This window comes from Acidisoma cellulosilyticum, assembly GCF_020621385.1.
Taxonomy (GTDB): domain Bacteria; phylum Pseudomonadota; class Alphaproteobacteria; order Acetobacterales; family Acetobacteraceae; genus Acidisoma; species Acidisoma cellulosilyticum.
Genome location: NZ_JAESVA010000001.1, coordinates 285,081 through 340,463 on the forward strand (window position 1 = coordinate 285,081; position 55,383 = coordinate 340,463).

56 protein-coding genes and 1 pseudogene (2 of these 57 running past the window's edge) are annotated in these 55,383 nt (G+C 61.4%); 26 read left to right on the forward strand and 31 right to left on the reverse strand.

What is annotated here, in order from left to right:
• The 3 genes from ACELLULO517_RS01240 to ACELLULO517_RS01250 form a co-directional block, all read right to left on the reverse strand.
• Window positions 1-790, reverse strand: partial view of a PfkB family carbohydrate kinase gene (locus tag ACELLULO517_RS01240; protein WP_227304968.1) — the 5' portion only. It extends 131 nt beyond the left edge of the window; only the first 790 of its 921 coding nucleotides appear in the window; its start codon is at window positions 788-790; its stop codon lies off the left edge, out of view.
• Window positions 791-796: 6 nt separating this feature from the next.
• The gene (locus ACELLULO517_RS01245) at window positions 797-1,660 is read right to left on the reverse strand and encodes an SIS domain-containing protein (protein ID WP_227304971.1); all 864 of its coding nucleotides are present in this window, start codon (window positions 1,658-1,660) and stop codon (window positions 797-799) included.
• 219 nt (window positions 1,661-1,879) lie between these two features.
• Window positions 1,880-3,487, reverse strand: a complete 1,608-nt coding sequence (locus ACELLULO517_RS01250; protein ID WP_227304973.1) for an acetolactate synthase large subunit — start codon at window positions 3,485-3,487, stop codon at window positions 1,880-1,882.
• Between the two features lie 147 nt (window positions 3,488-3,634).
• Here ACELLULO517_RS01250 and ACELLULO517_RS01255 point away from each other — a divergent pair, with 147 nt between their 5' ends.
• Window positions 3,635-4,102, forward strand: coding sequence for an Lrp/AsnC family transcriptional regulator (locus ACELLULO517_RS01255; RefSeq protein ID WP_227304976.1), 468 nt, complete (start codon window positions 3,635-3,637; stop codon window positions 4,100-4,102).
• 7 nt (window positions 4,103-4,109) lie between these two features.
• Here ACELLULO517_RS01255 and dmeF read toward each other — a convergent pair whose 3' ends face one another.
• A complete protein-coding gene (dmeF, locus tag ACELLULO517_RS01260; RefSeq protein WP_227304979.1) occupies window positions 4,110-5,390 on the reverse strand; it encodes a CDF family Co(II)/Ni(II) efflux transporter DmeF in 1,281 nt (426 codons plus the stop codon).
• Between the two features lie 19 nt (window positions 5,391-5,409).
• On the reverse strand, window positions 5,410-5,688 hold the full coding sequence (locus ACELLULO517_RS01265) for a metal/formaldehyde-sensitive transcriptional repressor (RefSeq protein WP_227304982.1): 279 nt from the start codon (window positions 5,686-5,688) through the stop codon (window positions 5,410-5,412).
• A 68-nt stretch (window positions 5,689-5,756) separates the two neighbouring features.
• Here ACELLULO517_RS01265 and ACELLULO517_RS29020 point away from each other — a divergent pair, with 68 nt between their 5' ends.
• Window positions 5,757-5,969, forward strand: a complete 213-nt coding sequence (locus tag ACELLULO517_RS29020) for a DUF1289 domain-containing protein (protein WP_227304985.1) — start codon at window positions 5,757-5,759, stop codon at window positions 5,967-5,969.
• Between the two features lie 173 nt (window positions 5,970-6,142).
• Here ACELLULO517_RS29020 and ACELLULO517_RS01275 read toward each other — a convergent pair whose 3' ends face one another.
• Window positions 6,143-7,018 carry a type 1 glutamine amidotransferase domain-containing protein gene (locus tag ACELLULO517_RS01275; RefSeq protein WP_227304988.1) on the reverse strand — a complete coding sequence of 292 codons (876 nt, stop codon included), beginning with the start codon at window positions 7,016-7,018 and terminating at the stop codon, window positions 6,143-6,145.
• An 80-nt stretch (window positions 7,019-7,098) separates the two neighbouring features.
• A complete protein-coding gene (locus ACELLULO517_RS01280) occupies window positions 7,099-7,896 on the reverse strand; it encodes an SDR family NAD(P)-dependent oxidoreductase (RefSeq protein WP_227304991.1) in 798 nt (265 codons plus the stop codon).
• A gap of 119 nt (window positions 7,897-8,015) precedes the next feature.
• Between ACELLULO517_RS01280 and ACELLULO517_RS01285 the strand changes: the two genes are divergently transcribed.
• Window positions 8,016-9,005, forward strand: a complete 990-nt coding sequence (locus ACELLULO517_RS01285; RefSeq protein WP_227304994.1) for a GlxA family transcriptional regulator — start codon at window positions 8,016-8,018, stop codon at window positions 9,003-9,005.
• Between the two features lie 174 nt (window positions 9,006-9,179).
• Window positions 9,180-10,553, forward strand: a complete 1,374-nt coding sequence (locus ACELLULO517_RS01290) for an NAD-dependent succinate-semialdehyde dehydrogenase (protein WP_227305012.1) — start codon at window positions 9,180-9,182, stop codon at window positions 10,551-10,553.
• Window positions 10,554-10,634: 81 nt separating this feature from the next.
• Here ACELLULO517_RS01290 and ACELLULO517_RS01295 read toward each other — a convergent pair whose 3' ends face one another.
• Window positions 10,635-11,087: a nuclear transport factor 2 family protein gene (locus tag ACELLULO517_RS01295; protein ID WP_227305015.1), complete on the reverse strand. Its 453-nt coding sequence runs from the start codon at window positions 11,085-11,087 to the stop codon at window positions 10,635-10,637.
• Window positions 11,088-11,177: 90 nt separating this feature from the next.
• Window positions 11,178-11,930, reverse strand: coding sequence for an SDR family NAD(P)-dependent oxidoreductase (locus ACELLULO517_RS01300; protein WP_227305018.1), 753 nt, complete (start codon window positions 11,928-11,930; stop codon window positions 11,178-11,180).
• A 192-nt stretch (window positions 11,931-12,122) separates the two neighbouring features.
• On the opposite strand from ACELLULO517_RS01300, the gene ACELLULO517_RS01305 reads away from it, so the two are divergent.
• On the forward strand, window positions 12,123-12,566 hold the full coding sequence (locus ACELLULO517_RS01305; RefSeq protein WP_227305021.1) for a winged helix-turn-helix transcriptional regulator: 444 nt from the start codon (window positions 12,123-12,125) through the stop codon (window positions 12,564-12,566).
• Between the two features lie 131 nt (window positions 12,567-12,697).
• On the opposite strand, the gene ACELLULO517_RS01310 is transcribed toward ACELLULO517_RS01305, so the two are convergent.
• The 6 genes from ACELLULO517_RS01310 to ACELLULO517_RS01335 all read right to left on the reverse strand — a co-directional run bounded on the left by ACELLULO517_RS01310 (window position 12,698) and on the right by ACELLULO517_RS01335 (window position 18,656).
• Entirely contained in the window at window positions 12,698-13,471 is a 774-nt protein-coding gene (locus tag ACELLULO517_RS01310; protein WP_227305024.1) for an ABC transporter ATP-binding protein, read from the reverse strand.
• A gap of 25 nt (window positions 13,472-13,496) precedes the next feature.
• The gene (locus tag ACELLULO517_RS01315) at window positions 13,497-14,837 is read right to left on the reverse strand and encodes an ABC transporter substrate-binding protein (RefSeq protein ID WP_227305027.1); all 1,341 of its coding nucleotides are present in this window, start codon (window positions 14,835-14,837) and stop codon (window positions 13,497-13,499) included.
• A gap of 70 nt (window positions 14,838-14,907) precedes the next feature.
• Window positions 14,908-15,978 carry a branched-chain amino acid ABC transporter permease gene (locus tag ACELLULO517_RS01320; RefSeq protein ID WP_227305030.1) on the reverse strand — a complete coding sequence of 357 codons (1,071 nt, stop codon included), beginning with the start codon at window positions 15,976-15,978 and terminating at the stop codon, window positions 14,908-14,910.
• A 3-nt stretch (window positions 15,979-15,981) separates the two neighbouring features.
• On the reverse strand, window positions 15,982-16,863 hold the full coding sequence (locus tag ACELLULO517_RS01325; protein WP_227305033.1) for a branched-chain amino acid ABC transporter permease: 882 nt from the start codon (window positions 16,861-16,863) through the stop codon (window positions 15,982-15,984).
• 12 nt (window positions 16,864-16,875) lie between these two features.
• The gene (locus ACELLULO517_RS01330; protein WP_227305036.1) at window positions 16,876-17,643 is read right to left on the reverse strand and encodes an ABC transporter ATP-binding protein; all 768 of its coding nucleotides are present in this window, start codon (window positions 17,641-17,643) and stop codon (window positions 16,876-16,878) included.
• On the reverse strand, window positions 17,640-18,656 hold the full coding sequence (locus tag ACELLULO517_RS01335) for a hypothetical protein (RefSeq protein WP_227305039.1): 1,017 nt from the start codon (window positions 18,654-18,656) through the stop codon (window positions 17,640-17,642). Before ACELLULO517_RS01335 ends, ACELLULO517_RS01330 begins: the two co-directional genes overlap by 4 nt.
• 837 nt (window positions 18,657-19,493) lie before the next feature.
• Here ACELLULO517_RS01335 and ACELLULO517_RS01340 point away from each other — a divergent pair.
• Window positions 19,494-20,417 (forward strand): NAD(P)-dependent oxidoreductase, encoded by a 924-nt coding sequence (locus tag ACELLULO517_RS01340; protein ID WP_227305043.1) that lies wholly within the window; start codon window positions 19,494-19,496, stop codon window positions 20,415-20,417.
• Between the two features lie 67 nt (window positions 20,418-20,484).
• Here ACELLULO517_RS01340 and ACELLULO517_RS01345 read toward each other — a convergent pair whose 3' ends face one another.
• Together ACELLULO517_RS01345 and ACELLULO517_RS01350 are read right to left on the reverse strand one after the other, a co-directional pair.
• On the reverse strand, window positions 20,485-21,087 hold the full coding sequence (locus ACELLULO517_RS01345; protein ID WP_227305047.1) for a DNA-3-methyladenine glycosylase: 603 nt from the start codon (window positions 21,085-21,087) through the stop codon (window positions 20,485-20,487).
• Window positions 21,088-21,099: 12 nt separating this feature from the next.
• A complete protein-coding gene (locus ACELLULO517_RS01350) occupies window positions 21,100-21,480 on the reverse strand; it encodes a nuclear transport factor 2 family protein (RefSeq protein WP_227305049.1) in 381 nt (126 codons plus the stop codon).
• A gap of 111 nt (window positions 21,481-21,591) precedes the next feature.
• On the opposite strand from ACELLULO517_RS01350, the gene mug reads away from it, so the two are divergent.
• The gene (gene mug / locus ACELLULO517_RS01355) at window positions 21,592-22,116 is read left to right on the forward strand and encodes a G/U mismatch-specific DNA glycosylase (protein WP_227305052.1); all 525 of its coding nucleotides are present in this window, start codon (window positions 21,592-21,594) and stop codon (window positions 22,114-22,116) included.
• 13 nt (window positions 22,117-22,129) lie between these two features.
• Here the strand turns inward: mug and ACELLULO517_RS01360 are convergent, their stop codons facing one another.
• The 6 genes from ACELLULO517_RS01360 to ACELLULO517_RS01385 form a co-directional block, all read right to left on the reverse strand.
• Complete coding sequence (locus ACELLULO517_RS01360) at window positions 22,130-23,809, reverse strand: thiamine pyrophosphate-binding protein (RefSeq protein ID WP_227305054.1); 1,680 nt, start codon at window positions 23,807-23,809, stop codon at window positions 22,130-22,132.
• A gap of 34 nt (window positions 23,810-23,843) precedes the next feature.
• Entirely contained in the window at window positions 23,844-24,173 is a 330-nt protein-coding gene (locus tag ACELLULO517_RS01365) for an NIPSNAP family protein (RefSeq protein WP_227305057.1), read from the reverse strand.
• Window positions 24,174-24,189: 16 nt separating this feature from the next.
• The gene (locus ACELLULO517_RS01370; RefSeq protein WP_227305060.1) at window positions 24,190-25,437 is read right to left on the reverse strand and encodes an LVIVD repeat-containing protein; all 1,248 of its coding nucleotides are present in this window, start codon (window positions 25,435-25,437) and stop codon (window positions 24,190-24,192) included.
• Between the two features lie 95 nt (window positions 25,438-25,532).
• Window positions 25,533-26,579 (reverse strand): substrate-binding domain-containing protein, encoded by a 1,047-nt coding sequence (locus ACELLULO517_RS01375; RefSeq protein WP_227305063.1) that lies wholly within the window; start codon window positions 26,577-26,579, stop codon window positions 25,533-25,535.
• A 143-nt stretch (window positions 26,580-26,722) separates the two neighbouring features.
• Window positions 26,723-27,748: an ABC transporter permease gene (locus tag ACELLULO517_RS01380; RefSeq protein ID WP_227305064.1), complete on the reverse strand. Its 1,026-nt coding sequence runs from the start codon at window positions 27,746-27,748 to the stop codon at window positions 26,723-26,725.
• 4 nt (window positions 27,749-27,752) lie between these two features.
• Entirely contained in the window at window positions 27,753-29,297 is a 1,545-nt protein-coding gene (locus ACELLULO517_RS01385; protein ID WP_227305068.1) for a sugar ABC transporter ATP-binding protein, read from the reverse strand.
• A 190-nt stretch (window positions 29,298-29,487) separates the two neighbouring features.
• Between ACELLULO517_RS01385 and ACELLULO517_RS01390 the strand changes: the two genes are divergently transcribed.
• Window positions 29,488-30,201 (forward strand): FadR/GntR family transcriptional regulator, encoded by a 714-nt coding sequence (locus ACELLULO517_RS01390; protein WP_227305070.1) that lies wholly within the window; start codon window positions 29,488-29,490, stop codon window positions 30,199-30,201.
• Here ACELLULO517_RS01390 and ACELLULO517_RS01395 read toward each other — a convergent pair.
• Window positions 30,185-31,063: a DUF1932 domain-containing protein gene (locus ACELLULO517_RS01395; RefSeq protein ID WP_227305073.1), complete on the reverse strand. Its 879-nt coding sequence runs from the start codon at window positions 31,061-31,063 to the stop codon at window positions 30,185-30,187. The genes ACELLULO517_RS01390 and ACELLULO517_RS01395 overlap by 17 nt on opposite strands.
• Before the next feature lie 204 nt (window positions 31,064-31,267).
• Here ACELLULO517_RS01395 and ACELLULO517_RS01400 point away from each other — a divergent pair, with 204 nt between their 5' ends.
• Together ACELLULO517_RS01400 and ACELLULO517_RS01405 are read left to right on the forward strand one after the other, a co-directional pair.
• Window positions 31,268-32,224: a dihydrodipicolinate synthase family protein gene (locus tag ACELLULO517_RS01400; protein WP_227305075.1), complete on the forward strand. Its 957-nt coding sequence runs from the start codon at window positions 31,268-31,270 to the stop codon at window positions 32,222-32,224.
• Window positions 32,221-33,639 carry an FAD-binding oxidoreductase gene (locus tag ACELLULO517_RS01405; protein WP_227305077.1) on the forward strand — a complete coding sequence of 473 codons (1,419 nt, stop codon included), beginning with the start codon at window positions 32,221-32,223 and terminating at the stop codon, window positions 33,637-33,639. Before ACELLULO517_RS01400 ends, ACELLULO517_RS01405 begins: the two co-directional genes overlap by 4 nt.
• A gap of 63 nt (window positions 33,640-33,702) precedes the next feature.
• Here the strand turns inward: ACELLULO517_RS01405 and ACELLULO517_RS01410 are convergent, their stop codons facing one another.
• Entirely contained in the window at window positions 33,703-34,605 is a 903-nt protein-coding gene (locus tag ACELLULO517_RS01410; RefSeq protein ID WP_227305080.1) for a LysR family transcriptional regulator, read from the reverse strand.
• Window positions 34,606-34,716: 111 nt separating this feature from the next.
• Between ACELLULO517_RS01410 and ACELLULO517_RS01415 the strand changes: the two genes are divergently transcribed.
• The 5 genes from ACELLULO517_RS01415 (at window position 34,717) to ACELLULO517_RS01435 (ending at window position 37,562) form a co-directional block, all read left to right on the forward strand.
• Window positions 34,717-35,352 (forward strand): glutathione S-transferase family protein, encoded by a 636-nt coding sequence (locus tag ACELLULO517_RS01415; protein ID WP_227305083.1) that lies wholly within the window; start codon window positions 34,717-34,719, stop codon window positions 35,350-35,352.
• Between the two features lie 49 nt (window positions 35,353-35,401).
• Window positions 35,402-36,076, forward strand: coding sequence for a peroxiredoxin-like family protein (locus ACELLULO517_RS01420; RefSeq protein ID WP_227305086.1), 675 nt, complete (start codon window positions 35,402-35,404; stop codon window positions 36,074-36,076).
• Window positions 36,054-36,182, forward strand: coding sequence for an SDR family oxidoreductase (locus ACELLULO517_RS01425; protein ID WP_227305089.1), 129 nt, complete (start codon window positions 36,054-36,056; stop codon window positions 36,180-36,182). The genes ACELLULO517_RS01420 and ACELLULO517_RS01425 overlap by 23 nt, the downstream gene beginning before the upstream one ends.
• An 85-nt stretch (window positions 36,183-36,267) precedes the next feature.
• Entirely contained in the window at window positions 36,268-36,840 is a 573-nt protein-coding gene (locus ACELLULO517_RS01430; RefSeq protein WP_227305093.1) for a carboxymuconolactone decarboxylase family protein, read from the forward strand.
• Between the two features lie 341 nt (window positions 36,841-37,181).
• A complete protein-coding gene (locus ACELLULO517_RS01435; RefSeq protein WP_227305096.1) occupies window positions 37,182-37,562 on the forward strand; it encodes a DUF1003 domain-containing protein in 381 nt (126 codons plus the stop codon).
• Between the two features lie 68 nt (window positions 37,563-37,630).
• Here the strand turns inward: ACELLULO517_RS01435 and ACELLULO517_RS01440 are convergent, their stop codons facing one another.
• Window positions 37,631-38,569 carry a LysR family transcriptional regulator gene (locus ACELLULO517_RS01440; RefSeq protein WP_227305099.1) on the reverse strand — a complete coding sequence of 313 codons (939 nt, stop codon included), beginning with the start codon at window positions 38,567-38,569 and terminating at the stop codon, window positions 37,631-37,633.
• Window positions 38,570-38,694: 125 nt separating this feature from the next.
• Between ACELLULO517_RS01440 and ACELLULO517_RS01445 the strand changes: the two genes are divergently transcribed.
• Entirely contained in the window at window positions 38,695-39,546 is an 852-nt protein-coding gene (locus tag ACELLULO517_RS01445) for an alpha/beta fold hydrolase (RefSeq protein ID WP_227305101.1), read from the forward strand.
• A 16-nt stretch (window positions 39,547-39,562) separates the two neighbouring features.
• On the opposite strand, the gene blh is transcribed toward ACELLULO517_RS01445, so the two are convergent.
• The 3 genes from blh to ACELLULO517_RS01465 all read right to left on the reverse strand — a co-directional run bounded on the left by blh (window position 39,563) and on the right by ACELLULO517_RS01465 (window position 41,710).
• Window positions 39,563-40,882 (reverse strand): bifunctional sulfur transferase/dioxygenase Blh, encoded by a 1,320-nt coding sequence (blh, locus tag ACELLULO517_RS01450; RefSeq protein ID WP_264481288.1) that lies wholly within the window; start codon window positions 40,880-40,882, stop codon window positions 39,563-39,565.
• A 104-nt stretch (window positions 40,883-40,986) separates the two neighbouring features.
• Window positions 40,987-41,481, reverse strand: coding sequence for a response regulator transcription factor (locus tag ACELLULO517_RS01460; RefSeq protein ID WP_227305104.1), 495 nt, complete (start codon window positions 41,479-41,481; stop codon window positions 40,987-40,989).
• Window positions 41,465-41,710 (reverse strand): hypothetical protein, encoded by a 246-nt coding sequence (locus tag ACELLULO517_RS01465; RefSeq protein ID WP_227306078.1) that lies wholly within the window; start codon window positions 41,708-41,710, stop codon window positions 41,465-41,467. The genes ACELLULO517_RS01460 and ACELLULO517_RS01465 overlap by 17 nt, the downstream gene beginning before the upstream one ends.
• On the opposite strand from ACELLULO517_RS01465, the pseudogene ACELLULO517_RS28545 reads away from it, so the two are divergent.
• Window positions 41,641-41,952, forward strand: a pseudogene (locus ACELLULO517_RS28545) (nitrilase-related carbon-nitrogen hydrolase); the annotation flags it as partial. The gene ACELLULO517_RS01465 and the pseudogene ACELLULO517_RS28545 sit on opposite strands and share 70 nt — an antisense overlap.
• Before the next feature lie 84 nt (window positions 41,953-42,036).
• Here ACELLULO517_RS28545 and ACELLULO517_RS01475 read toward each other — a convergent pair.
• Together ACELLULO517_RS01475 and ACELLULO517_RS01480 are read right to left on the reverse strand one after the other, a co-directional pair.
• A complete protein-coding gene (locus tag ACELLULO517_RS01475) occupies window positions 42,037-42,933 on the reverse strand; it encodes a response regulator (RefSeq protein WP_227305108.1) in 897 nt (298 codons plus the stop codon).
• Window positions 42,930-46,304: a hybrid sensor histidine kinase/response regulator gene (locus ACELLULO517_RS01480; protein ID WP_227305111.1), complete on the reverse strand. Its 3,375-nt coding sequence runs from the start codon at window positions 46,302-46,304 to the stop codon at window positions 42,930-42,932. Before ACELLULO517_RS01480 ends, ACELLULO517_RS01475 begins: the two co-directional genes overlap by 4 nt.
• Window positions 46,305-46,491: 187 nt before the next feature.
• Between ACELLULO517_RS01480 and urtA the strand changes: the two genes are divergently transcribed.
• From urtA to ureC, 9 genes are all read left to right on the forward strand, one after another.
• On the forward strand, window positions 46,492-47,877 hold the full coding sequence (gene urtA, locus ACELLULO517_RS01485; protein WP_227305114.1) for an urea ABC transporter substrate-binding protein: 1,386 nt from the start codon (window positions 46,492-46,494) through the stop codon (window positions 47,875-47,877).
• 173 nt (window positions 47,878-48,050) lie between these two features.
• Window positions 48,051-49,721 (forward strand): urea ABC transporter permease subunit UrtB, encoded by a 1,671-nt coding sequence (gene urtB / locus ACELLULO517_RS01490; RefSeq protein WP_227305117.1) that lies wholly within the window; start codon window positions 48,051-48,053, stop codon window positions 49,719-49,721.
• Window positions 49,718-50,893: an urea ABC transporter permease subunit UrtC gene (gene urtC / locus ACELLULO517_RS01495; RefSeq protein ID WP_227305120.1), complete on the forward strand. Its 1,176-nt coding sequence runs from the start codon at window positions 49,718-49,720 to the stop codon at window positions 50,891-50,893. Before urtB ends, urtC begins: the two co-directional genes overlap by 4 nt.
• Entirely contained in the window at window positions 50,890-51,654 is a 765-nt protein-coding gene (urtD, locus tag ACELLULO517_RS01500; RefSeq protein WP_227305123.1) for an urea ABC transporter ATP-binding protein UrtD, read from the forward strand. Before urtC ends, urtD begins: the two co-directional genes overlap by 4 nt.
• Before the next feature lie 9 nt (window positions 51,655-51,663).
• Window positions 51,664-52,359: an urea ABC transporter ATP-binding subunit UrtE gene (gene urtE, locus ACELLULO517_RS01505; protein ID WP_227305126.1), complete on the forward strand. Its 696-nt coding sequence runs from the start codon at window positions 51,664-51,666 to the stop codon at window positions 52,357-52,359.
• 203 nt (window positions 52,360-52,562) lie between these two features.
• Window positions 52,563-53,435, forward strand: coding sequence for an urease accessory protein UreD (locus ACELLULO517_RS01510; RefSeq protein WP_227305129.1), 873 nt, complete (start codon window positions 52,563-52,565; stop codon window positions 53,433-53,435).
• 16 nt (window positions 53,436-53,451) lie between these two features.
• A complete protein-coding gene (locus ACELLULO517_RS01515) occupies window positions 53,452-53,754 on the forward strand; it encodes an urease subunit gamma (RefSeq protein WP_227305131.1) in 303 nt (100 codons plus the stop codon).
• Between the two features lie 11 nt (window positions 53,755-53,765).
• Entirely contained in the window at window positions 53,766-54,077 is a 312-nt protein-coding gene (locus tag ACELLULO517_RS01520) for an urease subunit beta (RefSeq protein WP_227305134.1), read from the forward strand.
• A 4-nt stretch (window positions 54,078-54,081) separates the two neighbouring features.
• Window positions 54,082-55,383, forward strand: the 5' portion of a protein-coding gene (gene ureC / locus ACELLULO517_RS01525) for an urease subunit alpha (RefSeq protein WP_227305136.1). 405 nt of this gene lie beyond the right edge of the window; 1,302 of the gene's 1,707 nt are visible here — the first part of the coding sequence; the start codon lies at window positions 54,082-54,084; the stop codon falls past the right edge of the window.

Below are 55,383 nucleotides of genomic sequence, written 5' to 3' on the forward strand. Positions count from 1 at the left end.
CCTGGGCAAGTTTTGCCGCCAGCGCGCCCACGAACGCATCCCCCGCGCCATGGCTGTTAACGAGAGCGACAGAGTAAGCACCGAGCGTGTGGCTGCCCATGGCGGAGTGAAACGCAAGACCATGCCCTCCGGCGGTGACGATCACCACCGGCACGAGGATCGCGAGGGTCTCGGCCGCTCTTTCGGCAGATAATAGATCGCTAACCACACCACCGCCGAGCATCTCCGCTTCCACGGCGTTGACGATCAGCACATCCACAAGTGTGAGCAGCTCGGATGACATTGCACGTGCAGGCGCCGCGTTAAGGATGACCTGTGCGCCACGAGCCTGCGCCGCGCGCGCAGCGACTAGATTAGCCTGTTCTGGCAGTTCATTCTGCAGCACCAGGACGCCGGTCTGCGAAAGTTCATTCGCTGCAGCCAGAATTGCTTCGTCACCAAGTTGAGCATTGCTGCCCGTCACGATAACCGCACCATAGTCGCCCGCTGCATCGCTCATGGCGACACTCATGCCCGAACCGATTTCGCTGCGCTGGACAAAGCGACTGTCCACTCGGGACAGTGTCAGATTATCCAGAAGCAAAGTGCCGAACCGATCATTGCCGACGCTGGCGACAATGGCGGTTGAAGCGCCGTGCCGCGCAGCCGCGATGGCCTGATTACCGCCCTTGCCACCGCATTTTGTCATCCAGTCGCGACCGGGAAATGTCTCGCCAATCCGCGGCAAGCGCTCGCTGTGAACGACAATATCAAAATGCAGGCTGCCAACAACCAGGACCTCAATACCCATGACCCGCTACCTGACCCGTTTGATGGCGACCGCCGTTCGTGTTCGCTCAAGGTTGCGCTCGGCGACATCATAGGCCTTGGCCGCAATGGCCGCGAAGACGGCATCCATGACGGTAAGTTGCGCCACCCGCGCGGCCGCATTCTCGCCCAGAAGGGGGGAGCCGCTGGCCGTCGAACGCAGCACAAGGTCCACGGCATCGACGAGCGGCGAATGGACGTAGTTGGTGATTGCGATAGTTGTAGCCCCGCGCCGCTTTGCTTCAAGCACGCCGTCGATCACGGCGCTGGTGCGACCTGAATGCGAAAAGGCGACCGCGATATCTCCCGGTTCGAGCATAGAGGCCGACATCAGCATCATATGAGCGTCGTCATAGACTGCACATCTTACGCCGATACGAAGGAACTTATGCGATACGTCCCTGGCAATTTGGGCCGAGCCGCCAACGCCATACAGATCACGACGCGGGGCAGCGGAGATGGCATCGACGACTTTTGCGAAGGCATCTTCGTCGATGATAACCTGCGTCTCCTGCAACGCCTGTATGGCAGTATTGAATACCTTGCGCAGGATATCGGCTTGGCTGTCCTCCGGCCCGATTTCCTTGTGCAAAACGGCACTCGGGCGAGCGTTATAGGCGCTGATCTGTTCACGAAAATCGCGGAAGCCGGTGAAGCCGAGCTTCTTGGCGGTCTTGACCACCATGGCTTCGGACACATCCGCTTTCCCGGCGAAATACGTCAGCGCAGTACCCTCGTCGAAACCCTCATCAAGCGCCTCATTGAGAATTCGGCTCTCAAGGGGTGTCAGAATTGGTCTTAACGCGCGAAGGCGCGCGCCGACCTTGGACAATGCCGCCTTCGTGTCGTCCATGCTTCGCCCCGCTTTACCCTTGGCAGCATAACACGGGCGGTCGTCGTGAACAGTTGCCATCGCGCCCGTTGCCGAGCAGCGCGCCGTCCCTGTGACGCGCCCTCCTTAGAGCGATCCCTATTTTGTAGGTCAGTCTTTGATGGATTTCTTTATAGTAGAGACGGAGATTTACTATGAAGGGAAAATACTTAGACGCCGCACGATTGTCAGATGCTGTTGTCAGACCAAGGCTTCGATCAAAAACGGTCCGGTCGCCTTCATCCCGGCTTGAAAGGCCGCGGCCATGCCCCGGCAGGTATCGACTCGCACGGCCTCCACCCCCATGCCATTCGCGAGCTGCACCCAATCCAATGATGGATTCTTGAGCTCCAGCAGCGAGAAAGCCTTCTCCCCTTCAACCGCACCCACGCTCGCCAATTCCTCGCGCAGCACCGCATAGGCGCGGTTGGCGTAGATCACGGTCACCACGTTCAGGCGCTCCCGCGCCTGGGTCCAGAGGGCCTGCACGGTGTACATGGCGCTGCCGTCACCTTGCAACGACAGGACCTGGCGGTCCGGGCAAGCGATGGCGGCGCCGGTCGCCATGGGAATGCCGTTGCCGATGGAGCCACCCGACAGCTGCAGATAGTCGCAAGGCGGCGCTTCATCCAGCAGGCGATAGAAGGGGAACCCCGCCGTCAGGCTTTCATCGCTGATGATCGTCTCTTCCGGCATGAACTGGCCGACGATGCGCATGATCGCTTCATTCGTCAGCACCGTATCGCCCAAAGGGGCTTCCGGGCGGCGGAGCTTCGCCGCGACCATTGCCTGCGTCGCACCGATGGCCTCTGCCACGGCTTCCAGTGCAGAAGCGCCGTCCTCATGCGGCTGTGCCAAAACCAGCGGCGTGCAGCCCGGCGGGGTCAGTTCGCTTGGCAGGCCTGGATAGGCGAAGAAGGCGACCGGCGCCTGGGTGCCAACCAGAATAAGGGTCTCGGTACCGCGCAGGAATTCGATGGCCGGCGTCGGACGATAGGGCAGACGCTCGACGATGGGGCGCCCTGCCCCGCGCTCGATCCGCGGCGCGAAGGTATCGCAGACAAGGCGCGCGCCGGTGGCGGCGGCAATGCGTCCGGCAGCCGCCAGGCCGCGGCCGCGCAGAGCATCGCCACGCAGCAGGAAGGTAACACGGCCGCCCCTGAGCGCTGCCACGGATTGCCGGATCGCAAGCGCCCCCACCTCGGCCGGACCATGGACCGGCAAGGCAGGATAGGCGCGCTCCGCCTCGTTCCAGGCCGTATCGGCGGGCAGGATCAGGCTCGCGATCTGGCCTGGGGCCGCTTTGGCGGCTTGTATGGCGCGCGCCGCATCGGCCGCGACATCACGCGCATTGCGGGAGCAATGGACCCAGTGCGAGACCGGCTGCGCGAAGGCCACCACGTCCGAGGTCAGCGGCGCGTCATAGGGCTGATGCACGGTTGCGTGGTCGCCGATGATATTCACGACCGGAGAGGCCGCCTTGCGCGCGTTATGCAGATTGGCGAGGCCGTTCCCAAGGCCTGGCCCCAAATGCAGAAGCGTTGCCGCCGGCTTGCCGGCCATGCGGGCATAGCCGTCGGCCGCACCGGTCACCACACCTTCAAACAGACCGAGCACGGCGCGCATGCCGGGATTCTGGTCGAGCGCGCCGACAAAATGCATCTCTGACGTGCCAGGATTGGCGAAGCATATCTCGACACCACCATTGATGAGCGTCTGCACAAGGCTTTGCGCGCCATTCATCGGCCCTGCCTCTTTGCTTGCGCTGTCGCTCTGCGCACTGTCATCGATCGTCGAGACGTAGTTCATCGGTCGCCCTGCGGTTGCGTGGGGCCACTTGGTGGATGGCTTGACCTGCAATATATCGCTAGCCCGAAAGTGAATCCGTGCTATTTCAACCCAAATAAACCAATATATTGACGAATATCATCACTCAGGTTTGATTTTTTGGTGAAAATGAGCAAGCTTGACGAATTCGATATCAAGATCCTTCGTCTTCTACAGGACAACGCCCGCATCACGACGCAGGAACTGGCCGACCGTGTCGGCCTATCCGCGACCCCCTGTGCCCGCCGCGTGAAGCGGATGGAAGATGAGGGATTGATCGTGAATTACGTCACGCTGCTCGATCCGGAGCGGCTGGGCGTTGGTCTGACGGTCTTTGTCAATGTGCGGCTGAACACGCAGGCCGCCAAAACCTTCGCCGCTTTCGAAGAAGCGATCAAACAACTTCCTGAAATCGTCGGCTGCTATCTTCTCGCCGGGAACTACGATTATCTGGTTCACGTGCGCGTTGCGAATGTCGAGGAGTTCCGAGCTTTCATCCGCGACCGATTGGTCACGATCGAGGGGATCGGCGAAACGCAGTCGAGTGTGGTTCTGGAACAAACGAAACACACGACGGCACTGCCCTTGCCAAAATAGCGGCTCCTTACTGACTTTCCGCTGATGATGCGGCCCGGCTCACCTCAATCGTCACGTGAGACAGCGAGTCGAATTTTGCCAGGCAAGTCCGGTAAAAAACCGCATCCCGAGCTTGGTTTGTCGCAATCGTCAAAATCGCGCCCAGATGCCCTGGCCCCAATCGCCAAAGATGCAGATCGGCGATTTGGTCGCCCTGTCCTTCGATCGTCCGCCGCATTTCAGCTTCCATGCCTCGGTCAGGCGTCATGTCGAGCAGGATGGCGCCCGTGTCGCGAATGAGGCCGTAAGACCAACTGGCGATGACGCAAGCGCCGATAATACCAGCCAGCGGGTCCATCCAAAGCCATCCGAATGTCCGAGCCAGTAGCAGACCAATAATCACCAGCAGAGAAACTGCGGCATCGGCCATGACGTGGACAACCGCCGCCCGCATGTTGTTGTCCCGATGCGCCGCACCATGCTCGTGATGGGTGTGTTCCTCAAAGACGCCAACGCGCCGGCGCTCGCCGTCAATCATGAGAAAAGCGACGAATGCATGCGGTTCCGGAATTTCGTCGACGGATTCCAGATAGCTACCGCGATCCACCATCTGAAAAACCTGCATGGTTCCACTCGGCCGAGCAGTTTCCACGGTCAAATCTCCGGGGGGCAAATCTCCGGGGGGCAAATCTCCGGGACGGTCGGCGCCCTCGAAACGGACCCGGAAACGAGGCGGCACGCCATCCTCAAAGATGCTCAGAACCAGGCTACCGGTCCGAAAGGCAATCCGGTGTTCCTCGTCATGACCATGGTGATCATGATCATGACCTTGGCTGTGACCATGGTCGTGATGGTGATGGCCACCGCCGTGCAGCAGCCAGACGCTCGCGATATTCACGCCAAGGCCAAGACAGGCAATCGGGATTGCCTCCGCGAAGTGGATCGGGACGGGCGCGAAAAAGCGGCTGATAGCCTCGTAGCCAATTACCAGCGCGATCATCGCGAGCACGATGGCACTGCTGAACCCGGCCAAGTCACCCAGCTTGCCGGTTCCGAACGTAAAGCGAGGGTCGTTGGCGTGGCGGCTGGCATAGCTATAGGCCAAAGCCGCCAGCAGCAAAGCGCCTGCATGCGTCGACATATGCAGACCGTCGGCGACCAGCGCGATAGACCCGAACAGCAAACCGCCGACAATCTCTGCGATCATCATCACGGCACAAAGCGCAATCACCCACCAGGTCCGACGCTTGTTGTCGTCGTGACCATCGCCCAGGAAAACATGGGAGTGGCTGACAGAGTGGATCGGCATATCCGGCAAGACCGCTATTTTATTTCAGGTAGGTACGAACAACCTCGATCAGCTCGGCGGCACCTTTGGCGCGTTCGGGGTCGGGGTCGGTGTCGGGATTTACGACATGGTTGCGGATATGGTCCTCCATCACCTCGGAGCTCAAACCGTGCACGGCGCCCCTTAGCGACGCCACCAGCATAAGCACGTCGGTGCAGCCAAGCTCGGCCTCCAGGGCACGTTCTACGGCCTCTACCTGACCCCTTATCCGCCGGACCCGGGCGATAAGCTTGGCCTTGTCCTTGATGGTGTGAGCCATCCTAGCCTCCATAGCTGATCTTTATAGCATAGGGGGCTATCCTATATATAGCGATAGGGCATCACAAAGTGACGGAACGTAGGGGGTTCCCTTTTACGAAACCTAGTCCCTGTACTGGTCTCTGTGAGTTCGACGGTCGAACCGGCTGGTGTCTCGGGTGCGGCCGAACTATTCCGGAAATCCGTGCATGGCGAAAACTGACGCCTTATCGTCGCACAGAGATCAAGCGCGCATCGCCAACCCGGACCTCGTCCGCCGGATGCGAGAGGGTCTGGCTTTGAGCACCTCCAACCCGAGACATATTACCAACTTGGCCCACAAGGTTATGTCGATTACCCGGCTGCTGCCTGACAGCCTTCGGAGCATCCCATGTCGCAGGCCGCTTTCGTCAATGGCATACAAGCTTGGGCTATGCCGCCATCCGACATCGGGCCGGACACCGGTAGAACTGTGTCTAGTGCGTGTGACGATTCAATCGCGTGACCAGCACATCGCCCAAGGCGGAGGCGGACATAGGCTGCTGGCCGGTGATCAACTCATGGTCGATAACGACGTTGCTGTGCCAATTGGCGACGCTTATGACCCGCGCGCCCGCCTCGGCAAGGGCATTCACCGGGTAGAACTGAACATTGCCGCCGATATAGAGCGGGCCCGGCCCTTCAAGCACCTGCTCCTCACCGGTTGAAAAGACGGTCATGCGATAGCCGGCATAGGGCCAGCCCTGGGCGAGCGCATTCGCCTTGCCGTCATTGGCGATCATGGACGCGACGAAAGCGGGCGCGTCCGGGAGCGTGGACAGCAGCGCGACCGGCCCGTGGCAGATGATGGCGGTCGGGCGGCCGCTATGGTGAAAGCTGATCAGAATCTTGCCGAGATTTTTGTCCGTGAGCAGGTCCACCATCGGCGCGTGACCGCCTGGAATGAAGATGCCGACATAGCCGCGCGTACCGTCTGCGACGACGGAGGCCAGTGTCTTCGGATGTTTGAGCTGCGCAATGCCTTCCACATAGGTGAGTGCCGCGGCGCGGTCTGCATCGTCGCCGCCGAAGAACAGCTTGTTGTTCGAGTTGGCGTCCATCACCGGCTGGTCGCCATTCGGATCGGCGATCACCGGCTGATAGCCGGCCTCGACAAGCTTGCGATAGGGGACTTCGAATTCATTGAGGTAATAGCCGGTGGCGTAGGTTTTGCCGTCCTTCAGGTCAAGCTGATGGGCGCTCGACATGACAACCAGGACCTTGCCCTTGGACTCTGCGAAAGCGCTCGCCATAGGTGCCAGCATTGGCAAGACAAGCGCCAAGGCGACGCCGCCCATTGTGCGGAGAAACATGTCACTATTCCTTTGGATCGATGGAGCGGACCCGCCAGCGATGGCGGGCCCATGGTCGGCTTGGGCTTAAAGCCGATGCGTCAGACGATGCCGTAACGCGGGGCGGGCTTCGCGTTGCGGAACTTCGGCGAAATCTCCCGACGATCCGCCTCCCAGCGGGTCCACAGCTCACCCTCGTGCAACCCAGGAATGGTCACCAACTCGCCTGCGTCCAGCCCCGCCAGCGCCGCGTCGACGCAATGCTCGGCCGACATGGTAATCTCGGAGGTCTTCTGCGGCGCGTAGCCGGCGATGTCCCAGAACTCCGTGGCGGTCGCGCCAGGCATGACGGTCTGCACGCGCACGCCCTTGTCAGCCAGGTCCTTCTGCAGCGAATGGCCGAAGCTGAGGACATAGGATTTCGAGGCGCTGTAGACGCCGTTCAAGGCCTCCACGGCGATGCCGACGACGGAGGCGATGTTGACGATCGTGCCGGCGCCACGCGCCACGAAGGCGGGCGCTGCCGCGTAGGACAGGCGTGTCAGGGCGGTGATGTTCAGATCGATCATCTCCTCCATTTTGTCGACATCCGCCTGCAGGATCGACGCGACGGAACCGACGCCGGCATTGTTGACGAGCATGGTGATGCTCGCGTTGTCACGCAGCACGGCTTCGACCTTGGCCAGGCTGGCCTTGTCGTTCAGATCGGCGGCCAGCACGGTGATCTGTCGGCCGGTGGCACCGCGCAGCCGATCGGCGACCACGTTCAGCCGCTGTTCGTTGCGCGCCACCAGAATGAGGTCGTAGCCACGCTTGGCCAGGCGATCGGCATAGACGGCGCCGATGCCGGACGATGCGCCGGTCACTAAGGCGGTGCCTTTGGGAAAGTGATTGTTCATCGATCTAGTCCTTCGTTAGCTGCCCAGGATTGAGCTCTCCGACGAAGGAATAAGCTTGAAGCTCTAAGTCTCAAATGTCATATACACATAGATTTCGGACATCGAGATAGGCATCGGTCATGCGTGACGTCGCGTTCGTCGTATATCCAGGCTATTCAGTGATGGCCCTGGCCGTCGTCACGGCATTCGAAGTCGCCAATATGGTGGCTGATGACCCGCCATATGACCTCCATTTCGTGTCCGAGACAGGCGGGATGGTCAGAACCTCGGCGGGCATGATGCTGGAGAGCGAGGCCTTCACCGCTATGCCCTTCGACACCCTGGTTGTCGGCGGCGCGACAATCCCCGCACCGTCAACACCCGGCTTGATCGCCTATATGCGGGACGCACCCAAGCGGCATCGTCGGATCGCGGCCGTGTGCACAGGCGCCTTCGTGCTCGCCGAGGCCGGTCTGTTGGACGGCAGGCAGGCCACGACCCACTGGCTTCATGCGCGGGAGCTGCAGCGGCAATTTCCGAAAGTGAAGATCGATCAAGACCGGATCTTTATGAATGACGGGCCGATCTGGACATCGGCGGGCATGACGGCTGGCCTCGACCTCGGTCTCGCGCTGATCGAGAATGACCTCGGACCTGATCTCGCAAAATCCGTTGCCCGCAAGCTCGTCATCTATCATCGCCGTGGTGGCGGCCAATCGCAGTTTTCCACACTCCTCGAACTGGCGCCGAAATCCGATCGCATACAGACGGCGCTGACCTACGCGCGGGACAACCTGCACAAGCCCTTGACCGTCCCCGATCTGGCGGAGGCTGCTCATCTCAGTCCGCGCCAGTTCAGCCGCGCCTTCCAGGCCGAGACAGGTCAATCACCCGCCAAAGCGATCGAGAATCTGCGGGTTGAGGCCGCACGGACCCTGATGGAGCAAAGCCGCCATCCGATCGATGTTGTAGCACAGCAAACAGGATTCAGCGATCGCGACCATCTGCGCCGCGCGTTTTTGCGTGCCTTCGGGCAGCCGCCGCAGGTGCTGCGGCGCAATGCGCGGCTGGAGGCTATCGACTATCAGGATTCCGCGGAAGCGGCGCATGAGGCCGCGATTCACGCGTGACCGAAAACGCCGTGTTTTCGACATTTGAGACATAGACTGATCGCCTTACCTCTATGAGCGTGGATGGCGTGCGACGGGATTATCCCACGCACGCCGCCGCCAAGCCCGCCAGGTGCGTCGCCCAAGCTTCGGGCATCCCAGGTGCTGCTTGTTTCAAGCTCGCAGGAGGCCAGTATGGCGTACCAAACGATCAATCCGACGACCAATGTCTTGGTCAAAACCTATCCCAATCACACCGATGCCGATGTTGAGGCGGCCCTGGATGCAGCCCATCGGCTCTATAAATCCCCCTGGTCCAAGGGACCGATCCAGCCCCGGCTGCAGGTTCTTGAACGCCTGGCGTATCTCATCGATGCGCGCAAAGAGGAGCTCGCGCAGATTGCCACCGTGGAGATGGGCAAGCTCATCAGCGACGCGCGTGACGAGGTCTGGATCATCGCCGAAATCGCGCGCTTCTATGCCCGCCACGCGGAAAAGTTTCTCGCGCCCGTGAAGATCGACTCGTCTCTCGGCGAGGCCTGGGTCGAGCATCATCCGATCGGTGTGATGCTCGCTGTCGAGCCCTGGAACTTTCCCTACTACCAGCTCATGCGTGTGTTCGCGCCGAACCTGGCGGCAGGCAATCCCGTGGTCGCGAAACATGCCAGCATCGTCCCGCATTGCGCGACCGTGTTCGAAGAACTGGTGAACGAGGCCGGCGCGCCGAAGGGTGCCTGGAAGAATCTGTTCATTACCGCTGACCAGGTCGCCAAGATCATTGCGGATGACAGGGTCCAAGGTGCTGCCATGACCGGCTCCGAGGGCGCAGGCAGCGCGATCGCGGCCCAGGCCGGCAAGTATTTGAAGAAATCGACCCTTGAGATGGGTGGCAACGACGTCTTCGTCGTCCTCGATGACGCGGACCTCGAAAAGGCTGTGGAGACGGGCGTCTTCTCTCGTCTGCACATCTCCGGTCAGGAGTGTATTTGTGCGAAGCGTTTCGTACTTCACGAGACGATCGCTGACAAATTCCTTGAAAATTTTACGGCGGCCATGGCCTCGGTCAAGATCGGCGACCCGATGGACGAGACAACGAAACTCGGGCCGCTGTCGTCCGCCGATGCCTCCGCCAATCTGGCGAAGCAGGTGCAGCGGGCCCTCGACCACGGGGCGAAGCTGTATCTTGGCGGCAAGCCGATCGACGGCAAGGGCAACTTCTTCGCGCCGACGATCCTGACCAACGTGACGCGCGACAACCCGGCCTATTTCGAGGAGTTCTTTGGCCCCGTCGCACAGATCTACGTTGTGAAGGATGACGACGAGGCCGTCACGCTCGCCAATGATTCCCGCTACGGGCTCGCAGGTGTCGTGTTCTCGCGCAATATCGAGCGGGCCAAGGCCTTGGCGTCCCGTATTGAGACTGGCGCCGTGTGGATCAATACCTTCGCCAGCACGGCGCCCGAGCTACCCTTCGGTGGCGTGAAACGCTCGGGCTATGGTCGCGAACTGTCCGAACTCGGTATCAAAGAGTTCGTGAACCAGAAGCTTGTTCTGGTCGCCAAAGGCTGAGCGCAGCTGGCGGTGGGAGGCGGCCAGCAGCCCCCCACCGCCAAGCGGACCGGCGCTATTGAAGCGCCGATGCGCTGGCCATCATCCCTTCATGGCTAAGGCACTTTCGGGAACGTCCGCCAGGCCGTTCGGCAGCAACGCCCGCGCCGTCAGGATCACGTTCAAATACTCGCGCAGAAGTTTGATTTTGCCATTCTCGACGACAAGGCGGCTGACATAGTCCTGCGCATAGACACGTTCTGTGCCACCGACGAAGCATTCCGAGTGATATTCTGTGAAGAGGCCTGATCCGTCCTTCAACTCGTGGATGTCGATCTTCGACAGCGTGAAGGATACGAAATTTGAGCGTATCAGTTCGAGAACACCACGGATCTCTGCCTTGCCTTGGAAGCGGCCGTCTAACCCGACGGTCGGCAGATAGGGAAATTCAAAGACCCCGTCATCCGCAAAGAGTTCGACGCATCGGTCAACCGACGTGTTGAGGTTTCTCAGACAATCAAAAAATTCTACAAGTAATTCTCTTGCCGTCGACATGGCCAATATATCTCCTTATTGTTGTGAACTCCTGCGCAACACCGCATAGCCAGCGATGCTTGGCACAGGCGGTGAAAGGGCGTCTTGCCCTCAGATCTGGGCGATCCCGCCGTCGACGAAGATCTCGCTCCCGTTGACGAAGCTGCTCTCATCGGATGCAAGAAAAGCGACGACCTTTGCCACTTCATCATCACGACCCGTTCGCGAGAGTGGGGTGATCTTGGCTGCGTAGTCGAAAAAGCTTCCGACCTCGTCTTTCGTGGCGCCCGACTTGTCGTGGCCGGGCGTTTCAATCACCCCCGGGCTCACGGCATTGACGCGGATATTCTGGCCTTTGAGATCCGACGCCCATGTGCGCGCGAAGGAGCGGACGGCGGCCTTGGTCGCGCTATAAATGCTCCAATTGCCGAAGCCCTTGCTGGCGACGATCGAAGCGCTGAGGATGATGGAGCCACCCGGCCGCATCAACGGCAGCGCTTTTTGAACCGTCCAGATCACCCCTTTGATGTTTGTGTTCAAAAGCGCGTCGACGTGATCCTCGGTCAGGCTGCCAAGCGGCGCGAGCGTCGCGAAACCCGCATTGGCAAAGACGACATTCACTTGCCCGACCTCCGTCTTCACAAGATCATAGAGACGATCGAGATCGACAGGATTGGTGACGTCTCCCGGAACCGCAACGGCGCGTGGGCCCAAGGACGCAACGGCTTCGTCCAACTCCGCCTTCCGGCGCCCCGTGAGGTAGATCCGCGTGGCCCCCTCATTGAGGAAGGTTTTGGCGGTCGCAAGGCCGATGCCGGAGTTACCCCCAGTGATGACAGCCGTCTTTCCCTCAAGGCGAGACATGGCGTCCTCCGATCCGTGAAGCGATGGAAGTGGTTGCAAAGCAACGGGTAATCGGCTGGCGAGAGGATCTTCGCATCGGGCTATCCGGTTCCATTATTAAACCAGATTGGACTTAGCACGATCCGGTTTCATAATTCAACCATGCCATGTTAATAAGGGGTTCTGAGACTCGATCGCGTGAGAGGACTGATGATGAAGAGGAAGAGCCTCGAGGGCGATATCTGCGCCATTGCACGGACCCTGGACGTGATCGGGGACTGGTGGTCGCTGCTGATCGTCCGGGACGCCTTGGGCGGCCTGCGCCGCTTCAACGAATTTCAACAACATTTGGGCGTCGCCAAAAATATTTTGACGACAAGGCTGAAGGCCCTTGTCGAGCACGGCATCCTGCAACTGGCACCGGCATCGGACGGAACCGCTTACTATGAATACGTCCCGACCCCAAAAGGCCGCGCGCTGCTGCCGGCACTGGTGGCGCTCGCGCAATGGGGCGACGATTATCTGTTCGATGCGGATGAGGCTTGCAACGTGCCGGTGGATAGCGCGAGCGAGAAACCGTTGAAAAAGCTGAAGCTCGTCGCGCAGGACGGTCGGGAACTCGCGGTTACCGACGTCAGGATGACCCGCACGGCATGAATGTCACGGCGCGGTCTTTGGTTTTTTAGCATCGCCATCATTCAGCAGGTGCAGGCAGTCGTCCTCTCTGAAGCGAACTGTCGTCTATCGTTCAACCCCACTCCGCCACTGGGCCGCACGGTGATCGCGCGTCAGGCTGGGACGGCTGCCTGACCGCCGTCGCCAAAGTAATAGGCCATGAAATCCTGAGCCTGGCGCAGGTCTTCGGCTGTACCAGACGCAACGACGCGGCCATTTTCCAGAACGAATCCATGATCAGCGTAATGGAGCACAAGGTTGGCGTTCTGCTCCGCAAGCAAAAACGTCACGCCCTCATCGCGGTTCAATTGCCGAATGATTTCGAATATTTCCTCGACGATCATCGGCGCGAGACCCATGGAGGGTTCGTCGAGGAGCATGAGGGTTGGTTTTGCCATCAGGGCACGGCCGATCGCGACCATCTGCTGCTCCCCGCCCGACAGCAGGCCCGCGCGCGTGCGCTGCTTTTGCTTCAGGCGCGGAAACCAATCATAGATCCGATCGATATCCTGCCGCAGCGCTTGTCTACCGGGCCGACGGAGGAAACCACCCGAGGCCAGATTTTCCTCCACCGTCAGATGCGCGAAGCAGTGCCGGCCTTCCAAGACCTGGACAATCCCCTGGCGCACGACCCGGGCCGGATCGAGGCCAAGGATAGACTGTCCGGCCCAGGTGATGTCGCCACGGATGACACGTCCACGAGACGCGCCGAGCAGGTTCGATATGGCCTTCAGCGTCGTCGTCTTGCCCGCGCCATTGGCACCGAGCAGGGCCACGATGGACCCGCGCGGCACGGTCAGGGAAACGCCCTGCAGGGCAAGCACGGAGTCACCGTAGACGCTTTCGACATTGTCCACAGTCAGAACATCGGTTCCATGCTGGCTCATCGGCGCGTTCCCCTTCCCGTAAAGATCAGTTCGTGACCGGCGTGCGCGGCGGCAAGTTCTTCTGCTTGGCGTAGGCTGCGGCCTTGGCGAAGATCGCGTCATGGAACAGAGCGCGGTCGCCGTTCAACCACCCGGTCAGCACCACCCAGTGATGGCCGTCCCACTGTTGGATTTTGGCGGAAGGTTCGCCTTCATGATCCTCGGGGCTAAGCTTGAGGGGGCTGAGCAGGCCGGTGGCGCCAAGCGCGGCCACACGCTCGGGCGTAATGTCAAGATGCTCCAGCGCCCATTGACCTTCGGCCGGGGTCAGCGGGCGATTGCCGAATTTCTCATGCCCGGTATGGATGGCTTCGCTATAGATGATGGCCGCGACCAGACCGGCATTGTAGTAAACCGAGCCGAATTTCGAGGTGTCGCGCAGGTCGCTCTTGCCCGGATCGATGATCTCCTTCTTCAGCGTCTGGCTGATCGCGAAATTGCTGCCGGACGGGAAGACGGTGACAGCCTTGTAGCCGATGGCGGCAGACCCGGCGGGTTTCACGTCCTCCTCCGAACCGCTCCAGATATCGCCGATGATATGATCGGACGGAAAGCCGACGCGGGCGGCGGTCTTGATGGCCACTGGCGTCATCACGCCCCAGGCGCGCAGGAAGACCCAGTTCACACCCTGCTGCTTGATCTGCTGCCACTGCGCCTGCTGCTGTTCGCCAGGATCCGCCACCGGAATTTCGATATCGATGAAGCCGTATTTCTTGGCGAGGATGGCAAGCGGTTCGATGGTGTCGCGGCCATAGCCTGAATCATGATAAACTGTCGCGATCTTCTGGCCCTTCAGCTTGTCCAATCCGCCAAGCTGCTTGGCGATATAGTTGATGACGATCGAGGACTCGGTCCAGTAATCGAACAGAACCGGGAACTGATAAGGGAAGACGGCGCCGTCGACGGCGTCTTCACGGCCACCAGCGACGGAGACGACCGGCAGCTTGTCGGCGCGCGCCTCGTCCGAGATCGCCGCATCGAAGCCACTTGACGTATCAAACAAAGCTGCGACCTGCGCGCCCTGGTAGCCGTGCTTGTAACGCTCATAGCATTCGAAGGCGCGCTCCAGCGTATAGGCCGTTTCGCATTCCTGTACCAGGACCTTTACGCCGTCGATGCCGCCATGGCTGTTGATGTAGTTGAAGTAGTCGCGAATGCCGCCCCATTGCGGAATGCCGGCCGGCGCGTAAGGGCCGGTGCGGTAGGAAAACAGCGGATAAAGCTGCTCGTTCGCATGATCGGCGGCATGGGCCGGCGGGACAGACAGGCCGACCGAAGCGGCCGCCAGAACGCCCGCGAGCGTCTGCAAACTGCGTTTAAAGCGCATGGAAGTTCCTTGAACCAGAAGTATTCGTTGAAGTCTTGGTTGGCTTCGTCTTATCGACAGCGGCGCATTGTCATCTGCGCAGCGGCCAGATGCTCAAAGCGCGGATGGTGCGGGAGAAGAGGCTCGCCAGCCCATCCGGCTCTTTGATGAGAAGGAAAATGATCAGCGCGCCGAAGATGATCGGTTCGATATTCGCGATGGAGCCCTGGTCGATGTAATTGTCGAGACCAAGCACTGGCACGAGGATATCCAGCACGATCGGCGTCAGCACGATGAAAGCGGCGCCGATGAAATTGCCGAACAGGCTTGCCGATCCACCGATGAGAACGATGAACAGAACCTGGAAGGATTTATCGAGCGAGAAGGTGTTGGAATCGGCGGTGCCGAGATAGGCGAAGGCCCAAAGCGCACCGGCAATGCCGAGAAAGACGCTGCTCACGACATAGGCCTGCAGCTTGCGCCGCGCGATCGGCACGCCGGTGACGGATGCGGCGACTTCCATATCGCGGATCGCCATCCAGTCGCGCCCGATACGGCTTCTGATGATGGCATGGGCCAGAAGAAGCAGAAACCCTGCCGTGACGGCGACAAGCAGATAGCGCCCGCGCGACGAGGACAGATCATAACCGAAAATCTCCAGCCGCGGGGCCGAGATCACCAGCGACATGCTGTTATTCGAGAACCAGTGATAGGTCTGAAACAGCCAGGTCAGAAAGAACTGGGCGCCGAGCGTGGGGGCGCTGAGATAGAAGCCACGGATACGCAGGCTCGGCAGGCCGAAAATCAATCCGCCCAGGCCGGCAATCAGACCAGAGAGCAGCAGCACCACGGGCAGCGGCAGAAAGGGCAGGCGCAGCAGCAAATTGAAGGTGGCGAAGGCACCGGTCGCCATGAAGGCAGCCGAGCCCAAGGACATCAGGCCGGCATATCCCATCAGCAGATTGAGGCCGAGACCGGCGAGGCCCATGACGATCGTCGGAATGATGAGCGAATTCAGCCAATAGTCGTTCCCGAGGATGGGGATGACGCCATAGACCGCGATAAGAGCGATGAGGATGGCGGCCCGCCGCACCGATAGGAGCGGGCCATGGCTGAGGGTGGCGCCAAAATGGACCGCGCCGGCTAGCTTGCTTGCGGACATGGCTCAGACCCTTTGGATGGGCTTTTCGCCGAACAGGCCGTTCGGACGAATAAGAAGAAAGGCGGTCGCTAGGATATAGGCGAACCAGTCCGAGACCGCGCCATGGACCAAGGGCCCGATATAGATATCGGCGAGGTTTTCGGTAGCGCCGACAATCAGGCCGCCCACGATCGCGCCAGGGATCGAGGAGAAGCCGCCGATGATGAGCACCGGCATCGCCTTAAGGACGACGAGCGACAGCGAAAACTGTACGCCCTGACGATTGCCCCAGAGCAGCCCCGCGATCAGTGCCACGACGCCCGCGACGCTCCAGACGATCCGCCAGATGTAAGGCAGGCGGATCCCGATGGATTGGGCAGCGAGGGTATTGTCCGCGACCGCACGGAGCGAGATGCCAACCCTGGTCTTGCCGAAAAGCAGGGCAAGCACCGCGACAAGAAGGATGGAGACGACAGCGGTGAAAAGATCGAAGTCGCTCACCTGCAGCCCATACAACTTGAGTGGCACATCCGGGATACCGAGATCGAGCTGATGCACATCAGTGCCGAGCACCAACTGAGCCAGCCCTTCGATGACGAAGGACAGCCCGAGCGTCGCCATGAACAGCGTATCCGGGCTGCGATTGACGAGCGGCCGCAGCACTAGAAACTCGATGAGTACGGCCGCGACAATCAGCACACCGACCGTGATGATGAAGCAAAGCCAAAACGGCAGCCCATGTTCGTTCAGGGTCACGAAGGTAAGCGCGGAGAGCAGCACCATCGCGCCCTGGGCGAAATTGAAGACGCCGGACGCCTTGTAGATGAGCACGAAGCCGATCGCGACCAGGGCGTACATAAGGCCGGAAAGAAGTCCGGCGACGATGATGTTGATAAGGAAAAGCATCGTGATCGGGCCTTAATGCTTGGTGCCGAGATAGGCCGCGATGACATCCGGGTTCCGGCGCACCTCTTCCGGCGTGCCATCACCGACCTTGCGCCCGTAGTCGAGCACGACGACGTGGTGCGACAGTCCCATGACGACGCCGATATCATGTTCGATCAACACGATGGTCGTGCCAAGCTGCCGGTTGACGTCTGCGATGAACTGGCTGAGCTCGGCTTTCTCATTCTTGTTCATGCCGGCCATCGGCTCGTCCAGCAGCAGCAGCTTGGGCAAGGCGACCAGCGCGCGTGCCAGTTCCACGCGCTTTTGCAGTCCGTAGGGCAGTTGCCCGACAATGGCATCGCGATGCGCTGAGATATCGAGGAAGGCGAGAATATCTTCCGCCTGCGCGCGTTCGACGCGCTGTTCCGCCGAATAGCGGCCAATCCGAAGGGCGAGTTCCAGGAAACTGGCTTTGCCCTGGCGTGTCAGCCCGGTCAGCACATTGTCGATCACGCTCATCCGCCGAAAGAGGGCATTGTTCTGAAAGGTGCGGCCGATACCGATTCTGGCGGCGCGCGCCGGCGTCGGGTACAGGAAAGGCCGATCATCGACGATGATATCTCCGGAATCCGCGCGATAGACGCCGTTGATGACGTTGAGCAGCGAACTCTTGCCTGCCCCGTTCGGGCCGATGAGAGCGCAGATTTCGCCCTGCTCGACCGCGAAGCTGAGCGAGGTCAGGGCTCGCACACCCTGGAAGGACAGCGAAACGTCTTGAACGACGAGAGCCGCCGTCATGAGAGGATCTCGGCTATGGCAAAACTCGGCCTTGGTCCGGCGTGATGAGAGATATCCGGTCTTTCGAAGCCCGTTCTCGACCAGGGACGCAGGGTAATGCCCAGGGACGTGAAAACCTCGCCATGCGAAGCGGCAATTTCAACATCAATGCTCGACAGATTGCCAAGGCCAAGCCGCCTGCGGGCCTGATGGCGAATAAGGCCCGAGATGAACGAACGCGGTTCAACCTTGTTTGTGCCAATCAGGCGTCGTGGCAGGCGACTGGCTATATCCCGCGCTGCAATGGCCAGACTGGCGTCGGAGGCCAGCCAGGATGCCGGCCGCACTTCCAGCCGGTCCCGCGCCGCCGCCGCTAGAATTTCCGGCAGCACCAGGGTCCGCCCCGACCCCAGCCAATGGTCGAAAACTGCCGTGATCGCCCCAGGCCAGATAGTTGAAGCTTCGACCCACAGAATGCCCTGGTCGGAATTGGTAGTAGCGGCACTGGGAAGCGGATTGGATCCGTCCAGTCGTGACGTAGCGCCTGCCAACAGGTCATCGAAGAAGATGATGGAACTGTCTTGCCGCTTACCCGGTGCGGCATGGTCGAAGACAAGCTTCACAGAGCCGAGCTGCGCACGGATTTGCTGCCATACGTCCAGGCTTTCGCGCCCTTGAATGACGGCGAGATGGGGTGGATGATCGATAGTGGCGGCGACGATATCGGCGGCTTTAGCGGTGGGCGGCAGAAGCAGCGTCTCGGCACCCAGCGCATCGGCGGCAAGTCCGGTGAAGAGCAAGCGCGGCGTAATCTCACCGACGAGCACAATGCGGTCTCCGGCCGAAATTCCAGATTCCACAAAGGCATTTATCAAAGCATCGACAGATCGAGCGATGGCACGCCACTGCCAGGTGAGCCAATCGCCGCGATATTTATGGCGCAGCGCAAGACCGTTCGGTGCGGCAGCGACGACGGATAAAAGCGCGCGATAGGCGCCGGTTTTTCCACCAATCTGAAGGTCGGCCGATGCCATTCCTATCCTCACTCTTCGGTGCGCGTCTGGTCCCCGGCACACTGAGACATGGATGCACCGTTAATTAAGATAAACACCTATTTTTTATCGCGTCAAATTTATTTAAACTATGAATAATAGTTTTATAAAAATTCTCCCCTGGAGATTTTTATCTTGTCTTTGACGCTTCTAGGGGTGGGTTTCTTCTTTATCCGCCTCGGCCGATTTCATGCCCATCGGCCAAGCGGTCAGTCCCTGCGCCTCGGCACCGATTGAAGATGACAGCATGCGGCTGTGAGCATCGCGGACAGGCAATTTTGAACGATGGATGCCCGCGCTGGTTCAAGGCACTGAAAACAGGTCGGTTGATAAGGCGCCTCCCCGCGCCGTTCCGGTTAACCGTTTCTGGTTCTGACGCTAAGCGGCAGCGGCCCGATTGATGTTGGTGAGCGCTTTCACCATCTCCTCGTTTTCCGTCATGGCCGCGATTCGCTGATGAAAAAGCTCATCCACGCTGCAGTCGGGCCAAGCGCCGCACTGTCCTTCAGGAAGCTATCCAACCAGTCGAGATCAGCCAAAGTCGCGCGGCTCACCGCAAGCGACGTCGCCCCTGCTTCGATGAGCCGCCGGGATTCATGGAGATTGGCGATCTCGGCGATTTTGTGACGACAGATTGGAACTCGACATCACATTCTGACCTGTATACAGGCCTAGATAAGACTTGCATCCAATGGGGCACACGCACTTCCTGGTCGCCGGAAACAAGCGGAAGGGACCCTCTGCTATGGCCGACGATGCCGTCCATTCGCAATGATGAGTGCATGCCGGCTGACGGTTTCAAATTTCGGGAGAACTGACATGCGAGCCGTTTTCGTGGATGCCAATGCAACCCTGGCCGCTGTCGTCGAGCGGCTGCACCGCGCGACCGATATGCCACTGCACGTGAACCTTCAGCCCGACGTCACCGCTGCTGATCTACCCGCGCTGCTGAAGGACGCGGAGATTGCGATTATCGACCATACGCATCTGCCAACCGACATCGCCAAGGCTTGCGGCCGCCTGAAACACGTGATCTTTCTCGGCACCGGCGCGCGCAGCTATATGAACCCGGATGAACTCGCCGCCGAATGCGGGATTACGGTCCATATCATCAAGGGCTATGGTGATACCGCCGTCGCGGAAATGGCCTTCGCGCTGATGTGGGCTGCGGCCAAGGGCCTGACCTTCATGGATCGGGGCATCCGCGCCGGCCAGTGGAACCGCACCGATGGGATGGAGCTGACCGGCAAGACCATCGGCCTGATCGGCTTCGGCGGCATCGGGGCCGAAATGGCGCGACTTTGCACGGGTGTCGGCATGCGGGTGATCGCATGGAACCGCACGCCGCGTTCGGCGGAGGGCGTCACCTTCGTCAGCCTGGACCAGCTGCTCGCTGACAGCGACGTGATTTCCCTGCACATGCTGCTCTCGGATGAAACACGCGGCTTCCTGTCCCGCGACCGCATCGCGTGTTTCCGCCAGGGGGCGATCTTCCTCAATACCGCCCGTGGCGCGATCACCGATGAGGTAGCGCTGGCGGCAGCGGTGGAGAGCGGTGCCATTCGCCATATCGGTCTTGACGTCTTTGCCGAGGAACCGCTGCCCGCCGGGCATTTCCTGTCGAAAGTGCAGAACGCCACGCTGTCCGCGCATTCCGCCTTCCGCACGCCCGAAGCCAGCGACAATCTCATCGAGGCTGCACTCAACCATTGCCGCCGCATCGCGGGCGGGCCGTCAAGCTGAGGCTTTCAGGCGCACCGAACCGCCCCATGACCGTGTTTGGCCGGTGCGCCATCGAACAAGACAACTCTCATCGATTAAGCGCCGCTGGACCGCTGACGAACCGATTATCCGCGACATAGAACCTCAGCAGGTTATCGGCCCCGCGCGTAATGCCGATCCTGATGCTCTGCCGGATATCGCCCGGCGGCTGGCCGTCTGACCCGAGCCATAGCGGACCGGGTTGACAGAGGTCGATCCCGTCCAGGCGACGATCGATCGCCAAGGCAGCACATAACCGTCCCGGCCCCCGCGCCAAATCCCGCAGACGATCGGTACCGCGGTTAAGCGCCATGATCGCAATGCCATCCAATGGTTCGATCGCTCTGATCAACACGCCCGCCCCCATGCCGGGCGCCTCGCTGGAAACGTTCAGCATGAACGAGATTCCATAGGCGAGATAGACATAGGCATGTCCGTGTTCGAGGAAGAGCGCCCGATTGCGCGGGGTCATGCTGCGATAAGCATGGCCTGCGGGGTCACCGACGGGATAGGCCTCCGTCTCGACGATGCGACCTGCTACCGGACCTTCGGCCAGCATCCGCACGACGAGTTTTCCGATCAGATAGCGCGCAAGTTTGATGCTATCCACGGGTAGCTCCGCCCGGTCCAGCACGCGCGGGTTTTGCGTCATCGCGCCAGGCCTTCACCCCATGCGCTCGACCCATTGCGCGCGGGATGGTCCGGGCTCGAACGGATCGGCAAAATATTGGGTCTCGCGGACCACCTTGCCATCCAAAAACTCCATGATGCTCACCGCGTAGGACGGGCGACCGTCATAGGTCAGAACAAATTCCGTAACCCAGAGGTCGCCCCCGCCGACGATGCGCCTGACATCAAAGCGCTTCGCGTTCGGCTGTGCGACGCGCGATGCCTGAATAAGGTCGCGGCCCCGGATACGCTCCCCTGACTGCGGATAATCAAGCACGGCATCCGCTTGGTATATCGCGTGCTCGGCGTCGAAGTCATTCTTGTCCGACGCCGCCCAGTGGCGATCAAGCGCATCGCGAATCTGATTCTCGTCCAACTTGCTGCTCCCGCTTCCGGTTAGGACGGCCTGACGAACGCGCGCCCGACCGGTTTGCTATCAGATCAGAGTAGCATCTATCCTACGCAGTCTGAATTCGTGAGGTTGGCCATGGGTAGCGCACTTCCGGACATTCTGGCTGCTCATCTTTCAGTCCTGTTCTGCGGTATCAATCCCGGAATGGCTGCGGCTGCCACCGGGCAGCATTTCGCAGGCAGAGGCAACCGCTTCTGGCATGTCCTCCATCTCGCCGGCTTCACGCCCGACGAAATCCTCCCCGCGCAGGATCGCACGATCCTGGACTATGGATTTGGTCTGACGACAGTTGTTGAGCGGCCAACCGCTCGGGCCGATCAGCTGTCTGTGCAGGATTTTATGGCTTCAGCCGCCCATTTTGAGCAAAAAATCCGCCGCTATTCGCCAGGTTTCATCGCATTTCTCGGCAAGGCAGCCTATTCTGCCCTAACCGGCCAGCGCGAGATCGCATGGGGCCCCCAGCCGGCCGATTTCGGCGGCAGCCCGGCCTGGGTGCTTCCCAACCCGAGCGGGCGAAATCGCGCATTCACGATCGATCAACTCGTTGCCGCCTACCGTCAACTTTACCTCGCGGCCTGCCCGAACCCAGATCGGGTTTGACTGTCGGGCACATCTAGAGACGCGACGCGGTCCCCCGGATCTTGGACAAGCTCGCGCCAGGCGTCAGCGCCTCAGGATCAAGGATTAGGTGGATGATGGACGGAAGTCCTGATTCGATCGCGCGCTCGAAGGCTGGCTGAAAGTCATCCGTCCTCTCGACGCGCTCACCATACCCACCGAAAGCCCGCGCATAGGCCGCAAAATCCGGATTTTTCAGATGCGTGGCAGAAACGCGGCCGGGATAATGCCGCTCCTGATGCATACGGATTGTGCCGTACATGCCATTGTCGACGATGATGACGATAATGGGCAGGTCGTATTGCACGGCCGTCGCAAATTCCTGGCCATTCATCAGAAAACATCCGTCCCCGGCAAAGGAGACGACAAGCCGATCCGGCTGCGCACGCTTGGCGCCGACAGCGGCCGGCAAACCATATCCCATCGAGCCCGACACGGGCGCGAGCTGTGAACCGAAAGACCGAAAGCGGAGAAACCGCTGGACCCAGATCGTGTAGTTGCCGGCGCCATTGGTGACGATCGCATCGGCCGGCAGACGGTCCCGCAGCCAGACCATGATCTCCCCATATTGAAGATCGCCGGGCAGTTTTGGCGCCACCTCCGTCCAAGCCAGGAAATCAGCCCGCGCCTGCCGGGTCGCGTCCCGCCAAGGGATATCGCGAGCCGGTGACAAGGCATCCAACCCCTGCGCAAGCCCGCCTGCCGTCGCCTGAATGGCCAGCGTCGGATGATAGACGCGGCCCAGTTCAGCCGCATCGGCATGGATATGAACCATCCTTTGCCGGGGCTGCGGAATTTCGAACAGCGTATAGCCTTGCGACGGAATCTCGGCCAAGCGCGTGCCAAACATCAGCACAAGATCGGATGCCGCAATCCTTGCCCTTAGCTTCGGGTTGGGGCTCAGGCCCAGTTCGCCGCCGTAATTCGGATGATCGCCGCTGAGCAGCGTCGCCCGCCGGAAGGTCGTAAAGACCGGCAGATCGAACCGCTCGATAAACCCGCGCAACCGTTCGATACTGTCCTCCGCCCAACCAGCCCCGCCCAAAAGCAGGACAGGATTCTCGGCCTCGGCCAGAAGCGACTGCAGTCCAGCTAACTGCTCGACACTGGGCGCTATCTCAACCGGCTCGATCCGGCGCAGGTCAAGGCCCTCTGCTTTATCCCGCAGCATGTCCTCAGGCAGCGCAATCACCACCGGGCCGGGGCGTCCCTGCATCGCGATATGGAAGGCCCGCGATATGATCTCAGGAATACGGGCGGCATCGTCAATCTCCACCACCCATTTTGCCATGCTGCCGAAGACGGCTTTGAAATCCATCTCCTGAAAGGCACCGCGCCCGCGCATGCCGCGCGCCACCTGGCCCACGAACAGGATCAGCGGCACGGAATCATGCTCGGCAATATGGATGGCGGGCGACGCATTCGTCGCCCCCGGCCCCCGCGTCACCATCGCAATGCCAGGGCGGCCCGTCAGCCGCCCGACGGCATCGGCCATCATCGTGGCCCCCCCTTCCTGACGGCAGACGGTGACCGCGATCTTTGATCCGTGCAGGGCATCGAGCACGGCCAGGAAGCTTTCGCCCGGAACGCAGAAGATGTGGTCCACGCCTTGCGCTTCCAGGCAATCGACGACGAGCTGACCGCCGCTGCGTTGGTCGGCATTCGGTAGGGTCATGCGCGTCTCTCCCTTGTCCGTCATACGCGATCCATCACTTGGTCGAAGGCAGCGGAAAAAACGTCGCCGGCACCATCAGGCGGTTTTCCTGTGCCACCAGATTACCCGCCTCAGCACTCCGCGCCATATAGGCAGCCCATTCCGGGTCCGCCTGTAGGGCGGCCCGAACCTCCGCACGATGGCCCGCATCCCGATACATCCATAGATGAACATAGGAGTTGAGCGGACCGCTTTCGGTGACAAGAAACGCGAGCGGATCCCCGGCCAGGCGCCGCTGCACCGGAAACCCATGCTCGGCATAGAGTTTCAATTGCTGCTGCAACCTGCCCGGGCGGGTCGTATAGGTTCTGTGATCGATCAGCATCCTGGTCCTCCTCCGATCAGCCGGTATATTCCATAATATAAAGGCCTGCGTTGAAGTCTGTCGAATAGATCAAGCGGTTTTCATCCACAAAAACATCCGCCGAATGCAGGACTTTGACGCGATTGGGTCGGGGATCAACCATCCGAGCCGGCGGCGGTGGCACCAGCGCGCCCACTTCCTTCGGCTGGAATTTGTTCCGGATGTCATAGACACGTACACCGGCGTTCTGATAGGTCGCGAAGATCAGATCCTCACTGACGAAACTACCCGGACGGTTTTCGTGGACATTATGCGGCCCGAAATGGCCGCCCACGGCCAGATAATCCCTGTCATCGGGCTCCGGCAAGGTCGAGATGCTGATCGGATTAGATTTCACGCGATTGTCGAATATCCAAATCGGCTTCTCACCATCCTCGCGATTATCGAGAACTGTTTCGTCAACCACAACCAGAAGTTCCCGATTAGGCAGCGGCAAAGCGTTATGGGTCCCGCCGCCAAGCGGGGGCGCCCAGGTCTTGTGGGTGATAAGCTTCGGGTTCGTCCTGTCGGCCACGTCGACGACGACAAGGCAAGCATCGCGCCAGCTGCAATAGGCGATATCGCCACTGACGATCGGATGATGCAACCCATAGCGGCCGAACTCTGCCGGCCAATTGGCGGTCTCGCCGGCCGCGACATTCATGCCCGGCAGCCAGAAGCGGCCAGCCTCGACCGGTTTCGTCGGGTCGCTCATATCGATCGTGATCAGGATATAGTCGCTGAAACCGTCAATCAGCGCCGAGGCATAGGCCCAACGCCCGCCTGTATACCAGCAGCGATGCAAACCGCCGCCTTTGACAGGCATGAAGCCGATCTGGCGCGGATTGGCCGGGCTGGCAATATCGTAGACGACCAGACCCGCCGACCAGTTTTGCTCATGCACCGCGTCCTTCGCATGGAAGTCGGCCTTGCCCTTGTAGTAGTTCTTCTCATCCTCCAATTCCGGCTGCGCGAACATGTCCTTGGCATGCACGACGAGCAGCAAGTCGTCATGGGTCTGCAGATGCAGGCTCCAGGTATTGAAGGGCGCGGGAATATAGTTGACCGGCTTGATGTTCTTGGGATCCGACACATCAAGGACGGAGAATCCTTTGGAGAAGATATGCCCGATATAGGCATGCCCGCGATGTACCATGATCTGCACGCCGTCCTCGCGCCCACCTTGGTCGCTATGGCCGATAATCCGCATATTGCGTGCATGGCTCGGCGTCGGGAGATTTGTCATAATTGTTCCTAACGATGTCGGTGATGAGGCAAGGGTCCGCCGCCATGCTCCCATCCAAATGATTCTTCAATTATCTGGACAGGAGCGGACCAGCGTTACTTCCCCCAAATCTTCTTATAGGCATCGCGATAGCCATTATCCGGGTCGAAGATCCCGTTCTTGCCACCATCGCTATCGATATTCGAGGACGTGAAAAGATGGACCGGATTGACGAATCCACTCGGCGGCTGACCCGCAAAGGCGCGGTTCAACTCATCGATCGCCTGCCAACCCTGAAGACGAAGCGGGTCAGCGACTGTCCCAATCTGGTATTGCTTGTCGCGGATGCGCTCGAAGGCTGATTTGGAGCCATCGCCCGCCGAAATATTGCGCGGGTAGCCGTCACCGTCGATACCGGCGGATTGGAGAGACGGTGATATGAAGTCGTAGTAAAGATCATTGACGCCGATCGAATAGGTCCATTTCACACCATATTTCGATAGAAGTGAGGTCGTCAGCTGTGGCATGCGGTTCGAGACATCGCCCAGCGGCGTGTCTTCAATGGCGAGGATCGAGCAACCCTGGCAACCTTTCAGAACGGCGGCCTCCGCATTGGTCTTGGCCGTCGCGATCGAGTAGATGCTGTCCGTAAACAGCACGACATTGGCCTTGCCACCGGAATCAACCACGGCCAGAAGAGCAGCCGCCTTAGCGACATCGAGCGGATTCGTCGTTATATTGGTGAAGACTGGCGAGTTATGAATTTTTCCGGGTTTGGGACCGGAATGCCAGGCCACAATCTTGATGCCGCTCTGCACCGCCTGCTGGATCAGCGGTGCCTGCTCTGCTGCATCGACGGAGCCCAAAATGATGCCGTCCGGCTTCAGTGCGATGGCCTGGCTCAAGGCCGTGGCACGCCCGGACACCGATCCCTGCCCGTCCAGCGTCCGATAGGTCCAGCCAATTACCTTGGCGGCTTCCTCGGCGCCGTCGCTGACGCCTTTGACGCCACCATTGCGCCCGTCTGTCGAGATATAAACGATGAGCTTATGGCCGACGGCAGCGGGACCCGTGGTCGGTCCCGTCCAGGGCGGTGCGGGCGCCGTGACCTTCGCGATATAATCCTTGGCCGAGGCCATATAGGCATCGTCGGCCAGGGCCAAGGATACGCCCATTGTCATGAACACAGCAGATGACAGAAGAAGGCTTGTCATATTTCGACGAGGCCAGAACATCTCATCCTCCATCTTTTGTTTGCAGGCCGTCTTTTGAATGCATGCGGCCTTTGCGTCTCACTTGCCGGACTTCACCTCCGGCGGGTCACCGACCGGCGACGCTGCGCGTATCCGGCGATTCCGATGGCAACGACAAGCGTTGCGCCATTGAACAGAGGCTCTACAAAGAAGGCGCCCCCGAATTGCTGAATGCCCGAGATGCCAACGGCCAGGATAAGCACGCCGACCAGCGTGCCCCATACATTGACACGTCCTGGCTTGATCGTGGTCGACCCTAGAAAAGCGCCGACCAGCGCAGGCAGAAGATATTCCAGCCCGACGCTCGCCTGACCGATTCTCAATTTGCTCGCGAGCACAACCCCCGCAAAGGCGGTCAGCGTGCTGGATGCGACGAAGACGCCGATGACATAGCGACGGACAGGAATGCCGTTGAGAGCCGCAGAGCGCGGATTGGCGCCGATCGCATATATGAACCGGCCGAGCGGCAGCCGTTCCGTCACGACCCAAAGCAGAACGGCAAGAAGCAGGACATAGAAGGCCGTGATGGGTAGCCCGATGACCCAGGTTCCATTGATATCCAGGAAACCACGGGACAAAGGACCTATGACCTGCTGGCCGCCCGTATACCAAAGGGCGAGAGCATAAAGGATCGTGCCCGTGCCCAAAGTCGCGATAAAACTGTCGATCTGTGCAATCTCAACCAATAGACCATTGATCAAACCACAAACCGCACCGGCCAGAAGAACCACGATAACGGCAACTTCCCAGCTCCAGCCGAACTGCGTCTGCAGGCTGATGGCCAGAATATGCCAAAGCACGATGCCGTAGCCGACGGTCAGGTCAATGCGCCCGGCCATCATCGGCAACATCGCAGCCAGCGACAGCATGGCAATGATCGCCTTGTCGCTCAGGATTGAGCGAACATTGAGCATGGTCGGGAATGTGTCTGGCAACAGCACGGAAAACAATATGATGAGAAAAACAGTCAGGATCGGCAGACCATAGACCGGCAAAAGGCGTCTTATCACCTCGGCCTTCGACAGACCCTTCAGTTCGGATCGCGTCGGCTCAAGCGCATTGGATTCGAGAGATTGCATAATCTCACCCGTGGATGGAGGAGAGCGTATCGACACTGCCGACCCTTGCCGAGGCGGCGGCTAGAAGCGATCCGACCGAGAGTTGATCGCCGTGAAGCTCGGCCACAACCTGCCCGCGATCGAACACAAGCGCACGATGACAGACATTGGCGACCTCCTCGAAATCAGTCGACACCACAATGATGCAGGCGCCTTTCTCAACGACTTCGTTGAACAGCCGATAGATCTCGGCCTTGGCACCGACATCCACGCCGGCCGTCGGATCTTCAAAAATATAGACCTTGCCGCGTAGATGCAGCCAACGCCCGACGACGACCTTCTGCTGATTTCCCCCGGATAATGCTTCGATCGGCATGGTGGGCGCATTAGGACGCAAATGGACCGTCGATCCAAGCTTGATTGCGGCCGTGGTCTCGCGGAACGGCGAGATATATTTGAACAATCCGTGCCCTGCGGCCGGCGGATTGAGGAAGAAATTCTCGCGCACCGACAATGTCGGAACGGTCGATCCGGCAGTACGATCGCCCCAGACCAAAACGATACCGGCCGCCATGGCCTCACGCGGGCTGCCGGCTGCCACAGGCTTGTCGTCCAGCATCGCCTGGCCTGCCGTCATCGGCATCAGGCCGAACAGACTACGGCCGATAGCCTCCTGGCCCGCGCCTCTCAGCCCGACCAGGCCGATCACTTCACCGGCATGGAAATCGGCATCGATGGGACCCACGTCATTGACACAGACGGATCTGAGCGACAGGCGTGGTTGACCCAGCTTCTCCACAGGCCGTTTGTAGATCTGGGACGGTTCACGACCGACGATCATCAGAATCGCATCATGCGGCGTTACGTCGGCGACCGCCCGATCCCCTGCCGGCTGGCCGTCGCGCAGCACCACCATGCGGTCGGCAATGTCGAAGACCTCATCCAGACGGTGCGAGACATAGACCATGCCTACCCCACGGTCCCGCAAGCGCCGCAAGACTTTGAACAATCGCCCGACTTCGTCTGCCGGCAGGCTTGCGGTCGGCTCATCAAGCACAAGCACCTCAGCCTCCGCGACAAGCGCCCGGCTGATGGCGACAAGAGATTTCTCCGTACGATTGAGATTCTGCACTCGCTCGTCAGGATCGATATCCACGCCCAGTTGGTCCAATGCCTTGGCGGCACGCTTGCGGGCGTCGGACCAGTTGAGCAGGCCCATGCGTTTCGGATAGCCGAGCGACAGACAGATATTCTCGGAAACCGTCATCCATTCGATCAGGCCAAGATCCTGATGAATAAAGGCAATCGGCATCTGCCGGGGTGAATGTGTGAAGTCCTCGCCATTGTAAGTAATGCTGCCGGTATCGAGCGCCACGACGCCCGCCATAATTTTGATGAACGTTGATTTGCCAGCGCCGTTTTCACCGAGAAGGGCTACGATTTCACCACGGCAAACCGACAAAGACGCTTCCTTCAGCGCCTGCGTTCCTCCAAATCTCTTGGAAATGCCGGTCATAGCCAAAAGACAGGCACCGACCTCTCTGGGACGTGCTTTTTGCACGATCTCCATCTTGGATCTCCCCTCACTGCCGTGTTATCCGGCATATGACGTGACAGACTTGTTCATAAGTTGTAACTAAGTCAAGCAAATATTGGCTGCGATAACAGAGGATCGGCTTCACAGGGTAATTTGCCTTACAACGTGAGCGATCGTAACGGGCAAGGGCAAAGGCTTGCGCTCTGGGGATTGGGATAAGGACGTGGCAGCTTTTCGGCCTTCGCGGCGCCTCGGCGACGAGCTTTATGACGCGCTGATCGATTTGATCGATCGCGGCGAATTAACCGATGGCAGCCGGCTGCCGGCGGAAAACGACATCGCCTTGAAATTTGGCGTTTCGCGCCCGGTCGTGCGCGAAACGCTGTCTCGCCTGCGCGACGATGGCCGGATCATTTCACGCCGCGGTTCCGGCAGCTATGTCGTTAAAAAACTGTCGGAAAAGATCGACCTTGCCTCTCGGATCGGCTTCGGGCCGATCAGCAGCCTTGATCAGATCGCCAAGTGTTACGCATTTCGTATCGCCATCGAAGGAGAGGCCGCATGCCACGCGGCTGCCAACAGATCCGCGGAGGATCTCTCCATCCTGCGTGAAAGCCTGCTTGGTATCGGCAGCATGATTGAAGCCAATAAAGTCGGCAGCGACATAGATTACCAGTTTCACATGGCGGTGACCCGCGCGTCCGGAAACGAATGGTTCGTCTCCGCCATGCTGGCGATGCGCGATCAGATCGAATTCACCATCGATCTCGCGCGCACGCTGTCCATGTCACGATCGGCGGCGCATATTCAAGGTGTCCAGACCGAGCATGTCCTGATCTTCAATGCCATCGAAGCCGGCGAGCAGGAGGCCGCCAAAGCCGCCATGCGGAACCATCTCAGCAATGCCTGCGATCGTATTTTCAAAGGTCCTGGCTAGCATCGCGCGCGATGTCAGCCCTGAGCCAGGCCAAGGCTTCATTGGCCGTCGGATTGGGGATGCCGATCGGGCCTCTCGTCATCGCGTCGCAGGTTCGCTGAAAACGGGCGCGTACACCGGGCAGCACGTCGCTGGGCAGCCCGACTTTATGGAGTTGACGTTCCGCCTCCTCAACCTCCTTCAACCGCCGGGGCGCATGGACAGCATGGGTACGAACGAAAGCTTCGAGCGTCTCGCGCAACGGGTTGGCGTCGATATCACCGAGGGCGTCGAAGAGCCTGTCCATGACGCCATTTTCCTGGGCCGCGAGAAGGCATTCGACCGCCAGCGCCTCCACACCCTTGGTGAAGATGCTCCGGAGAATTTTGATCGCGGCCGCGTCCCCTGCCACGCCGTCAATGACCTTTATCGGCGCGTCGATGGAGGCGAAGATCGTGGCGGCCATGGCGCTACCCGTTCCCGCCGCCAGCAGGCTGGTTTTAAGCCCCGACAGGGCAATCGCCCCCATAATCGCGATATCCGCGTAATCCGGGCCGCGCTCGGCGGCAGCACGGGCTGCCAGGCGGATATCATCAGGGTCGCAGGTCGTCATATCCGCAAAAAGAGCGGACGTCCGCATATGCGGCAAGGCCGCTTCGGCCAATGACAAGGACAGCGAACCGAAGACGCAGGACATCACGGCCTCGGCCTCTTGCAGCCAGGGCCCGACACTCTCGAACAGCGGCAAGCCGAATTCCGCGCAGAACGCGGTCGCCGCCGGCCGCGGATTCGGATCGCAACACAGGATCCTATGCCCCGCGGCTGAAAACGCTCGGGCATAGAGCAATCCGACCTCGCCACAACCCAGGATCGCTATGTTCATGCCGTCCCCCTTGCTCAGACAATGAGAATGCTATCGGCTTTGGCGGGCCATTGCTTGGCCGCTTGCGATCTTGCTTGTCTGGAAAGACAAAACAGAAATTGACGCCAAACGCCACCGCTTGTATCCAATTTATAAAGCGCGGTCTAAAAATAAACCGATGGCGCGGGTTCAACCGCACAAACCCTGCTGAAGGGGACGCATGTCATGACCTTGAACGAAACCACCACGGGAACCATTGCAATTGCGCCGACACCTTTCGATGGTGACGGGCGGGTCGATCAGCGGTCGATCGACAGCATGTGCGATTTCTACGGCAAAATCGGCTGTACCGGTATCACGGTGCTGGGCATCATGGGCGAAGCCCCGAAACTGGATGCGCAGGAGGCGATCGATGTCGCCAAGCAGGTCATCCGGCGCGCGCAGGGATTGGACATCATTGTCGGCGTATCCGCGCCGGGCTTCGCCGCGATGCGGACACTCGCGCGCCACGCGATGGATGCAGGGGCCGCCGGCGTCATGATCGCGCCTTTGCCAAGCCTGCGAACGGATGAACAGATCCTGACTTATTTCCGTCAGGCGGTTGAGGCGGTCGGACCCGATATTCCCTGGGTGCTGCAGGATTATCCGTTGACGCTGTCTGTGCAGATGACAGCTTCCACCATTCGCGCCATCGTTCAGGAGCATGCGTCCTGCGTCATGCTCAAGCATGAGGATTGGCCGGGGCTGGAGAAAATCTCCGCCCTGCGCCGCTATCAGCGCGAGGGCAGCTTGCGCCCGCTCTCCATCCTGACCGGGAATGGCGCCCTTTTCCTGGATTTCGAGATGGAGCGCGGGGCCGATGGCGCAATGACGGGATATGCCTTCCCCGAGATGCTGATCGACGTCGTCAACCTGTCCCGCGCGGGACGTCGTGACGATGCGCATGATCTGTTCGATGCCCATCTGCCGCTCATACGCTATGAGCAGCAGCAGGGCGTCGGATTGGCCGTACGCAAATACGTCATGGCGAAGCGCGGCATTATTGCTTTTGATGCGCAGCGCAAGCCGGCATCAAGCCTCAGCGCGACCGGCAGGGCGGAGGTCGATTATCTCCTCACCCGCCTTTCCCGTCATGACAGACGCGCCATGGCGCTAGACGGTATCGCGGGCGCCGCGTCATGATCGGGTTGAATGCCGATCTTCTGGATCGGTTCTCTGCCATCGTCGGTGCGCGCCATGCGCTGCGCGACCAAGCCGACCAGCACGCGTTTCTGGAGGAGCCACGCGACCGTTATCACGGCAAGACCGCAATCGTTCTGCGGCCAAAGTCGACCGCCGAAGTTCAACAGATTCTGCAACTCGCGCATGACACGCGTACCGCCATCGTTCCACAAGGTGGCAATACCGGCCTGGTCGGCGGCCAAATTCCGGACGGGTCCGGCTTGCAGGTCGTGCTGTCACTGACCCGTCTCAACGCCATTCGCGCGATCGATCCCATCAGCAATACAATCGACGTTGAGGCCGGCGTCACGCTGCAACGCGTTCGCGAAACAGCCGAAGCGGCGGACCGGCTTTTTGCGCTCTCTCTAGCGTCGGAAGGCAGTTGCACCATCGGCGGCAATATCGGCACCAATGCTGGCGGCACCAGTACCATCGCCTATGGCAATATGCGCGATCTGGTGCTCGGGCTGGAAGTCGTGCTCGCTGACGGAAGCCTGTGGCGCGACATGCGGCATCTCCGCAAGGATAATACCGGCTACGATTTTCGCGGCCTGTTCGTGGGGTCGGAAGGCACGTTGGGTATCGTCACCGCCGCCGTGCTGAAACTTTATCCCAGACCGCGCTCGACTGCGACCGCCTTCGCCGCTGTGCGAGACCCGGCTGCGGCGCTGGCACTTCTCCAAATCGCGCAGGCAGATAGTCGCGCCGCATTGGTCGCCTTCGAGTTGATCCCTCGCTTAGGAATGGAACTCGCTGTCAAGCATGATCTGGGCTCGCGTGACCCGCTTGCCACGGCCTATCCCTGGTATGTCCTGTTGGAACTCACCTCGGGCGCCGAGAGCGGGCTTAATACCGTCCTGGAAGAGCTGCTCGGCGACGGGATGGAGCAAGGTTTGATCGAAGACGCAGCCCTCGCGTCCTCGATGGAACAAGCGAAGGCATTGTGGCGCCCGCGCGAAAGCATGTCTGAGGTTCAGGGCCGCGAAGGTGGCTCCATCAAACATGATGTCTCCATCCCGGTCGCCGATGTCGCGGCTTTTATTGCGGAGGCAACTGCGGCGGTAGAGGCCTTCCTGCCGGACGCACGGGTGCTGCCCTTCGGTCATGTCGGGGACGGCAATATCCATTTCAACATCAGCCAGCCTGCCGGCGGCGACAAGGACGCGTTCCTTGCCCATTGGGAGGACGTCAACGCGATCGTGCATGACATCGTCGCGCGCTATCACGGTTCCATTTCCGCAGAACACGGCATCGGCCAGTCGAAGCTTAGCCTTCTGCCCCAAGTTAAAGACAAGGTGGCGATGCAGATGATGTATGCCACCAAGCAGATGCTCGATCCCAAGGGCATTCTGAATCCCGGAAAGCTGCTTCTCTAACAAGCAACCTCCAGAACAATGGATGCCTGTGCAGCACTTTTGCGCCGCACGCGTTATGCGCGTTCAATATCCGGAATGCCCTCCCCGCCCCTCCGCCATCACTGTCTCAACGAAACTCGCGAATAGGCGACCCTTGGCGCTTGCCATCCGCCCGGTCGGGAAAACCGCCCAAAGGTCGATCATCGGCAGATGCCAATCGCCAAGCACCTTCCGCACGGCGCCGGTTGCAAGCTCCTCCGTGAACATCCAGTCGGACGCGATGGTGATGCCCATATGCGCCAGCACTGCCGCACGCACGCCCTCGGCCGCACTCAGCCGGACACGTCCATGCACAGCGACCGAGACCTGCGCGCCGTCCCGCGTGAAGGACCAGACATCCGGCTGCTGGCTGAAGACCACGGCCTGATGCTCGGCGAGATCGGCCGGGCTCTGCGGCTCCCCGGCGCGTTCCAGATAGGCCGGCGTCGCCAGCACGGAGCGCCCGCCGGTCGCGAGCTTTCGCGCGACAGCGGCGGAATCGGCCAAGGCCCCCATGCGCAGAGACAGGTCAACGCCCTCGGCGACAAGGTCTATCATGCGGTCGTCCAGGATGACGTCGATATCGAGTTCCGGATGCTCCGCCAGAAAGCGCGGCAGATGCGGCACGATATGCAGGCGCGCAAAGGTGGTCGCGGCTGAGACGCGCAACCGGCCGGTAAGGCCTGAACCCGCACCCCGCGCGGCAAGCTCCGCCTCATCCGCTTCACGAATAGCCACGCGCGCCCGTTCGTAATAGCGCAGCCCAGCCTCGGTCGGGCTCAACCCATGCGTGGAGCGCAGCAGCAGGCTCACCTGCAGGATATTTTCCAGCTGGGCGATCGTCTTGGAGACAGCTGGCTGGCCCACGCTCAATTGCCGGGCGGCGGCTGAGAAAGACCCCGTCTCCACCACCCGCACAAAGGTCGCCATCGCCTGATACCGGTCCATGCCATTCCCCTGTGGAATGGCCATTATTGCTTTGATCTGCCTGCCATGTCGAGCACCGGGGAGGCATGTCTTTCCCCACACCCGCTACCGGGACAGACAAGGACCGTGACCATGCTCGATATTTATGCCTTCGCGACCCCCAACAGCATCAAAGTGCCGATCGCGCTGGAGGAGCTGGGCCTCGCCTATACGATCCATGGCGTCAATGTCCGCAAAGGCGAGCAGAAAGTGCCCAGCTTCATCAAACTGAATCCGAATGCCAAGGTGCCGGTTCTGGTGGATAGCGAGCGCCACGGCGCTCCGCTGGTCCTGACCGAATCCGCTGCCATCCTGATCTACCTGGCCGAGAAAACCGGCAAGCTGCTGCCGGCCGCCGGAGAAGAGCGAGCAAGGGTCTTCGAGCAATTGTTCTTCCATGCTTCCGGCCTTGGGCCCGCTTTCGGCCAGTCCGGCTTCTTCCAGCGCCAGGCGTCCGAGCCGCAGCCCCTCGCCATTCAGCGCTTCTCGACCGAAGCAAAGCGGACGCTCGGCGTATTGGACGGCTTCCTTGCCGAAAGGCGCTTCATTGCCGGGGATGACTATACCATCGCCGATATCGCGCATTTCGGTTGGCTATGGCGCCGGGAATTCGCCGGCGTGACCTTCGACGAAACGCCGCATGTCGCGCGCTGGTACGAGGATGTCGCCGCGCGCCCGGCCGTTGAACGCGCCATCGCCCGCGTCAACGCGCTCATCCCACAGGACTGAGCTTACCGCATCCTTCTCTTCAGCAAGATCGCATTCAAGGAAACAGACGATGACCCTTCAAGACAAGCTCAACGCCTTCAAGGCCGATTTCGAAGCCGGCAAGCCGCCCTATAACGTGCCCTATTCCGTGATCGAGACCATGCACCGCGCAACGGCGGAACTGATCGCCTCCGGCGCCGCCGGCCGCGCGCTGCAGGCCGGTGACAAGGCGCCCGACTTCACGTTGAACGACCCGGACGGCAAGCCCGTCTCCTCGCACGATTTGCTCGCTCATGGCCCGCTGGTGGTCAGCTTCTATCGCGGCGTCTGGTGCCCCTATTGCAATATGGAATTGCAGGCGCTTCAGGAAACGCTGCCGGAATTCGAATCGCTCGGCGCAAGTCTGGTCGCGATTTCGCCGCAGACCTCGGTGAACAGCCGCAAATCGGTGCGCCAGAACAATCTCGATTTCCCGATCCTCTCCGACACGCATAACGATGTCGCCGCCGCCTTCGGCCTGCGCTTCGCGCTGCCCGATTATCTTGTCGAACTCTATAGCAGCCTGAAGAACGATCTGCCGTCCTTCAACGGCGACCCGAGTTGGACGCTGCCGATGCCGGGCCGCTTCGTCATCGGTCAGGACGGCGTCATCCTCTATGCAGAAGTGAACCCCGATTACACCCGCCGCCCCGAGCCCGCGACTATGCTGCCGGCGCTCCGCCATGCGGCGATCATCGCCGCCTGACGACATCGCGGCCGCTGTCGCCTTCCTGCTCTGGGACGATGCCGGATTCATGACCGGCCAGACACTGCACATCGACGGCGCGCGCATCGGCAAAGCCGCGTTCTGAAGGCTCGCCTGACCGAATTCCCTCGCACCTCCTTGTGCTCCGACGTTCCCGTCGGTTGCCTTTACAACCAAAATGGAAAACTAACATGATCAACCGATTTACGCTTCTCGACTCCCATTCGGCTTCGGCTGAGTCGGCCAAAATCCTGGACGGTGTTCAGGCGGCCTGGGGTTTCGTGCCCAACCTGCATCGCGTCCTCGCGGAAAGCCCGGCCGCGCTGGAAGCCTATGCCGCGCTCTGGACCATCGCCGAGAAGACCGGCCTCACGGCGCAGGAGCGGAACGTCGCCTATCTCGCGATCATCTACGAGAATGAGTGCAGCTATTGCATGGCGGGACATACCAACCTCTCCCGCATGGCGAAGGTCGATGATGCCACCATTACCGCCATCCGCGACGACCAGCCGATCGCTGATGCCCGTCTTCAGGCGCTGCGCAGCTTCGCCGCGAAACTGACCCGGCAGCGGGGTGTCATGAACGAGGCCGATGTCAGCGCCTTCAAGGCGGCTGGCTTCGACAATCGCGCTGTTCTGGATCTTCTCGTCCTGGCGGCGACGAAGCTCATCTCCAACTACGCCAATCACCTGGCCAGAACACCGAACGACGCCTTCATGAAAGGCGCGGAATGGACCGCTCCCGGCAAACTCAAGGCCGCCTGACAGCCTGACGGCCCGGAGACCGATGGAGCAGCGCGACGCCGCCGCACCATCCTGTCTCTGCGGCGACGAATATTGCCGTGACGCGATTAACAAACCCCTGCCCAGCCCGTTATCCTGGACATTGATAGCCAATCCGGATTTCCCTACTGCTCTCGCTATTGCCCACCAGGGACCAACCCTTGGCGTTTGGGCGAATTGGCGTCTGCCGATAGGGAAATGCGATGGGCGAGATAGTAAGGCACCACCTCCGGGACGAGGAACGACTTCTGCTCGCACGCCTGCGGCATATGCGCCACCGGCCGCCGCACGACCCCGCCGACGGCTATAGATTAGGCGAGCGCGTGGCCGACAAGGTTGCGGCGACAATGGGCTCCTGGAAATTTATCATCATCCAGAGCGCAACGCTCGCGGTTTGGATTGTCCTCAACGTCACCGCTTGGTTCCAGCATTGGGACCCTTACCCGTTCATTCTCTTGAACCTAGCCTTGTCTTTTCAGGCGGCCTATGCGGCCCCGTTCATTATGATGAGCCAGAACCGGCAGGCGGCCATTGATCGGCGGGATGCCAAAATCGACTATGACGTGAACATCAAGGCCGAGCTGGAGATTGAGCTGCTACACGAGAAGATTGACAAAATGCGAGAGGATGAAATTTCCCGCCTGCTTAACCTTGTCGAGGAACTGTCCCGCAAACTCGCGGAGATTGCCGTGACAAGAAGCTGATAGCGCGGTCCGCGTTGCCGTAGCAACATCCAGATTGCACAGACCGGCGGATCTTGGATCGGCGCTGCTTATGTCCCGGGGGACGGCAACCAATCGACCACCGCCGCGACCTGCGCCAGCTCGCGCCGCAAGATCGGCACGGCATGATCGATAAAGCCGCGCGCAGCACTCCAACGCCGGGGATTCGCCCGGAAGACGATATTCACCGGGATCGCCTCGGGCTCGAACCGCGTCAGGACACGCTGCAGCCGACCGGTCGCCAGTTCCTCGGCCACCTGGTAGGACATGCAACGCACAAGGCCCCTCCCTCGCAAGGCGGCGTCAAGCCCCGCCGCGACACTGGTGATCGAGAGGCGGGTCTGTACCTGGACGGACCTGACGCGCGTGTCACCCGCCGCGCGCCTGAGCGTCCAAAGCTCCCGATTCCCATCGGTACTCATCCCGATACAAGCCTGGGCTGATAAATCGGCGGGGTCCTGTAACTGGTCGTGACGCGACAGATAGTCAGGCGAAGCACAGATGAGCTGTCTGACCTCACCCAGCTTCACGGCGACGAGGCTGCTCTCCTGTAGATGCGCGAAGCGGATCGCGACATCCACACCTTCGCCCAGCATATCCACCACGCGGTTCAGTAGCAGCGCCCGCGCCTGCACCTTTGGGTGCAGGTCGAGGAAGGTCTCGATGACCGGCGCCACTTTCAGCCGCCCAAACAGTTCCGGCGCAGTCAGCACCAGGGTTCCGCTGATGACGTTGGTGGCCTGCTCCGCGCGGAGCTCAGCCAGACGCGCGAGCACGTCACGCCAGACGGCAGCGTGAAGCTCCCCCGTATCGGTCAGACGCAAGCCCCGCGTGGACCGCAGCAACAAAGTCTCTCCGGTCTCCACCTCCAATAGCGCAATCGCCCGCGTCGCGGCTGCGGCCGAACGGCCGAGCCGTCGCGCACCCGCGGCAAGCGACCCTTCATCGATGGCGGCCAAGGCCATCTCCATCGCGTCCAACCGGTCCATAATTTCACTTTCTGAAATCAAGCACGCCAAACAATGCGCATTCTGCCGTTTTCGGCAAGCGTTTAGGTTGCCGTTATCGCAAGCAGGCTAGTTAGCCCGAGCCGATTTCTCAAACGGAGACGACAATGACCGAGATCCACTATCGCACCGAGCAGGTTGGCCCTGTGGAGGTCTTTTACCGTGAGGCCGGGCCGGCCGATGCGCCGGTCATCCTGCTCCTTCATGGGTTTCCGACGTCGAGCCATATGTTTCGCGACCTGATCCCGGAACTCGCCGGGGATTACCGCGTCATCGCGCCGGATCTTCCCGGCTTCGGGCTGACCAAGGCGCCGCCGCTTGGCGAATTTGAGTATAGTTTCGACAATCTCGCCGAGGTCTTGGGCCAGTTCGTCGATGCCATCGGGCTTACGCGCTTCGCGATTTATATCTTCGACTATGGCGCGCCGACCGGCCTGCGTCTGGCGCGGGCCCATCCCGAACGCATCACCGCCATCATCACGCAGAACGGCAACGCCTATATCGAGGGGTTGAGCAGCGAATGGGAGCCCTGGCAGCAATACTGGCGCGACCCGACCGAGGCCAATCGTGAGGCCTGCCGCGCTGCCCTCACCGATGAGGCACTCCGTTTCCAGCATGAGCATGGCGCGCCTGCGGGGCGCGTTGCGCCAGATGCCTATAAGCTTGACCAATTCTACATGCACAGGCCGGAGGCAGCAGAGATTCAGCTCGACCTGATCCTGAGCTACCGGACGAATCTGGCGCTCTATCCAGCCTTCCAGGCGTATTTTCGGACCTATCGTCCGCGTCTGCTCGCCGTCTGGGGCAAGAATGACGTGTTCTTCCTACCGGCCGGCGCTGAGGCTTTCAAACGCGACCTGCCGGAGGCGGAGGTCCATTTGCTCGATGCCGGCCACTTCGCCCTGGAAACGCATCACAGCGAGATCGCCGCGCATATTCGCCGTTTTCTCGCGGCGTGAGCATGGCCGCTCGGCGTCACCATATGGTGTCGCCGAGCGCATCGATGGGGATCTTGAGATAGCGGCGGCCGTTATCCTCAGGCTTCGGCAAGCGCCCGCCGGCGATGTTCACCTGAAGCGCATGCAGGATCAGTTTGGGCATGGGCAGGGTTTTGTCGCGCGCTTCCCGCCGGACAATGAATTCTGCCTTGCTCAAGCCCGCGATATGCGTGTTTCGGAGCTTTTGCTCCGCGACATTGCTCTCCCAGCGCGGGGCGCGACCCTCCGGCTGATAGTCATGGCCGGTGAAAATCCGTGTTTCGTCGGGAAGAGCCAAAATCGCCTGAATGGAGGCCCAGAGTGCTTCGGCACTGCCGCCCGGGAAGTCGGCGCGGGCGGTGCCAGAATCAGGCATGAACAGCGTGTCGTGAACGAAGGCCGCATCGCCGATGACAAAGGTGATCGATGCCAGCGTATGGCCCGGTGAGAACAGGACGCGCCCATCGATCGAACCGAGTTTGAAGGCCTCGCCGTCTTCAAAAAGATGGTGCCATTGCGAACCATCGGTTTGCAATTCGGGCCAGTTGTAGATGGATTGCCACAGCCGCTGGACATCAGGGACATGCGCCCCGATTGCGGTCGGCGCCCCGGTTTTCCCATGCAGATATTGGGCGGCGGAAAAATGGTCGGCATGGGGATGGGTGTCTAAAATCCAGGCGACGGTCAGGCCTTGCTCGGCCACATAGGCGAGGATCAAATCGGCATTGGTCGTAGCGGTGGCGCCGGATTTCTCATCGTAGTCGAGCACCGCATCGATGATCGCGCAATGCCGCGTGGCCGGGTCCGACACGACATATTGCACGCTGAATGTCCGCGGATCGAAGAAGCCCTTAACCTGCGGCGTTTGCACGGCATGCTGGGCGAGCCATCTGGCGGCGCCAGAGAGATCCAGACCCCATTCATGACCGCGTACCGTGACATCTTCCTGAGCCAAACGCCCGTCGAGGACCTCACCGATAACATGCAGGCTTGCGGAGCGAATGCCGCTTTTGCAATGCGCAATTACGGGGCCATCAGACGCAGAAACGGCTTCCTGGAAAGCGCGCACATCGGCCTCGGTGATCGTCGAACCCGTGACGGGTATGAAACGATAGGACAAACCTGCGGCCTCCGCCGCTTTCCGTTCCGAGACCGGGGTGGGTTGCCCCTCCTGCTCCGCGGCCGGCCGGTTACTGATCACCCGTCGAAAGCCTGCCGCGGCGAAGAGCGGGAAATCGTCGAGGGACGGCTGCGCGCTGATGAAAAGCTTCTCGCCTATCCTGGTGGCGGACGTCGGAAGCGGAACCGGGCCGGGCATCTTATCCTCCCATTTGACGAGCCAAGCCGCCTCTCTTGTCACCGGATCAGATCTGAGTAAAGGCCATCACAATCGTCAGGACCAATCGTCTTAGGAGAGCGGCATCAAATGCTGCTCAAAACCCGAACCGCATGCGCCGCCGCCTTTTGAAGTTTGCCTTTGTCGGCTTCCTGATCATCCAGCGACAGACGCAGGATAATCCCCTGGTCCGAGACCCTGCCGATATAGGTGGCTTGGACCGACCGGTCACCCATCCGAACGGTGACGCTCGAGCTGACGGAGTCCAAGGGCCGGGACAGCCAATCCAGCAATCCGGACGGCAGTGTGAATGATGCACTATCATAACTGCCAAGACAGTCCGCTATAAGATGGCTGGCTTTTGGCGTGCTCCAAACGACCTTCGCATCGGCGTCGACCGCGATGAGAAAGCGACCCGTAAGGTCGATGGCGGTACGGGCAATGCGTGCGGTTTGTCCCCTGGCCAGATGACGCTCGATACGCGCGAGCAGTTCATTCGGCACTACAGGCTTAGTGACATAGTCAACGCCGCCCGCCTGAAAGCCGCGGATAATATGCTCCGTCTCACTGAGACCGGTCATGAATATGATCGGCAGGCCGGTTCCTGAGCGCCAGAATGCATTCCGCACCGCTATTGAAGGATTGCACGGCAAAGCCGAGTGGCTCGAGAATATCCGACACCATCTCGCAATGCGCTATGTCATCGTCGACAATCGAAACGCAACGCCGCTTCCCATCATATCCGGCGACCAACGCATAAGCGGACAAGGTCGGGGAGGCATAGGTCACTTCCGACAGAAGCAGCCGCACACGAAAGGTGCTGCCCCTGCCGGGGCTGGTATCCCGGCGGGCAGACCTTTATCTCCGACGGACCCAAGGGCATGAAGCTCAGCCTGATCATCTGCGATGACGGCAATTATCCCGAGATCTGGCGAGACTGCGCGATGAAGGGCGCAGAACTCATCATCCGCTGCCAGGGCTATATGTATCCCGCCAAGGAACAGCAGGTGCTGATGGCGAAAAACATGGCCTGGGCGAACAATGTTTATGTCGCCGTCGCCAACGCAACCTGCTTCGACGTTCGCACGTTAGGGGAATGCGGGGAGGAGGATTACGGCAGCCGCTCATCCCGCCTCTCATCCCACCGTGCGGATGGCGATAGCCGCCGCGGCGGCGCGGTTCTCGACCCCCAGCTTGGAATAGATCTGCTCCAGATGCTTCTGCACCGTGCGCGGGCTCATGCCGAGGATTTCGGCGATGTCGCGCGTGCCCTTGCCATGACCGACCCAGAGCAGCACTTCCGCTTCCCGCGCGGTCAGGCCCAGACGCTCGCGCAGCTGCGCCTCCTCGGTTGAGGTCCGCGTCTCCTGAATGCGGAACATCACCTCATCCGGCGCCATGCGGCCGACATAGACGAATTGCAGCACCGGCGCGTCACCTAGGGCGATCGCCACTTGGCCGGGCGTCTGCTCGGCCGAGAAGGCCAACCATTCGGCGACCCAGGGACAGGCGGGCGCGCCCGCCTCGTCCGGCGGCATCAGCCGCGCCAGCAGGCCCGCCGCCTGGGGCGTCGCCCATTGCAGCTCGCCCTCCGTATCCGTCGCGAGCAGGTAGCGACCGGCCTTGTCCAGCGCCGCCTGGGCGCTTTGGGTCCGCCGCGCCCCTGTCAGATGCACACGAATGCGGGCGATCACCTCGGCCAGTTGCAGCGGCTTGGTAACGTAATCGACGCCGCCGGCTTCCAGCCCGCGCACCACGTCCTCGCTCTCCGTCAAACCCGTCATGAAAATGATGGGAACGGCAGCGACGGCCGGATTGCGCTTCATCCGTCGGCAGGCCTCGAACCCGTCCATGCCGGGCATGACGGCGTCAATGAGGATGACGTCCGGCAGCACGCGCTCCAGCACGATCATCGCCGCCGCCGCCGACTGCGCCATCAGCACGGTATAGCCCGCGTCCTCCAACACCTCGTTCAGCACGCCCAGCGTGCCGGGCGTGTCGTCCACAACAAGAATGATGTCGCGGCGCTTCATGTCACGCCCTCGGTCCCGGCCATCTCGTCAAGCGCTGTCATGAAGGCGTCGAGCCGATAGTCGGCGATCAGCGCGCGGAGCGGCGTCAGCGTCGGGTCCAGGGCCGGCTGCTCCTCCACCAGCGCTTCCAGCCGCAGGCGGATGCCACGCACATAACCGATGGCGGCGAGTTCCCGCAGTTCAGCCAATTGCTGCGCCGTCAGATCCGCCCCCTCATCCGAGGCCGCCGGCAGCGCCTCCGTCTCAAGCCTCGTCCAGTCCAGACCCAGCACGCGGCCGATACTCTCCAGCAACAGGTCCAGCCGCACCGGCTTGGCCATGACATCGTCATGGAACTGGCCTTCGCGCGGGGCGGCTTCCAACTCGCGCGCATTGGCCGAGACGATGACGATGGGCGCCTTCGCCCGCGCCTCCTCCCGCAAGCGCTGAGCCAACTCCCAACCCGTAATGTCAGGCATCGACAGGTCGAGCAGGAACAGGTCCGGCCGCCATTGTTCGGTCAGCGCCAGGCATTCCGCCCCACCCGACGCGCCCACGACCGTGAAGCCCAGCGGCGTCAGCAGATCGAGCATGAGGGAGCGCTGCGTCGCGTCGTCGTCGGCCACCAGCACCGTCAGCCGCCGCCCGCGATAGCCGGTAATTTCCAGGGCGGGCGGGCTGGGTTTCAACGTCTCGGCCGCTTCCGACAGCATCAGCCGCAGACGGAAGCGACTGCCCTCGCCCAATGTGCTGGTCGCCGTCACCTCCCCACCCATGACCTCCGTCAGCAGCCGGACGATGGTCAGCCCCAGGCCGGTGCCCGGCACCGACTGATCGCCCGCACGCTGAAAAGGTTCGAAAATGCGGATGAGATCGGCCTCCGCGATACCGCGCCCGGTATCGGTGATGTCGAATTCCGCGACCTGGCTGCGGTAGCGGACGGTGAAGGTGACGCTGCCGACAGTCGTGAACTTGATGGCATTGGAGAGCAGGTTGATCAGCACCTGCCTCAGCCGATGCTCATCCGCATAGACCAGGCGTGGCAGCGGATCAGCCCGGTAATGCAGCGCTATGCCTTTGGTCTCGGCCTGCAGGCGCATCATCTGCACCAGATGATCGAGGAATTCCGGCAGGCGGATTTCATCTCGATAGAGCTCGATATGCCCGGCCTCGATCTTGGAAATATCGAGCAGACCGCCGATCAGCGCCGTCAGATGCTCGCCCGAGCGGCGGATGATGCGTAGGCCCTCGCGTTTGCGGGGCGGAATATCGGAATCCTTCTCCAGTAACTGGGCATAGCCGAGGATGGCGTTCAGCGGGCTGCGCAGTTCGTGGCTGATGCCGACGACATAACGGCTTTTGGCGCGACTGGCAGCCTCCGCCGTTTCCTTGGCACGCTGCAGGGCGGCGTCCGTCTGGCGATGGGCGCTGATCTCATCCAGCAGCAGCACGGTCTGACGGCGCGTCTCCTCCTCCGCCGCCCGCCGGCTTTCCTGGGCAAGAACGGCGAGCCAGGAGACGACGCCGCCGATCACCAGCATGACGAGGAAGGTCTTCCAGAAGGCGGCGGTGGCCGCCGCCTCGCTGATCGGACCGCTGCTGACGGTCTGCGCGTCGATCGCGATCAGCAGCAGACCGGTGCCGGCCGCGAACAGGAACAGCACGCCGATGAACCGCGCGACCCGCACCTGCATCAGCGCAATGACGGGCGCGGGCATGACGAAGCGGAAGCTTTTCGCGACCTGTTCGGCGACGCGTCCATGCGGCTTGCAGGCGTCATGGCAACGGGCGTCAAGCGAGCAGCAGAGCGAGCAGATGGGCCCGGTATAGACCGGGCAATAGGCCATATCCTCGGGCTCGAAGGCGTGCTCGCAGACCGAGCAGGCGATGGTCCCACGGGATGCCCAGGCGGCACGGCCCCGCCGGGCCAGATAAGTGCGGCCGCCAGTGCCCCAGGCGATCAGCGGGGCCATCACAAAGGCACCGCCGAAGGCGATGAAGGTCGATAGTGCCGCCGGCCCTGGCCCCAGAAGTCCGGCATAGGATGACAGCGAGACGATCACGGCAAACAGCATGGCGCCGACACCGACCGGATTGATGTCGAACAGATGCGCGCGCTTGAATTCGATGCCCTTGGGGCTGAGGCCAAGCCGCTTGTTCACCACCAGATCGGCGACCAGCGCCCCCATCCAGGCGGCGGCGACATTGGAATAGACCACCAGCGTATGCTGGATGGTCTTCGTCACCCCCGTTTCCATCAGCAGCAGCGCGATGACGATGTTGAAGATCAGCCAGATCACGCGGCCCGGATGGCTATGCGTCAGGCGCGAAAAGAAATTCGACCAGGCGAGCGAACCGGCATAGGCATTGGTGATATTGATCTTGACCTGGGAGATGATGACCAGCGCGCAGGTCAGCATGATGGCGACGGGCGGTGAGGCAATCGTCTCGAAAGCAAGCCGATACATCTGCGCCGGCTGCACGGCCTGGTCGGGCAGCATGCCGCTTTGCAGCGCCGCATAGGCCAGCAGCGATCCCGCCAGCAGCTTGATGACGTCGATCGCGATCCAGCCCGGACCGCCCAGGATCAACGCCGTCCACCAGCGCCTTGTGCCGATAGCGCTTTGCGGCGGCAGGAAGCGAATGAAATCCACCTGCTCAGCGGTTTGCGTGATCATGGCGAAGAGGATGGAGGCGGCAGCGCCGAAACCGGCCAGATCGAAACCGGTCGCCCTCGCATGTTCACCGCCGAAACGGGTCCAACCCGGCAGCCATTCGGGATGCATGACCAGCACGGCCAGGATCGGTACCAGGTTCAAAACGAACCAGATCGGCTGTGTCCAAAGCTGGAAGCGGCTGATGAAGGTGATGCCATGCGTCACCAGCGGCAGGATGACAATGGCGCATAGAATATAGCCGAGCCATTCCGGGACGCCGAAAAAGCTTTGCAGCATGGAAGCCAGAATGACCGCTTCGATGCCGAAAAATATGAAGGTGAAGGACGCATAGATCAGCGAGGTGATGGTCGAGCCGATATAGCCGAAACCCGCGCCACGGGTGAGCAGGTCGACATCCACCCCGGCGCGCGCGGCATGGGCGCAGATCGGAATGCTGATCAGGAAGATCATGATACTGACGAAGGCGATGGCCAGAATCGAATTCTGGAAGCCGTAGGCCAGCGTAATGGTGCCGCCGATCGCCTCCAGCGCCAGGAAAGACACAGCGCCCAGCGCCGTATTCGCGACCCGCAGCGCAGACCATTTACGCGCGCTTTTAGCGGTGAAGCGGAGGGCGTAATCCTCCAGCGTCTGGTTGGCGACCCAGCGGTTGTACTCCCGTCTGGTGCGGGTGATGCGCTGCCGCGCCAGACGCGCGGAGCCAGAAGGTGTCACTATCCTCACCGCGCCGCCTGCGTCAGAGACTGGGAAACAGTCATGGGAGTCCTATCAAAGCATAAGCCGCACGCCCGGTCATACGCGCTTTTGCGTATGGTCGCGGACGACCAGTCAACGCCACTCTCCGCCCCAGGTCGTATCTACCGACATGACGCTTCCTGGAAACGAGAGAGGAACTGAGACGATGACGGACGAAACGAAGCCGGCCCTGCCGGAAACCGACGCCGCCGCACCGCAGATCGAGATGGGCCGCCGCAGCCTGGGTGGCCTCGGCCTCGCCGCCGCTGCCGCCGCCACCATCGGCACCGCCGCCATCGGCACGGTCGCCACGACCCGCCCTGCGCGTGCGCAGGCCGCCGGCACCATCAAGGTCGGCATCATGCACTCCCTCTCCGGCACCATGGCCATCAGCGAGACGCCGCTGAAGGAAGTGATGCTGATGCTGATCGACCAGCAGAACGCCAATGGCGGCCTGCTCGGCCAGAAGCTGGAGGCGGTCGTCGTCGATCCGGCCTCCAACTGGCCGCTGTTCGCCGAGAAGGCCAAGCAGCTGCTGAGCGTCGATAAATGCGCCGCCGTCTTCGGCTGCTGGACCTCGGTGTCCCGCAAGTCCGTGCTGCCGGTCTTCGAGCAGCTGAACGGCATCCTGTTCTACCCGGTCCAATATGAGGGCCAGGAATGTAGCCGCAATATCTTCTATACCGGCGCCGCCCCGAACCAGCAGGCCATTCCGGCCGTCGACTATCTGATGAATACGATGCATGTGAAGCGCTGGGTCCTGGCCGGCACGGACTATGTCTATCCGCGCACCACGAACAAGATCCTGGAAGCCTATCTGAAGTCCAAGGGCGTTGCCTCCACGGACATCATGATCAACTACACGCCCTTCGGCTATTCCGATTGGCAGGGCATCGTCTCCCAGATCAAAAGCTTCGGGTCCTCCGGCGCCAAGACGGCCGTGGTCTCCACCATCAACGGCGACGCCAACGTGCCCTTCTACAAGGAACTCGGCAACCAGGGCATCAAGGCGACCGATATTCCGGTTGTCGCATTCTCGGTCGGCGAGCAGGAACTGGCCGGCATCGACACCAAGCCGCTGGTCGGCCATCTGGCCGCCTGGAACTATTTCGAAAGCGTCGACAGCCCGGCCAATACGCAGTTCATCGCCGACTTCAAGAAGTTCGCGAAGAACGACAAGCGCGTCACCAATGACCCGATGGAAGCCGCCTATATCGGCTTCAACATGTGGGTGAAGGCGGTCGAGAAGGCCAATACGACCGATACCGATGCGGTGATCGCGGCGCTGCCGGGCATCACGGCCGGCAATCTGTCGGGCGACTACTCCGCCATGATGCCGAACCATCACATCACCAAGCCCGTGCTGATCGGCGAAATCCAGGCCGACGGCCAGTTCAACATCGTCTACGAGACCCCGGGCACCGTCGTCGCCCAGCCCTGGTCGCCCTACCTGCCGGAATCCAAGGACTTGATCGGCGATTGGCTGCCGCCCATGAGCTGCGGCAACTACGACGTCGTCAAGGGTAAGTGCCTCGGCAGCAAGGCGAGCTAAACACTTAACCCGCTACCCCGCCACACCGATGAAAGCCGTCCCCCCCGGGTCTAGTCGACCACGCTCGTCCCGGGGGGCCTACCCGACGCAATGCCTGCTCACCGTGCAGGCGCCTAAACGGGTAGATCCGCGCAGCAAGCCCGCGCACGACAATGTAAACAGGAGCGCAGCCGTTGACCCAGCGTCTCGGACCTCACCCTTCCTGGCGCAGCGCCGGCCTCGCCTTGATTATCGCGCTGTTCGTCAGCCTGACCGTCACCCTCCCCGCCACGGGCGCCCATGCCCAGAGCGCGCCAACCTCCCAGACTGGTGCCGACCCTTACCTGGGCCTGACCAGCCGCAGCCTTGATGATGTCGTGAGCGCGGTTGACGCGATCTCGGTCTCAGGCGACGCGCGGGCCCGCAAAGTGCTGGATGCGCTCGGGAACAACCAGCTCTACACCTGGAAATATCCGCGCCCCGACCATGGGCTATTCATCCATGACACCGATGCCGGCGTCTGGCTGGATGCCCGCACGGGCGCCAAGATCCCGGCGCCTCCCTTTCTTCAGGTCCGTCGTATCGTCGCCAATGATATGGTGACGGGCGCGATTGCGACCGCCGAAGGCGTGCTGGACCTCTCCTCCCCCAATGCCGGCACGCGCCGGAAGGCCGCCGAAGCGATTTTCGAATCGCCGTCCGCCTCGACCTTGCCCATCGTGCAGCATGCGCTGGCGCATGAGCAGGACCCGCGCGTCCGTGCGACGCTGCTGCAGGCGGAAGCCGCAGATCAGCTCAGCCTGTCCACGACCGATCAGACAACGCAGCTTGCCGCCGTCAGCACCATCGCGGCGCGCGGCGATATGGCGGCGCGGAACGAGCTTGCCTCGCTGTCCGGCGCCCCGAAGGCGGTGGCAGTTGCGGCTGCCACCGCCATCAAACATATCGATTTCTCGCTCAAACTCTGGAGCTGGCTGGAAACGGTCTATTACGGCCTCAGCCTTGGTTCGGTGCTGCTGCTCGCCGCCGCCGGCCTTGCTATCACCTTCGGCGTCATGGGCGTCATCAACATGGCGCATGGCGAGATGGTGATGATCGGCGCCTATGCGACCTTCGTGGTGCAGCAGGTCTTCCGGGCCTATGCACCGGACCTGTTCGGCGCCAGCGTTATCGTCGCCATCCCGGTCGCCTTCGTCGTGGCCGGCGCCATCGGCATTCTGATCGAACGTTGCCTGATCCGCTTCCTGTATGGCCGGCCGCTGGAAACCCTGCTCGCCACCTGGGGTCTCAGCCTCGTGCTGCAGCAGGCCATACGCTCTGGCTTCGGCGCTGAGAACCAGAATGTCGCCACACCCGATTGGATGAGCGGCTTCTTCATGGTCGGCGGGTTGACGATCACGCTCAACCGTCTTTGCATCATCATCTTCGCCTTCGCGGTCGTCGGCGGGTTGATGGCGGTGATGCGCTTCACCCCACTCGGCCTGCGCATGCGGGCTGTCACACAGAACCGCCGCATGGCGGCCAGCATGGGCATCCGCACGCCTTGGATCGACGCCATGACCTTCGGTCTCGGCTCGGGCATCGCCGGCGTTGCCGGTGTGGCTTTGGCACAGATCGACAACGTCTCCCCCAATCTCGGCCAGAACTACATCATCGACAGTTTCATGGTCGTGGTCTTCGGCGGCGTCGGCAATCTGTGGGGCACCGTGCTGGCCGCGATGACCTTGGGGATTGTCAATAAAGGGCTGGAGCCGGTCGCCGGCGCCGTGCTGGGTAAGATCGTCGTGCTGGTCCTGATCATTCTGTTTATTCAGCGGCGTCCGCGCGGGTTGTTCCCGGTCAAGGGACGGGCGGTGGAAGCATGACCCGTCTTTCCCTCACCCTTACGCCGGTCATCATCATCGGCGTGGCGATCATCCTCGCCATCCTCAACCTCGCCACACCCGCAACCAGCGCGCTGCATGTCTCGGACTTCGTGGTCGGCCTCGCCGGCAAATATCTCTGCTACGCGCTGCTGGCACTCGCGGTCGACCTGGTCTGGGGTTTTGCCGGCATTCTGACGCTGGGACACGCTGCCTTCTTTGCCCTGGGTGGCTATTGCATGGGCATGTATCTGACGCGGGAGATCGGCGCGCGCGGCGTTTATGCCAATGCCAATCTGCCGGATTTCATGATCTTCATCGGCTGGAAGCAGCTGCCCTGGTATTGGCACGGCTTCGCCTGGTTCCCCTTCGCCATGGTGATGGTACTGGTGGTGCCGGCGATCCTGGCCGCCGTCTTCGGCTTCCTCGCCTTCCGCAGCCGCGTCTCGGGCGTCTATCTGTCGATCATCACCCAGGCGTTGACCTATGCGCTGCTGCTGGCCTTCTTCCGCAACGACATGGGCTTCGGCGGCAATAACGGGATGACCGATTTCAAGGACATCATCGGCTTCCCGCTTAACCGCAGCAGCACGACAACGGCGCTGATGGTGATCTCGGCCATCTTCACCGCTGCCGCTTTCCTCTTCGCCCGCTGGCTGGTCGGCAGCCGCTACGGCCAGGTTCTGGTCGCGGTGCGCGACGCCGAAAGCCGCACGCGCTTCCTGGGCTACCGGCCGGAATACTATAAGCTCGTGATCTGGGTGGTCTCGGCCGTCATCGCCGGCATCGGCGGCGCACTGTATGTGCCGCAGGTTGGCATCATCAACCCGGGCGAATTCGCGCCTGCGAATTCCATCGAAGCCGTGATCTGGGTCGCGGTCGGCGGACGCGGCACCTTGTCCGGCGCGATCCTTGGGGCAGTGCTCGTGAACTTCGGCAAGACGGTGCTGACCGGCGCATTGCCGGGCGCCTGGCTCTATGCGCTCGGCGGCCTGTTCATCCTCGTCACGCTCTTCATGCCACGCGGCATCATGGGCACCTTCGGGCGCCGGGCGGGTGCGGAGACAAGCCTGCCGACAGCGCATGAGAAGCAGGGCCTGGCCGCCATCGACGGCAAGGCCGCCGATCTCGCCGAAGCCGGCGCGGATATCGGCGACGGGGAGAAGACAGCATGAACGCGCAACCCATCGGCGCCGTCAGCGGCGATCTGCTTTATCTGAACGGCGTCAACAAAACCTTCGATGGTTTCAAGGCCATCAACAACCTGTCGCTGACCTTGGCGAAGGGTGAGATGCGCGCCGTCATCGGGCCGAATGGCGCGGGCAAAAGCACGATGATGGATATCATCACCGGCAAGACCAAGCCCGATACGGGACAGGTCATCTTCAGTGCCTCGACCGACCTGACGAAAATGGATGAGCCCGCCATCGCCAAGCTTGGCATCGGGCGGAAATTCCAGAAGCCGACGACCTTCGAGAACCATACCGTCTGGGACAATCTTCTGCTGGCGCTGGCCGGTGACCGGTCGCCCTGGTTCACGCTGCGGGCAAGGAAACAGAAGAGCGAGGCAGAGAAGATTGATTCTCTTCTGGAGACGATCCGGCTGACCGATCATCGTCATCGCCGCGCGGCCAATCTGTCCCACGGACAGAAGCAATGGCTGGAGATCGGCATGCTGCTGGCGCAGGACCCGGAGCTGCTGCTGGTCGACGAGCCCGTGGCCGGCATGACTGATGCCGAGACTGAACAGACGGCGCATCTGCTGCGCGACATCAACCGCACGCGGTCTGTTGTCGTTGTCGAGCATGACATGACCTTCGTGCGCGCCCTTGGCGTCAAGGTGACGGTGCTGCACGAAGGGTCGGTGCTGTCGGAAGGGTCGCTTGACCATGTCAGCGCCGATCCCAAAGTCATCGACGTGTATCTTGGCCGATAGGAGCGCGTGATGCTCGAAGTACAAAACGTCAATCTGCATTACGGCGCTGCCATCGCGCTGCGTGGCGTCTCCATCAAGGCAGAACTCGGCACGGTCACGTCCATTCTTGGCCGCAACGGTGTCGGCAAAACCAGCCTGCTGCGGGCGATTACCGGCGCGCATCCGATTTCGGGCGGCGATATCCGCTGGGAAGGCAGTAGCATCGCCAAGATGCCGGCCTATGAGCGCGCCAAGCGCGGCATCGCCTGGGTGCCGCAGGGCCGCGATATTTTTCCGCTGCTGACGGTGCGGGAAAATCTGGAAACCGGTTTCGCTGTCCTGCCCCGGCGCGAACGCAAAATCCCGGATGAGATTTTCGAGCTGTTCCCGATTCTGAAAAGCATGATGGGCCGGCGTGGCGGCGATCTGTCAGGCGGGCAGCAGCAGCAGCTCGCCATCGGCCGCGCGCTGGTCATGCGGCCGCGTCTGCTGGTGCTGGATGAGCCGACCGAGGGCATCCAGCCGAGCATCATCAAGGATATCGGCCGCGTCATTTCTCTTCTCCGCAGCCGTGGCACCATGGCGATCCTGCTGGTCGAGCAATATTACGATTTCGCCCATGAACTGGCGCAGACCCTGGCGGTGATGGATCGTGGTTCGATCGTCGTGGCCGGTGAGCGCGACAGCCTGGATGAGACGGAGGTGCGGAAGCATCTGTCGGTGTGAGCGGGTCATTGCCCAATCTCTCCCAGTCATCCGCGGACTCGTTCCGCGGACCTACCCGATCGGGCGCCCAGACAGCGTATCGGCGCTAAAGCGGGTGGATGCGCGGCATGAAGCCGCGCAAGACGAAAAAAGGGACGCACATGACATTGGAAGAGCCCGCGTCCCGGATGGCTCTGGATGCCGCTTCATGCGACAGAGGGTTGATGGATACGCCCGCCCTCTCGACTGCGCCTGCACTCGCCCCGGCCCCCCCCCAGCGCGCCTTCGGCCGCCTGCGCGTCGCCTTCAACCGGCGAGGCGAGGAGACCGTGCTGGCCGTACTACGACAGGAAGGCTGCTTCAAAGCGCGCCAGCCGCGCCCCGAGCCCGGCGGCATTCCCGAAACCGTGCTGCTCAATACCTCAGGCGGGATTACCGGCGGGGATGATCTGGCGGCCAGGATCGAGGCCGAGGACGGCACCCATTTCGTCGTCACCACGCAGGCGGCCGAACGCTACTACAAAGCCAGCCCCGCCTCCCCACCTGCCACCATCCGCTCGGACCTCAGGGTCGAAGACGGGGCGCTGCTGGAATGGCTGCCGCAGGAGACGATCCTGTTCGACCGCTGCCGGGTCGACCGGACGCTGTCCGTCGATCTGGCGCCCGGCGCCCGTTTCCTGGGCGTCGAAAGCCTCATCTTCGGGCGGCAGGCGATGGGTGAGACTGTGGACGAGATCAGCCTGCGCGACCGCATCATCATCCGGCACGGCGGAAAGCTGATCCTGCATGACGCGACCCGGCTTGAGGGTGAGGTCGCCACGCTGATGGCGCGCGCCAGCACCTTCGCCGACGCCCGTGCCATGGCGACCATCGTCGCGGTGCGCCCGGATGCCGGGGATTTTGTGGAGCCTTTGCGGGCGGCCCTTGGCCAAGGGCTACTGCCGGACCATAGTCTGGAAGCTGGCGTCTCGGCCTGGAATGGCCTTGTTCTTGCGAGACTGCTGGCGACGGATGGTGCGACCCTACGCAGGGCGGTGATGGCGGCGCTGGATATTCTACGAGCCGGCGCACCGCTGCCGCGCGTATGGCAATTGTGAAGGGAGAGAGTTTCAGGTGAACCTGACGCCCAGAGAAAAAGACAAGCTGCTCATTGCCATGGCCGCCAATGTCGCGCGCCGCCGGCTGGAGCGTGGCGTGGTGCTCAACTACCCGGAAGCGATCGCGCTGATCACCGATTTCGTGGTCGAAGGGGCGCGTGACGGCCGCACCGTCGCCGATCTGATGGAAGCGGGCGCGCATGTCATCACCCGCGCGCAGGTCATGGAGGGAATCCCCGAGATGATCCATGACGTGCAGGTGGAAGCGACCTTCCCCGACGGCACCAAGCTCGTCACCGTTCACCAGCCGATCCGCTGAAGGAGACGCCCATGATCCCCGGAGAACTCATCCCAGCGGCCGGCGATATTGAGATCAATGTCGGCGCCAAGGAACTGAGACTGACCGTCGCCAATACTGGGGACCGTCCGGTGCAGGTCGGCAGCCATTATCATTTCGCGGAAACCAATCCCGGCCTGCAATTCGACCGCGCGGCCGCACGCGGCTATCGGCTGGATATTCCGGCGGGAACAGCCGTGCGCTTCGAGCCCGGGCAGTCGCGCGAAGTCGTGCTGATCCCCATCAGCGGCGCCCGCGTCATCTACGGTTTCCGGGGCGATGTCTCCGGCAGTTTGGAAGGCTGACATCATGGCCCGCATGTCCCGCCACGCCTATGCGCATATGTTCGGCCCGACGGTGGGCGACCGCGTGCGGCTGGCCGATACCGAATTGTTCGTCGAGGTCGAGCGTGATTTCACGACCTATGGCGAGGAAGTGAAATTCGGCGGCGGCAAGGTCATTCGTGACGGCATGGGCCAGTCCCAGGTCACGAATGCGGCCGGCGCCGCCGATACCGTCATCACCAATGCGCTGATCATCGACCATTGGGGCATCGTCAAAGCCGATGTCGCGCTGAAGGGCGGGCGCATCGCCGGCATCGGCAAGGCCGGCAACCCGGATACGCAGCCCAATGTCACTATCATCATCGGGCCGGGCACCGAGATCATTGCCGGCGAAGGCCGAATTCTGACGGCCGGTGGCTTCGACAGCCATATCCATTTCATCTGCCCGCAGCAGGTGGATGAGGCGCTGTCATCCGGCCTGACCACCATGCTGGGCGGCGGCACCGGCCCCGCCACCGGCACGGCGGCGACCACCTGCACGCCCGGCCCTTTCCACCTCGCGCGCATGCTGCAGGCGGCGGAAGGCCTGCCGATGAACCTTGCCTTCGCGGGCAAGGGCAATGCGTCGCGGCCGGAAGCGCTGGAGGAGATGATCCGCGCTGGCGCCTGCGCGCTGAAGCTGCATGAGGATTGGGGCACCACGCCCGCCGCCATCGACAACTGCCTGACGGTCGCGGACCGCTTCGACGTTCAGGTCATGATCCATACGGATACGCTGAACGAAAGCGGCTTCGTGGAGGATTCAATCGCCGCCATCGGCGGGCGCACCATCCATGCCTATCACACCGAAGGCGCGGGCGGCGGCCATGCGCCGGATATCATCCGCGTCGCCGGCCTGCCGAACGTCATTCCGTCCAGCACGAACCCGACGCGCCCCTATACGCGCAACACGCTGGATGAGCATCTCGATATGCTCATGGTGTGTCATCACCTGGACCCAGAAATCCCCGAGGATATCGCCTTCGCGGAAAGCCGCATCCGGCGGGAGACGATCGCGGCCGAGGATATCCTGCACGATATCGGCGCCTTCTCGATCATCAGTTCCGACAGCCAGGCCATGGGCCGCGTGGGCGAGGTGATTACCCGCACCTGGCAGACGGCGCATAAGATGAAGGTGCAGCGTGGGTCTTTGCCCGGTGACGGTGCGGCCGACAATGCGCGCGTAAAACGCTATATCGCGAAATACACGATCAACCCGGCCATCGCGCATGGCATTTCCGAGCATGTCGGCTCGATCGAAATCGGCAAGCTGGCTGATCTCGTGTTG

What these genes read in the sequence shown, in the direction of transcription:
- ACELLULO517_RS01255 (WP_227304976.1), top strand. Translation starts at nt 3,635, where the DNA reads ATGAGCAAGCTTGACGAATTCGATATCAAGATCCTTCGTCTTCTACAG.
- ACELLULO517_RS01400 (WP_227305075.1), top strand. Translation starts at nt 31,268, where the DNA reads ATGACCTTGAACGAAACCACCACGGGAACCATTGCAATTGCGCCGACA.
- ACELLULO517_RS01460 (WP_227305104.1), bottom strand. Translation starts at nt 41,481, where the DNA reads ATGACCGGTCTCAGTGAGACGGAGCATATTATCCGCGGCTTTCAGGCG.
- urtC (WP_227305120.1), top strand. Translation starts at nt 49,718, where the DNA reads ATGACCCGTCTTTCCCTCACCCTTACGCCGGTCATCATCATCGGCGTG.
- ACELLULO517_RS01290 (WP_227305012.1), top strand. Translation starts at nt 9,180, where the DNA reads ATGGCGTACCAAACGATCAATCCGACGACCAATGTCTTGGTCAAAACC.
- ACELLULO517_RS01305 (WP_227305021.1), top strand. Translation starts at nt 12,123, where the DNA reads ATGAAGAGGAAGAGCCTCGAGGGCGATATCTGCGCCATTGCACGGACC.
- ACELLULO517_RS01280 (WP_227304991.1), bottom strand. Translation starts at nt 7,896, where the DNA reads ATGAACAATCACTTTCCCAAAGGCACCGCCTTAGTGACCGGCGCATCG.
- ACELLULO517_RS01310 (WP_227305024.1), bottom strand. Translation starts at nt 13,471, where the DNA reads ATGAGCCAGCATGGAACCGATGTTCTGACTGTGGACAATGTCGAAAGC.
- ACELLULO517_RS01285 (WP_227304994.1), top strand. Translation starts at nt 8,016, where the DNA reads ATGCGTGACGTCGCGTTCGTCGTATATCCAGGCTATTCAGTGATGGCC.
- ACELLULO517_RS01475 (WP_227305108.1), bottom strand. Translation starts at nt 42,933, where the DNA reads ATGAAGCGCCGCGACATCATTCTTGTTGTGGACGACACGCCCGGCACG.
- ACELLULO517_RS01245 (WP_227304971.1), bottom strand. Translation starts at nt 1,660, where the DNA reads ATGGACGACACGAAGGCGGCATTGTCCAAGGTCGGCGCGCGCCTTCGC.
- ACELLULO517_RS01365 (WP_227305057.1), bottom strand. Translation starts at nt 24,173, where the DNA reads ATGCTGATCGATCACAGAACCTATACGACCCGCCCGGGCAGGTTGCAG.
- ACELLULO517_RS01380 (WP_227305064.1), bottom strand. Translation starts at nt 27,748, where the DNA reads ATGCAATCTCTCGAATCCAATGCGCTTGAGCCGACGCGATCCGAACTG.
- ACELLULO517_RS01415 (WP_227305083.1), top strand. Translation starts at nt 34,717, where the DNA reads ATGCTCGATATTTATGCCTTCGCGACCCCCAACAGCATCAAAGTGCCG.
- ACELLULO517_RS01425 (WP_227305089.1), top strand. Translation starts at nt 36,054, where the DNA reads ATGCGGCGATCATCGCCGCCTGACGACATCGCGGCCGCTGTCGCCTTC.
- ACELLULO517_RS01510 (WP_227305129.1), top strand. Translation starts at nt 52,563, where the DNA reads ATGGATACGCCCGCCCTCTCGACTGCGCCTGCACTCGCCCCGGCCCCC.
- ACELLULO517_RS01315 (WP_227305027.1), bottom strand. Translation starts at nt 14,837, where the DNA reads ATGCGCTTTAAACGCAGTTTGCAGACGCTCGCGGGCGTTCTGGCGGCC.
- mug (WP_227305052.1), top strand. Translation starts at nt 21,592, where the DNA reads ATGGGTAGCGCACTTCCGGACATTCTGGCTGCTCATCTTTCAGTCCTG.
- ACELLULO517_RS01385 (WP_227305068.1), bottom strand. Translation starts at nt 29,297, where the DNA reads ATGGAGATCGTGCAAAAAGCACGTCCCAGAGAGGTCGGTGCCTGTCTT.
- ACELLULO517_RS01265 (WP_227304982.1), bottom strand. Translation starts at nt 5,688, where the DNA reads ATGGCTCACACCATCAAGGACAAGGCCAAGCTTATCGCCCGGGTCCGG.
- ACELLULO517_RS01335 (WP_227305039.1), bottom strand. Translation starts at nt 18,656, where the DNA reads ATGGCATCGGCCGACCTTCAGATTGGTGGAAAAACCGGCGCCTATCGC.
- blh (WP_264481288.1), bottom strand. Translation starts at nt 40,882, where the DNA reads ATGCCCGGCCCGGTTCCGCTTCCGACGTCCGCCACCAGGATAGGCGAG.
- ACELLULO517_RS01370 (WP_227305060.1), bottom strand. Translation starts at nt 25,437, where the DNA reads ATGACAAATCTCCCGACGCCGAGCCATGCACGCAATATGCGGATTATC.
- ACELLULO517_RS01250 (WP_227304973.1), bottom strand. Translation starts at nt 3,487, where the DNA reads ATGAACTACGTCTCGACGATCGATGACAGTGCGCAGAGCGACAGCGCA.
- ACELLULO517_RS01295 (WP_227305015.1), bottom strand. Translation starts at nt 11,087, where the DNA reads ATGTCGACGGCAAGAGAATTACTTGTAGAATTTTTTGATTGTCTGAGA.
- ACELLULO517_RS01410 (WP_227305080.1), bottom strand. Translation starts at nt 34,605, where the DNA reads ATGGACCGGTATCAGGCGATGGCGACCTTTGTGCGGGTGGTGGAGACG.
- ACELLULO517_RS01300 (WP_227305018.1), bottom strand. Translation starts at nt 11,930, where the DNA reads ATGTCTCGCCTTGAGGGAAAGACGGCTGTCATCACTGGGGGTAACTCC.
- ACELLULO517_RS01345 (WP_227305047.1), bottom strand. Translation starts at nt 21,087, where the DNA reads ATGACGCAAAACCCGCGCGTGCTGGACCGGGCGGAGCTACCCGTGGAT.
- ACELLULO517_RS01430 (WP_227305093.1), top strand. Translation starts at nt 36,268, where the DNA reads ATGATCAACCGATTTACGCTTCTCGACTCCCATTCGGCTTCGGCTGAG.
- ACELLULO517_RS01275 (WP_227304988.1), bottom strand. Translation starts at nt 7,018, where the DNA reads ATGTTTCTCCGCACAATGGGCGGCGTCGCCTTGGCGCTTGTCTTGCCA.
- ACELLULO517_RS01520 (WP_227305134.1), top strand. Translation starts at nt 53,766, where the DNA reads ATGATCCCCGGAGAACTCATCCCAGCGGCCGGCGATATTGAGATCAAT.
- ACELLULO517_RS01325 (WP_227305033.1), bottom strand. Translation starts at nt 16,863, where the DNA reads ATGCTTTTCCTTATCAACATCATCGTCGCCGGACTTCTTTCCGGCCTT.
- urtE (WP_227305126.1), top strand. Translation starts at nt 51,664, where the DNA reads ATGCTCGAAGTACAAAACGTCAATCTGCATTACGGCGCTGCCATCGCG.
- ACELLULO517_RS01360 (WP_227305054.1), bottom strand. Translation starts at nt 23,809, where the DNA reads ATGACCCTACCGAATGCCGACCAACGCAGCGGCGGTCAGCTCGTCGTC.
- ACELLULO517_RS01330 (WP_227305036.1), bottom strand. Translation starts at nt 17,643, where the DNA reads ATGACGGCGGCTCTCGTCGTTCAAGACGTTTCGCTGTCCTTCCAGGGT.
- ACELLULO517_RS01340 (WP_227305043.1), top strand. Translation starts at nt 19,494, where the DNA reads ATGCGAGCCGTTTTCGTGGATGCCAATGCAACCCTGGCCGCTGTCGTC.
- ACELLULO517_RS01405 (WP_227305077.1), top strand. Translation starts at nt 32,221, where the DNA reads ATGATCGGGTTGAATGCCGATCTTCTGGATCGGTTCTCTGCCATCGTC.
- ACELLULO517_RS01320 (WP_227305030.1), bottom strand. Translation starts at nt 15,978, where the DNA reads ATGTCCGCAAGCAAGCTAGCCGGCGCGGTCCATTTTGGCGCCACCCTC.
- ACELLULO517_RS01395 (WP_227305073.1), bottom strand. Translation starts at nt 31,063, where the DNA reads ATGAACATAGCGATCCTGGGTTGTGGCGAGGTCGGATTGCTCTATGCC.
- urtA (WP_227305114.1), top strand. Translation starts at nt 46,492, where the DNA reads ATGACGGACGAAACGAAGCCGGCCCTGCCGGAAACCGACGCCGCCGCA.
- ACELLULO517_RS01440 (WP_227305099.1), bottom strand. Translation starts at nt 38,569, where the DNA reads ATGGACCGGTTGGACGCGATGGAGATGGCCTTGGCCGCCATCGATGAA.
- dmeF (WP_227304979.1), bottom strand. Translation starts at nt 5,390, where the DNA reads ATGCCGATCCACTCTGTCAGCCACTCCCATGTTTTCCTGGGCGATGGT.
- ACELLULO517_RS01420 (WP_227305086.1), top strand. Translation starts at nt 35,402, where the DNA reads ATGACCCTTCAAGACAAGCTCAACGCCTTCAAGGCCGATTTCGAAGCC.
- urtD (WP_227305123.1), top strand. Translation starts at nt 50,890, where the DNA reads ATGAACGCGCAACCCATCGGCGCCGTCAGCGGCGATCTGCTTTATCTG.
- ACELLULO517_RS01445 (WP_227305101.1), top strand. Translation starts at nt 38,695, where the DNA reads ATGACCGAGATCCACTATCGCACCGAGCAGGTTGGCCCTGTGGAGGTC.